Genomic DNA, 57,671 nt, shown 5'->3' with positions numbered 1-57,671 from the left:
TCGCGGACTTCCTTGATGTCACCGCCGGCGCACAGCGCCTTGGGGAGCGTGGACTGCATGACCACCTGCGTGATGGCCGGGTCCTTGGCCCAATCCTGAAGGGCTCCGGCGATCTGGTGGTACATAGAACGGCTCAGCGCGTTGAGCGCCTTTTCGCGCGTGAGCGTGAGCACTCCGGTGCCGCCCACGATTTCTGCCCGGACAAAATTCTCCTGAGATGTGGTCATGATCACCACCCTATCGAGACCGGGCTTGGAGAATTCAGGATTCCAAAGCTTTACGCAGTGCGCCCAACAGGTCCTTGGCGCGGCGGTCCACGTTTTCCGCGAACATCTCGTTGGTGTGGAACGAGAACCCGATCCCGTAGTCCGGCCACGCCCCGTGCAGGCAACCGCCCGCGCCGGAGTGCCCGTAAGCCCGCTCCACGGGACCGTAGGTGTGGATGGGATCCTGCAGCTCGTAGCCCAGACCGAAGCGCAAAGGACGGTCGTTGACGGCGTCCAGTCCCTCGGACCAGGTCCGAGTAAACAACTCACGGGTCTCCGCGGACACCAAAGAACCGGACTCCACGAGCGAGTACGCCCGGGCAATCGAATCCGCCCCACCGATCGCACCCCCGGACGCCAGCCCCGCCGCGTGGAACGCCGGCGAATTGGCGGGCAGCTCATCCCCCATCAGCGCATCGCCGTACATGCGGTCCACGATGGCGCGGCGTTCGGGGTCCTTGAGGAACGTGCTGATGGCGTAGCCGGGGGCCCGGAACACAGGCGCCACGCGAGACTCCAGACCTTCCGGCAGCCCCAGGTACAGATCCAGCCCGTTCGGCTCCACGATCCGTTCCGCCAGCAGCTGGCCGGCTCGCTTGCCGGTGATGCGAACCAGGATGCCCTCCACCAGGTAGCCGAACGTCACCGCGTGATAGGCAACCTTGGAACCGGGCTCCCACGCGGGCTTTTGCTGCGCCAGGATCTCGGAATGGGCGGTCAGGTTGAAGAAACTGTCCGTGGGATCCGGATCCGTGTATATCAACCCCACCGTGTGGTTGAGCACCTGGGCCACGGTCACGTTTTCCTTGCCAGCGGCGGCGAACTCCGGCCAGTACTCGGCCACGGGTGCGTGCACGTCCAGGAGACCGTCGTCGACGAGCATTGCCGACAGCGTGGCCACCAGGCCCTTGGTGCCGGAGAACATCACGGCCAGGGTTCGGTCGGTCCACGGCGTCTCCGCCGGTTCGGTCGCGGACGAACGCCGCTCCTGCGAACCCCCGTGCAGGCGCACGAGTGGCTCCCCGTCGCGGTACACGCTGAACGACATACCGCCGCACGCCTGACCGAGATGCTGCTCGAAGATCTCTCGGATCACCCGCCCGGTGGTGCCGGGCAGATGGGTTTCGGCGACCAGAGCCTGTGCACTCTCGACGGTCATGAGGTGACGATTCCTTCCCTCTCGCGCTCGCGCTACAGCGTGGGCACGTGCTTCAACAGCGACTTGGTGTAGTCGTGCTGCGGGTTGCGCAGCACATGGTCCGTGGGCCCGTAATCGACCAGTCGGCCCTTTTCCAACACCGCGAGTTTATGGGACACGTGCCGCGCCAACGCGATGTTGTGCGTCACGAACAGCATGGCCAGCCCACGTTCGCGCTGCAGCTCGCGCAGCAGCTCGATCACCGAGGCCTGCACGGACACGTCCAGCGCCGAGGTGATCTCGTCACACACCAACACCGACGGCGCATTCACCAGCGCACGCGCCACCGCCGCACGCTGCCGCTCGCCACCGGAGAGCTCGCCCGGCCGGCGGTTGATGTAGCTACGACCCAGCCGGACCGCATCCAGCGCGTCGGCCACGGCAGCGCGCCGCTGCTTCCGGGACATCCCGCCGCTCATTTCCAGCGGCACCTCGAGCGAATCACCAATGCTGCGGCGCGGATTCAGCGACGAGAACGGCGACTGGAAAATGTACTGAATCCGTCGCCGGTCCTCGTTGCTGCGCTTGCGCGTTCCGTTCGCGAGCACCTGGCCGTCCAGCCGCACCTCGCCCGTATAGGCGTCATTGAGGCCAGCAATACTGCGCGACAGCGTGGTCTTACCCGAACCGGATTCGCCCAGCAGCATGGTCGTCTGGCCCTCGACCAGGTCCAGATTGATGCCGTCCAGAATCACCGCCGGCCCGTAGGCCAGCCGCAGGTCGCGCACGGCAACCAACGGTTCGTTGGCCGGTTTCTTCTCGGTCGACGACGCCGCTCGGTCACGCACCGGGGTCGTGTCACCGGTTGACGACGTCGCCCGCTCGCCGTCCGGCGAAGCCTCACCAGTACGCGTGGGCTCGGCCGAAACGGCGGTGGCACCAGAGGTTGCCACGCGACCCGGCCGCGCGGCGTCGTCGTCGTGCTGGTCCGTGCCGTGAGCGCTGGCCCGGGGGTGACCTGTGTCGCGGGCACTATCTGAGGCTTGCCCGCCGCCAGCGGCCGGAGCGACGTCGTCACGCCCGTTGTCCCATGGCGCGCGAATCTTGGCGCCGGGGCTCACCGCGGGGCCGCCTCCCATGGCACGTTCGCCTTTGAGGTCCGGGACCGCGGCCAGGAGCGTCTTGGTGTACTCGTGATCGGGATGGTAAAGCACCTTGTCGGCCGGGCCGCGTTCGACGATCTCGCCGCGGAGCATTACCGCGACGTCGTTGGCGACCTGGGCGACCACCGCGAGGTCGTGGGTGATGTAGAGGCCCGCGACGTCGTGCTTGGTGGTCAACTGGTACACCGTCTTGAGCACCAGATCCTGAGTGGCCACGTCCAAACCGGTGGTGGGCTCGTCCAGGATGATCACGGCGGGGCGGCAAGCGAACGCCATGGCAATGCCAATGCGCTGCTGCTGACCACCCGAGAGCTGGTGCGGATAGCGCCGCTGGTACTTCTTGGTGCTGGGCAGGCCCACTTCTTCAAGCACCTCGGCCACGCGGGCCTCGCGTTCCCGGCTGTTACGGCCGAACTCGTGGATGCGCAGCACCTCGTGGATCTGCTCCCCCACGCGCAACGCGCCATTGAGCGAGAGCGCCGGATCCTGTGGAACGTAAGCGATCGTTCCGCCGCGCAGCTTGCGCACCTGCTTCTCGGACAGCGTCAGCAGGTCCATGTTCTGCTTGAAGAACCGGGAGGCGCCCTCGTGCAGCTGAACCGAACCGCCACGCAGTTCCAAACCGGAACGCAAGTGGTTCATGCACGCCAGCGCGGCGGTGGTCTTACCGGAACCGGACTCACCGACCAGAGCGAGAATGCGCCCGGGCGTGAGGTCGAAGTTGACGTCCTTGAGAATCAGCTCCCCGACGTGGACGCCCAGGCTCAAATCGCGCACGGAAATGGCCGTGGCCACCGTGGCCTTGGGAACGGTCAGTGTGGTGGCCATTTACTTGTCCTTTCGCGCGGAACCGTTGGCGCGGCCCGCGGAGGCACCCGACACGGCGTCGGCAATGAGGTTGGTGCCCACGGTGAGAACGGCGATCGCGACGACCGGCAGGATCACACCCCACGGCTGGAGCGAGAGCGCAATGCGGTTCTCGTTGATCATCAGGCCCCAGTCCGCGGTGGGTGGCTGCATGCCCAGGCCCAGGAACGACAGCGACGCGACTGCGCCAATGGAGTAGGTCATGCGCAGACCCATCTCGACCATGAGCGGGCCCATGATGTTGGGGACCACGTCCCGGCCCAGGATCTTCCACTGCGGCACCGCATACATCTGGGAGGCGAGCACATAGTCCTCCGCGACCACACCGGAGGTGGCCGAGCGAATCACGCGAGCCACCCGCGGGGCGTGGGTGATGCCGATCACCACCACGAGCACCCAGCCCTGCGGGCCGAGCACGGTAATGGCGAGCATGGCGAAGACCAGTTGCGGGATGGCCAACAGCACGTCACCGGTGCGCATGATGGCCGAATCCAACCAACCACCGCGGAAGGCAGCGAGCATGCCGAGGACGGCCCCCAGTCCCACGCCCAGCAGCGTGGCCAGGGCCGAGTACAGCAGCAGCCGCCAACCACCCTCGAGGAACCGGGAGAGCACGTCGCGACCCAGGTTGTCCGTGCCGAAAATGTCGTACTGGAACGGTTTGCCCGCGTAAGAAGTGGGGCCGTAACCGGTCCACGCGGGCACCACGAACGGTCCCACAATGGCCACCAGGAGCACCAGCCCGGTCAGCACCAGGCCGAACTTGGCCTCCGGTTGGGAAAGGAACCGGCGGAAGAAGGAGACCGGACGAGTATCCCCGCGCGACCCTGCCGGTTCGAAACTCGCCGCGGATGGGGTGACGGGGGTTTCCGGCGTCACCGGTTGCTGGTTCTGCGCGCTCATTTGTTGGACTCCGTCCGCAGCTTGGGATTGGCCAGGATGCCGATCACATCCGCAATGAGGTTCACGATCACGTAGAACGCGGCAATGATCATGGACAGTGCTTGGACCACCTGCACGTCACGGATCTGGACCGCGTCCACCATGGCCTGGCCCAGACCGGGATAGCGGAAGAGGAACTCGACCACCACAATGCCCCCGGCCAGCCACGCCAGTTGCATGGCCACGACCTGGGCGACCGGGCCGATCGCGTGGGGCAGCGCGTGCCTCATGATCACTTGGCGTTCGGGAACACCCTTGAGCCGAGCCATTTCCACATAACCGGAATCGAGCACGTCCAGCATGGTGGTCCGGGTCATGCGGATCATGTACGGGACCACCACGAGCACCAGGGTCAGCGCGGGAAGGACCAACTGCAGCGGATAATCCCACACCCGGGTTCCCGGGGCCGCCATGGTCACGGAGGGCAGCAGCTGGAACACCGTGGTGGACAACAGCGTGGTCAGCGCAATACCGATCACGAACTCGGGCAACGCCGCCAACACGAGGGAGAAACCCGTCAGCGCGTGGTCGGTGGCGCGGCCGCGGCGCATGGCGGACCAGGTGCCGAGCAGCAGACCCACCGGGATGGAGATGAGCGCGGCGATGATCATCAGCAGCACCGAGGCCGAGACCTTCTGCCCCAGCAGCTCATTGACCGAACCGCCCGTGGCCGCCGAGGTTCCCAGATCACCCACGAGCAGGCCACCCAGCCACGTGAAATACCGCTCGTACCAAGGGTCGTTGAGGTTGAGCTGTTCGCGCAGTGCCGCGAGGCGTTCCGGTGTGGCCTGTTGACCGAGGATCGCCTGCGCCGGATCCCCGGGCAGCAGCAGGGTGAAGACGAACACGACGATTGAAACCGCGAGCAGCACGAAGACCGAGATGCCCAGGCGTTTGAGAATCATTTTTCCCACGGGTTACTCGCTTTCCTGTGAAATCCACAGATGCCGGAACTGGAAACCGCTCACCGGCATACCCGTGCGGTAGGTCATGGTTCCCCCCACGTAGTTCTGATACGCATCTGCCTGATTGAAGAATCCCCACACGATGTAGCCACCGTCGTCGTAGAGCATCTTCTGTAATTGACCGATCAGTTCGTTACGTTCGTCGTCGTCCAGGGTGGCGCGGGCCTTGTTGTAGAGCTCGATGAATTCAGGCTCCGCCCAATGGGTCTCGTTGAATGGAGATCCCGGTAGCGTGCCGTTGGCCGTCTGGGGCAAGAAGTTTCGTGTCAACCAGAAATCCTGAGCAAACGGGTACTGCAAGTAGCCATCGCCGAAGAACGTGGTGGTGTCCACGCGGCGCAGGCTCACGTTGATGCCGGCTTCCGAGGCCTGCTCTGCGAAGACCTGCGCGGACTCTACGGCTCCGGCCTGGATGGGCGCGGTGACCAGTTCTACGTCCAGCCCGTCCGCGTAGCCGGCATCGGCCAAGAGTTGTTTGGCCTTTTCGATGTCACGAGTGCGCTGCGGCAATTCAGGTGTGCCGGGGTCGAACGGTGCGTACATGTCGTTGCCCACCGTGCCGTGTCCGGAGAAGACCTGCTCCACCATTTGTTCTCGGTCGACCACGAGCTTGAACGCCTCGCGCACCCGGGGGTCATTGAACGGCTCAACGTCAACGCGCATGGTGAACGGCAGCCAACCGCCCGTTTCGGACATTTCGGTGAAGATACGCGGGTCCGTGCCCACCACGTCCACGAGCGCCATGGGAAGCTGCCCCACCGCATCTACCTGGGAGGACAGCAGTGCGTTGACCATGGCGTCCTCGTCGTTGAAGTTCATCATGTGAACCTCGTCCAGCAGTGGTGCGCCGCCCCAGTAGTTCGGGTTCTTCTTCAGCACCGTGATCTGACCGGGCTCGAACTGCCCCAGGGTGAACGGCCCGGTACCGATCGGATTTCCGGGATCGTAGTCCGGGGGCACGATGCCCACCGCGTACTCCGCGGTGGAGTAGATGAACGCGGCGTCCGGTTCGGACAGCTCGAACCGCACGGTGTGATCGTCCACGGCCACGGTTCGTTCCAGGCTTGCCAATCCGGAAGCACCTGACTTGGGGTCATCAGGATCGGTCACTCGGTCGTAGGAGAAGACGACGTCCGCGGCAGTCATCGGCCGACCGTCATGGAATGTGACGTCGTCGCGCAGTTTGAAAACCCACGCGCGGCCGTCGTCCTCGGGCTCGGCACTGACCGCGAGTGCCGGAACCGGCTCGTAGTTCTGGTCGAACTCGTAGAGCCTGTCGTAGAGGTTGATCACGCGACCCCCGTCTGGCGTGGTCACGGGAATGTGCGCATCCACGATGTCTGCGGCACCACCACCGGTGAGCCCAACCCTCAGAATGCCACCGGATTCCGGGGCTCCCGTAGCTGCGGTTCCGGTAAAGGCCTGGTCCGCATTACTTCCGCAACCGGCCAGCGCGAACACCGCGGCGGTCGCTCCCACTCCCAGGAAACCGCGCCGGGACAGCGCACGACGCCGCGCGGCCGGGCCACGCTCGTTACGCACCCCTCCGGTGTGGTCCGAAGAGGGATGTGGATAGGGTTCTGCGCTCATATTTCCTCGCTGTTGAGACACGACGTTGTGAGACTCCTGGCGAGCGCCCTGAAGAGTTGAAAGGTTAAAAGGGCGTGCCGTGGCGCGCCGAGACAGCGCACCAGTGGGAAAGGAAAAGCAGCTACGGGATCTTGCTGAGACAGCCGATCCAGCGCGAACGGACGAAGCCCACCGGTTGACGAACCGGGCCGCGGGCGGAGTGGATCTTGTGCATCTCCGCCTCCGTTCGGTTGTGGGCGGCATGTACCGGAGCTGAGCTCACGGGTGTACACGCCGCGTGTTTCACGTACCTATGACATTAGGAACATGACAGGTGTGAGTCAAAGCTCACACGCGAGATGACACGGATCGAGGCGGCCACTGTCCGCGGTCGGCCAACACCTGGGCCAGGATGTCCGCGCGGTCGGTCACCAGACCGTCCACACCGATCGCCAGGAGCCGGCGCATTTCCCGGGCGTCGTTGATCGTCCACACATGAACGGCAATGCCCACCCGGTGGGCGACTTCCACGAACTTCTGATTGGCAACCGCCACCGGCAACGTCAAGCCGCCCGGCAGGCGCAGGTCGTAGCTGACCGGCAATTGAACGGTGTCGAACTCGTCCACCTTGGACGCCCAGAGCTTGGTCAGCACTGACCAGATGACACTGACTATCTTGGGTGAGATCTTGTCCGTCACTCGTGCCACCTTGGACAGGAGCGTCAGACCCGCGCAGCCGATGGTTCCCGCGGAAGTGAGCGGACGCTTACCGGTGAGCTGCGCGATCGAGGCGAGTGTGCGGCGTCGTCGAGATTCGGAAAACGAGGTCACGCGCACCCGGGCCACCGCACCTTCCTCCGCGATCACCCGCGGAAGCGCCGCCACAGAGGATTCATCCTTAACGTCGATGTTGAACTGCAGCCCGGGCAGCTCACGGAGCAACTCCGCAAGGGTGGCCAGCGGCTCGGTGCCGCCGATCCGCACGTCGTCCAGATCGGACCACGGCACATCGCTGACGTCCCCGGAGGTATTGGTCACGCGGTCCAGCGTGGGGTCGTGAAAGGCGAGGACCACGCCGTCGGACGTGGTGTTGACGTCCGTCTCGACCCACACGAAACCTAGATCCGCAGCAGCACGGAACGCACGAAGCGTGTTCTCGTGACCGTCCAGCGAGAATCCGCGATGGGCAAGTGCTGTGACCTGGGGTTCAACCGACATGTACTAAACAGTAACTTGTCGGTAGGGCATTAAGGTTCAGGCGTCGTGCAAGTAGTTCTCGATCACCTGGGCCACGCCGTCCTCATCGAAGGGCGGAGCCGTACGACCCACCGCGGTCACCACACCCGGGTGCCCGTCCGCCATGGCGTAGCCGCGGCCGGCCCACGTGAGCATTTCGAGGTCATTGGGCATATCACCAAAGGCCATCACGTGCTCACTCGCGATGCCGTGTTCCGCCGCGAAACGTTCCAGGGTGCGGGCCTTGGTCAGCCCGCGCTGGCCGATCTCGACCAGTGGCGCGGCCGCAACCGAGTGCGTGACCGCGAGCCGCCCATCCACCAGGTCACGAACATGCTCGAAGTACTCATTGGGCACGGCACCGTCCAGTTTGGCCAGCAACTTCACCACGCCGGCGCCGTGGGGCAGACAGTCCTTAATGGGGGCTTCTTCCACGGGGAAGATCTCCATGCGGTCGCTGCGGGACCACCCTGGATCGGTAAAGACGCGGTCCAGAGTCTCCGCCGCGTAGAGCGTCTCGGGGAACAGTTCGCTGATTTCCCCCATGATCCCGAACGCCTCGCGGACATCGAACAGGCTGGTTTCGATAATACATTCGGTCTGAAGGTCGTAGACCACCGCCCCGTTGGAGCAGATCACGACGCCTACGTCCTCGAGTTGTTCGTGGAGCGGATGCAACCACCGCTTGGGACGCCCGGTCACGAACACCACGTGAATCCCGGCGTCCCGCGCGGCGGTAATGGCCTCAACGGTGCGCGGTCGGAAGCGAAAATCGGGTCCCAGAACTGTCCCGTCCAGATCGCTCGCGATCATTCGGACTGGTTGGGGCTCCTCGGTTCCACCGCGCGCCACTGGAGCGTTACTTGGCTTCGTACACGGGGGTCAGGAAGGCCCGCCCGATGGCGTGCGAGAACAGGTTGAAGTTCACCACGGCGGGGCTGGAGTTCTCGTCCACATCCATTTTCTCGACGTCCACGGCGGTCACGCACAGGATGTAACGGTGGGCACCGTGTCCTTCCGGCGGGGCCGCGCCCAGGAATTCATCGGTACCGCCGTCGTTGCGCTGCTTTACGGCACCCTCCGGCAGGTTCGACGCCGCCCCTGTAGCCAATTCCGTCACCGAGGCCGGGATGTTGGACACGCACCAGTGCCAGAACCCGCTGGGGGTGGGTGCGTCCGGGTCGTACATGGTCACCACGTAGGACTTGGTGCCCTCGGGCGCACCGGACCAGGACAGCTGCGGGGAGACATCCTCACCGCCGGCACCCATGATTCCGGAGACCTGGGCATTGGGCATGGTCTCGCCGTCGGAGACATCCGTTGAGGTCAGAGTGAACGCGGGAAGGTCGGGCAGGTCTGCATAGGGTTCGCGATCGAGCATCGGTATCCCTTTCGTTGAACGGTTCGTGCTCACGGACAATTCGTTGCCGACGTCGCTCGGTCACCGTCACGGCGTCGCCTCACCGCGGTTGCCACTCACCCGCGGGTACGGAATGCGCGTCAGTTCGCTGGTAGATCCGCCTTGCTCGGCAGGTCCGCACCGGAACGGGACACGGTCACACCTGCCGCGGTGGCGGCGTAGTGCAGGATCTCGAGAACGTCGTCCTTGCCCAGCTCATCCAGGCCACGACGTGCATCGGACCCCGTGAGGCCACGGTCGGTCAGAGTGGAAATGAGCGCGGCCATGAACGAGTCACCGGCACCCACGGTGTCCACCACGTCCACGCGCGCGGCGGGAGTGTCCACGCCTTCACGACCAGTGCCGCGGCTGACGGCCCAGGGCCCCAGAGCGCCCCGAGTCACGACCACCAAGCGCGCACCGGCCTGTAACCAGGCCCGGGCGCTGTCCTCGATGGAACGGTTCGGATAGAGCCACAACAGGTCCTCGTCCGAGGCCTTCACGATGTCCGCGGACGCCACAATGGCCTCCGCGCGGGCCCGCGCATCAGAGGAGTCCGGGATGATGGTCGGTCTGCAGTTGGGATCGTAGGAGACCAGTGCGTGATCATGGGCGCGCTCCACGGCCTTGCGAACCATGGTCGCGCCGGGTTCGAGCATCGCGCCGATGGAACCGACATGCAGCAGGCCGGTCTCGTTGAGCAGCTGGTCGATCTGATCGTCGGAGACGTCCAGGGACCAATCCAATTGGAAGTCATAGGTTGCAGCGCCGCTCTGATCGAGCGTGGCCTGGGCGACCGACGTGGGTTTGGAGTCCGGGTTGAACGGCAGTTTCACATTGTTGTCCCGCAGGTGAGAGGCCACTTGCTCGCCGTACTCGTCCTGACCGTAACGGCCCAGGAACTGCACCTTCTGGTCCAAGCGGGCGAGGCCCACGGCCACATTCATGGGGCTTCCGCCCACGTGCGCGCGGGGTGCTTCACCGTCACGCGAGACCACATCCACGAGAGCTTCACCGATCACCGTCAACATGGCACCACGGTAGCAAAGGCGACCGACAAGAAAGAGGCGACGCAGCGGCGTCGTCACCTAAAGAGATACGCGCACGAGGGGTGCGCAAGCCACGTACACTGGCGTACGACGAGCCGCCTCATCTCTGCGCGGCGCCATCACCCTAGACCGCACAACGCAGCGCGGCACAACACGGCCCTCACGACGAAGTCCGGGTCGAGGAAGAAGGATGCTGATGAGCACCACCTGGTCCGATCGAGAAGCACTTGCTGAAGCACTGGTCCCCCTGGTGGGCCGTTTGCACCGCGAGAACAAGGTGGTCACCACCGTGTTCGGCCGGTCGCTGGTTCACAAGTCCGTTACCGAAATCATCAAGGCGCACCGCTTCACCCGCCGCATCCTGGGCGAAGAGCTGCCGCTCAAGGACACCCTGGAGATCGTCGAGGCGCTGACCAAGCTCAAGCTCGGCACCTGCAACATCGACGTGGCCAAGCTGGCCCAGGGCTACAAGGAATCCGGTAGCAACCACCTCGAGGCGTACCTGCGTGAACAGCTCGCATCCGTGGTCGATCACCAGGGCGAGAACGAGCCCGAGTCCCAGGACGTAGTGCTCTACGGCTTCGGTCGCATCGGCCGGCTGCTGGCTCGCATCCTCATCAACCGCAACGACGGCACCGGCCTGAACCTGCGCGCCGTGGTGGTTCGCCAGAAGCCGGGCAACGACCTGGTCAAGCGTGCTTCCCTGCTGCGCCGTGACTCCGTGCACGGCCCGTTCGACGGCACCATCACCGTTGACGAAGAGAAGAACATCATCACCGCCAACGGTGTGCCCATTCAGTTCATCTACGCCGGCTCCCCGGCCGAGGTGGACTACACCGAGTACGGCATCGACAACGCTCTGGTGGTCGACAACACCGGCGCGTGGCGCGATGAAGAGGGACTCTCCCAGCACCTGCAGTCCAAGGGCGTTGCCAAGGTTCTGCTGACCGCTCCGGGCAAGGGCGACCTCAAGAACATCGTGTGCGGCGTCAACGACAAGGACATCCTGCCCGAGGACAAGATCCTCTCCGCAGCATCCTGCACGACCAACGCCATCACCCCGGTCGTCAAGGTCCTCAACGACCAGTACGGCATCAAGCAGGGTCACGTCGAGACCGTTCACTCGTACACCAACGACCAGAACCTCATCGACAACTGGCACAAGGGTGACCGTCGCGGCCGCTCCGCAGCGCTGAACATGGTCATCACCGAAACCGGTGCCGCCAAGGCCGTGGCCAAAGCTCTGCCGGAGATGAAGGGCAAGCTCACCGGTAATGCCATCCGCGTGCCAACCCCGGACGTGTCCATGGCCATCCTCAACCTGCAGTTGGAGAAGGCTCCGGAGTCCGCCGACGAGGTCAACGCGTTCCTCAAGGACATTTCCTTGAACTCCGCACTGCGCAAGCAGATCGACTACGTGGACTCCCCCGACGTCGTCTCCACCGACCTGGTCGGCTCCCGCCGCGCCGGCGTGGTGGACGGCTTGGCCACGATCGTCAACAACAACTCGCTCGTGCTCTACGTCTGGTACGACAACGAGTTCGGTTACTCCTGCCAGGTGGTGCGCGTGCTCGCACGCATGGCAGACATCTCCATGCCGCAGCTTCCGTAAGCTGCCCCGCTAGTACGACGCCGCCCCGGCCCCTTCCGCGCGAAGGTACCGGGGCGGCGTAGTTGGCTGTTGCAATTGCATGTAAATACTGTGTCGCACGGAAGGCCGCGCGCCTCGTGTGGCGTAGGAACCCTGCTGCGCACTTGGTGTGTCATTAGAACCTTTCTGAGCTCGGCCAAGGGTTCTGATGGCACATGAGATGAACGCGAGGGTCCTAACGTCCCTTTAGGTGCGTCTTTGCCGCAACGTCACCTCCGCCGACGCTGCTTCGCTCGCGAAGCCGTGCCCCCACCAGCGCCTCTCGCATCTCAGGCGCCCTTAGGACCCAGCCGCGCACCTGGTGCGTCGGTAGAACCTTTTTGAGCGCCGCCAGAGGCTCTAACGGCGCATGAGATGTACGCAAGGGTTCTAACGACCCTTGAGGTGCGTCTTTGCGGGGAGTTCAGACGTCAGTGGGGTCGTGCATTGCCCAGACGACCTCGCCATCGACCAGGTGCGCGGCGGGATGCAGGCCTAATTTCTGCGCCACCCGTTCTGACGCGTCATGGCCAGGAGAAATCCGCGCGGCAAAGCGTGCAACGTGGTCCTTCCGCAGCAATTCCACCGCCGACGACGCGGCTTTAGTCGCGTAGCCGTGCCCCCTCCAGCGACACGCGCATCTCAGGCGCTCTTAGGACCCAGCCGCGCACCTGGTGTGTCGATAGAGCCTTTTTGAACCGCGCCAAGGGCTCTAACGGCGCATGAGATGGATGCGAAGGTTCTAACGTCGCTCGGAGCTCGTCATGGCAGCACCTTCACCGCCGACGACGCCGCTTCAGTCGCGTAGCCGTGCCCCCACCAGCGTCTCTCGCATCTCAGGCACCCTTAGGACCCAGTAGCGCACCTGGTGTGCCACGCAGGTCTATTGGAGCTTCTCGCCGGATGGTTTGACCTCGCCGATGGCGTTGAGGCCGAACATCGGGGTGCCGTTGACGCGGTAGTCACCCACGATGCGGGCCTTGTAGATCGTGGGGTTGTGGGTCGCCACGGTGCGGGCGTTGCGCCAGAAGCGGTCGAGGGACTTGGACTTGCCCACGGCGGAGGCACCGAGCAGGTCGAAGATCCCGTCGGTCACATCGCGCACGAGTTCCGGAACAACCACCTGGGCGTGTGCCACGGGCAGTTCGCACGCGTTGGTCAACTCCTGGGGGTTGTCGAGAAGGGGGTCTCCGCCGAGAACGCCGATGGCGGCGTCGAGCTCGCGGGCCGCCTGAAGAACGATCGCCCGTGCCGCGGCAGCCTTGGCGCTGAGCTCTCCCACGCGCTGCAGCACCTGCGGATCCTCGCGAGCGACCGAGCCCGTACCGGTATTGAAACCGCGGGTGCGTGACCGCACCAGGTGCACGCCCTCGTCGATTGCGGCCTTGGCGATCCCCGCCTCGACGGCCAAGAGCACGAGCTGGAAGACAGCGGTCTCCTGGGTCGCGCGGCCGTCGCGATTGCGCACGTTGGCTGCCGGAACCTTGACCCCGCGGAAGTGCGTGGTGCCGGTTCCGGTGAGTTGCTGGCCGAAGCCGTCCCAGTCGTCGATCAGCTCGATGCCGTCCCACGAGCTCTTCACCAGCGCGTGCGAGCGCGCCTCCTGCCCGGGGATCTGGGCGGTGACCTGGATCCAGTCGGAGAAGATGGAACCGGTGGAGTAGTACTTAGTGCCGTTGAGCTCCCAGTCACCGCCCGCGGTCTGGGTGAGCGTGGTGGCCGCGGTGCCCAGAGCTGCACCGGAGCGCTCGGTCGCGGCATTACCCACGGTCTCACCGGCGGCGATCCGAGGGAACCAGACGTCGGATTCATCGGAGCTGAGGCTCGCGATGAATCCCAGGTGCGAACGGTAGACGTGCGCCACGTTGGAGTCGGAAGCGGCCAGGACGATCAGCAGCTCCGCCACCTGTTCCAGCGACGCGCCGTAACCACCCCGCGAGCGCGGCACCGTGAGCGCTCCGAAGCGGTGTTCATTGAGCCACGCGAACTGCTCGAACGGGAGAATCCGCTGCTGTTCGCGCTCTACGGCACCGTCGGCAACGCGATCAAAGACCGGCTGGAACACCTCGAAGAGTTCGCGGGTGCTCAGGGATCGCTGCGGATCCCCGTAAAGGGTTGCGGTGTCGAACTGTTCCTTGATCCCGGTGTCGCTGCTCATGTTCTCGGTAGTCCCTCGCGTTCAGTCGCGGTGCACGCACCCGACCGAGAGGAGCACAGCGCGTGCACGGGCATGACCGCGCGAACCGCAGGAGCTGAAAAGCTGTCCATCGGTCGTGGCGGAAGCACCGTCCCGGTATCCGGGTGGTTGCTGCGGCGTTGACGAGCCACGTCTCTCGGCCGCTCTTGATGGCGTTACGGATTCAGAGCATCACGCACCCAAGGTGACTGTCAACGCGCGTGACGGTTTATGACCGCCAGAACGCCCCGGTCACTCGGGACAGCGCGTGCAGGTCGTCCACGTGGGCGAGTTCGCGGGCGGAGTGCATCGACAACAGTCCCACGCCCACGTCCAGGGTGCGCATACCCAGGCGGGTGGCCGTGATGGGGCCGATGGTCGAACCGCACGGCACGTTGTTGTTGGAGACGAACTCCTGATAGCTCACGCCCGCACGCTCGCACGCGTCCGCCCACAAACCGGCACCCACGGCATCCGTGGTGTAACGCTGGTTGGCGTTGATCTTGAGCAATGGACCCGCACCGGGCTCGGGAGTGTTCACGGGGTCGTGGTGACCGCGGTAGTTGGGGTGGACCAGGTGACCGGCGTCAGCCGACAAACACACCGATTCGGACAGGGAACGTCGGTAATCATCTTGCGATTCACCCTGCGCCGCGCTGATCCGCGCGAGCACGTCTTCCAGGAACGGACCCGCCGCACCGGAGCGCGTGGCGGAGCCGACCTCTTCGTGGTCGAACGCGGCCAGCACGGACATCTGCGACGCGGATTCCAGGTCCTCGGCATGCTCGACCAACGCGTGCATTCCCGCGTACACGGAGGACAGGTTGTCCAGCCGCCCGCTCGCGAGCAGCTGCCGCCGCTGACCGATCAGTTCGGGCTTCTGTGTGTCCGCGAGCACCACGTCGAATCCCACGATGTCCTCCGGAGCCACCGACGCCTCGGCCATGTCGGCGAGCAGGCCCAGCACGTCAGCGTCCTGAGCCGAACCGGTCCCCCAAATGGGCTGCACGTGCTGCTGCTTGTCGAGTTTGAGCCCTTCGTTGGCGCCGCGGTCCAGGTGGATGGCCAACTGCGGGATCCGGGCGACCGCCTCCGTGGCGCACAGGTGCTGCGTGAGCTCGCCGTTCTCACCGCGCACCACGATCCGTCCGGCAAGACGCAGGTCCCGGTCCAGCCACGAGTTCAGCAGCACGCCGCCGTACACCTCAACACCAGCCTGGTACCAGCCGTTGGAGACCGTGGTGGGCTTGGGCTTCAGCTTGAACCCTGGCGAATCCGTGTGCGCACCCAGGATGCGAGCCCCGGCGCCCGCACGATAGTCGCGCGGGGCCACCCAGGCGATCAGAGCGCCGTCGCGAATCGTGAAGTGCCGCCCGCCGACGTCGCTCCACGCCTCGGATTCGCTCAGTTCCGTGAATCCCGCCCCGCGCAGTAGCTCCGCCGCGGCCGCGACCGCGTGGTACGAGCTGGGCGAGGCCATGACGTAATCGCCCAGGGCGCGGGCGTAGCCGAACGGGGCGCGGTGGGAATCCAAGTCAGAAACGCTGTGATGGGCCATGCAGGACAGTCTAGGGAGTGCGGTCCTGGTTGGTAGCCGAGTCGCCACCGTGGGAGCCCCGGTTCGGCGGCTGCGCACCCGCGAGCTGGCGGTCCCGCGGATCGCCACCCTGTGACGGGCCGTTCGGCCAAGGACCGTTCCCGGATTGTCCGTTCGGTGACTGCGGACCCGACGTCCTACGCACGTCCAACAAACCCACCGGGCGCCCCTGACCATCCCGAACGGTGTAGGGACCGTACTGCTCGGGCAGGGAGAGGTAGTTCTGGGTGCGGGGATCCACCACGAACGCCGCGAGCTCGGAACCCACCTGGCTGACCGTGCGGGGCCGCTGCGCCAACGCCGGCAACCGCGGCGGGGGCGGCAGGATGATGGTGCGAGACGTAGCAATTCGAGTCTTACGGGCCATCCGGAACACGACCAGGAGGAAGACCCCGTTGACAGCCAGCGTGAAGAGGACGTCGATGGGCCCGCCGCTGGTATCACTCAGGTCCGCCAATCCAACGATGGCCATGAGCGTGACCGTGCAGTTGTTGACCACGTGCAGGGCGACCGCCGCTTCCAGCCCGCCGGTGCGCCACGTGATCACGCCCATGGTGATCGCCATGACGGCAATGGAGGCCTGTCCCCACACGTCATAGAGGTGCCCGGCGACGAACAGCGGGACCGGCAGAAGAATCGCCCAGGCCGGGTGCTTCAACCAACGGCCCACCGTCTGCATCAGATAGCCACGGAAGACCAGTTCCTCCGCGAAACACTGGATGGGCACCAGCAGCACCACCATGAGCAGCAACCATCCCCACTGGGGTGCCACGGTGAACTCGATCGCCTCGCCGCCGGTCATCAGGTCGAGCAGGATGGACAAGCCGTTGATCACCACGAAAATGGCCAACGCCGCGAGCCCGCACTGGAGCATCCACTTCCAGCGCAGCCGCCCAGTCACAGAATGGAGCAGCCCCAATGGCCGCGGCCCCATGATTTTTCGGGCAAGGTACGCCGCCGGTGCCAGGAGCGCGACGGAACCGAACAGGAAGAAGAAGATGAGCGGATCCAGCTGGTCCATGGTGGCCACGTTGTCCAGGCCCATGGGGTTGTCCATGAACAAGATGACCGGGATGGCGAACAACACCGACAGAACGAGGAACAAGAAGAACAGAATCGCGCCCTCGACCAGGGGCTTCCACCATTCGTGGTTGCGGTCGGCGAATCCTAACAGGTGATACGCCAGCGTGCGTAGCTGCTCCGGCGGCACCTGGGACGGTCCGGTGGCCGGTACAGGCGCCGGGACACGACCGCCGTTCATGGTCGACGACGCCGCTCCCCCACCCGCGCCTCTCACCTCGCCGGGCCGTGGGGCCGGGCTCGAGTTCGGTGCTGGCGGCTTGCTCCAAGGCGCGGGATGCTGGCTCATGACTCCACGCTATCGGTCACTGGACCCCGGTGCGGTCATTGTGGAGGGCGTGTACCGCGGGCCGCGCTGCCTTACACCGCATAGCGGTCGACGAATGCGGCCAGGATCTTCTTGGGCTGGTCCACTTCGGGCCCGTCCTTCACGCGGTCGATCACGGTATGGGTGTCTCCGGGACGGAAGTACCCCAAATCCTTGTATGCAATCACGCGGTTGATCAGGCCGCCCGGGTCGAGTTCCGGGTGGAACTGCGTTGCGTAGAGGTTCTGCTTGACCCGGTACATCTGGACCTCGCACACCGTGCCGCTGGCCAGCAGCACGGCGCTGGCGGGCAGGGACCGGGTGCCTTCCTTGTGCCCCACGTACGCGGTGAACTCCCCCGGCAGTTGGGACAACAGCGGGTCCTTGGCACCCTCGTCGGTGACCGTAACGGTGATCGGCCCCACCTCTTCACTGCGGGTGCGATCCACCACAGCACCCTGGTGGATCCCCAGCGTGCCCACGCCGTAGCAAGCACCCAGGAACGGGAAGTCTCGAGCCACGACCTCGTCCAGAAGCGTGCTGATCCACTTCTCGGCGCGGTGCTGGGTGGACGACTTCTCCTCCGCGGGGTCGGAGGAATTGAAGGGCGAACCGCCCACGATGATTCCGCTGTAACGCTCCAGGTCCAGTTGCGGAACGGGCCCCTTCTCCAAACGCAGGTGTTCGAGCTGAGACTCCTGCAAGCCACCGAAACGCCGTACGGCGTCGTATTCCTCCAGTGCCACATCGTCTTCGGGCCGGGTGGCCAGCAGTACAAACGGTTTCATGACCTCATCGTAGGCACCGTTTCAGCACCCGCCGTGCGCGTCACGATGTGCGTCACACCACGTCACGCGTTACAGCGGGGTGACACTTGATTTCGGTTCTGAAAACTCCGGCCCAACCCTCTTGACTTCAGTCCTGTGATCCAGTTCACTATCTTTATATGGAATTTAGATTTCACATAGCGAAAAAGTAAGGGAAGCAATGACGCTCAGCGAGTTCAACGAAACGGATCGACAGTCGGCGGTGGAAACCGTACGCCCCGCTCTGGACATCCAACGCTGGATCGAAGAGATCGTGGACGGTCGTCCGTACGAAAGCACCGACGACGCACTGGCCGCCGCACGCGACGCGGCCAACCCTTTCACGGACGCAGAGGTCGATCAGGCTTTGTCGCACCACCCCAAGATCGGCGAGCGCGCCGCCGGGGAGTCCAAGGAAGCCGATCTCTCCCGCACCGAGCAGGCCGGACTGGGTGAGTCCACCGAGGACATCAAGGCCGAGCTCGCCCGAGGTAACGCCGAGTACGAGGAGCGCTTCGGCCAGGTGTTCCTGATCCGCGCCGCCGGCCGTTCATTGCCCGAAATTTTGTCAGAGCTGCAGCGCCGCCTGCAGAACACCCCGGAGGACGAGCGCACCGAAGTTGCCGATCAACTTCGTCAGATTGCACTCCTCCGCATCGAAGGGATCCTGTCATGAGCTTCATTTCCGCACACGTCCTTGATTCCGTGCACGGCTGCCCAGCCCAAGGAATCGACGTCACGCTCCTCACCGGTGAGGGCCAAGAACTTGGCACCGCCACCACCAACGAGGACGGCCGAGTCACCGAGCTCGGCCCAGAGACCCTGGAGTCCGGCCATTACCGGATCATTTTCGCAACCGAGCCGTACTTTGCCGGTCGCGAGCTTGAGACGTTCTACCCGTTCGTCTCAGTGGATTTCTCGGTGCGACAGGAGCAGGGCCACTACCACGTGCCCTTGCTGCTGAGCCCGTTTGCGTATTCCACATACCGCGGCAGTTGACCCAGGAGCCGACCCAGTCGACGATTGCCGATCCACTCAGACAGCACACCAATTTTCTACACAGGAGTAGATGAACATGACCGAAGTAGTTCTCGGAAAGAATCAGTACGGCAAGGCGCAGAACCACGTGGTGCGCATCAACCGTGACAACGACCGTCACATCATTCGCGACCTGGTCGTCACGTCCCAGTTGCGCGGTGACCTGACCGAGGTGCACACCAAGGGCGACAACGCCCACTGTGTCCCCACCGACACGCAGAAGAACACCGTGTTCGCGTTCGCCCAGAAGTACGACATCAAGTCCCCGGAGGACCTGATTCTCAAGCTCTCCGATCACTTCACGAGCGAGTTCGACTGGATTTCCGGTGGTCGTTGGGCAGCGGACGAGTACCGCTGGGACCGCATCAACGACAACGACCACTGCTTTGTCCAGAACAAGCAGGAAGTCCGCACTTCCGTGCTCGTCACGGGCGGTGCCAAGAAGACCGTGATCTCCGGCTTCAAGGACCTCACCATCCTGAAGTCCACCGAGTCCGGTTTCGAGGGTTACCCCAAGGACCAGTACACGACCCTGAAGGAAACCACGGACCGCATCATGTCCACGGACGTGGCGACCCGCTGGCGTTACAACACCACCGATGTCGACTTCGACGCCGTGTACGACAGCGTCAAGAACATCATCCTCACGAAGTTCACCGACCACTACTCCCGTGCGCTGCAGGAGACCCTGTACCTCATGGGCAAGGCCGTGATCGAGGCTCACCCGGAGATCGACGAGATCAAGTTCTCATGCCCCAACAAGCACCACTTCGTCTACGACTTGAGTTTCTGCGATCTGGGCAACAACAACGAAACCCACTACGCCGCTGACCGTCCCTTCGGCCTGATCGAGGCCACCGTGCAGCGCAAGGACGCTGCTGAGGACGAGCACGCCTGGATGGGCATCACCGGCTTCTGCTGAGCCATCTGCTCTACCGCCGATGTGTCCCCGCCTCTTGAGGCCGAGGCGGGGACACACCAGCTCATTCATTCCTAGGAAGGCTTCCCAATGTCACAAACCGCTACGACCGAGGTCAAGCGGCCCGAGGACGAGTACCTCGGCGCGGGTCCGAGCTTAGGCTACGGATTCCAGCACGTTCTGACCATGTACGGCGGCATCATCGCTCCGCCGTTGATCGTGGGTGGCGCAGCCGGTCTGTCCACCAATGAGCAAGCGCTCCTGGTCGCTTGCTGTCTGTTCGTCGGCGGTCTGGCAACCATGCTCCAGTCCTTCGGCATCAAGTTCTTCGGTTCCCAGTTGCCCTTGGTCCAGGGCACCTCGTTCGCCGGTGTGGCCACCATGACCGCGATCGTCAACGGTGACGGCGGGATCCAGGCGGTCTTCGGGGCGGTGATGGCATCAGCGGCCATCGGCTTCCTGATCGCACCGTTCTTCGCGCGCATCATCAGGTTCTTCCCGCCGGTGGTCACCGGCGTGGTCATCACGACCATCGGTCTGTCCCTGTTCCCCGTGTCCGCTCAGTGGGCCATGGGTGGAGCCGCCGTCGCGAATGGTGGGGATGAGAACGCGATCTTCAAGAACGTGTGTCTGGCCGGCGCAACGCTGCTGATCATCATGCTCCTGTCCAAGGTGGGCAGCGCGATCATCTCGCGGCTGTCCATTCTGTTGGGCATTGTTCTGGGCACGGTCTTCGCACTGGCTATCGGCATGGCCGACTTCTCTCAGGTCATGAACGGCGCGATCTTCGCGTTCCCCGAGCCCCTCGCGTTCGGACCGCCCACCTTCCAGCCCGCCGCCATCATCTCGATGACCATTGTGGTGCTGGTGATCCTCACGGAAACCACCGCGGACATCATTGCCGTGGGTGAGATCGTGGACACCAAGGTGGACCGCCGCCGTATCGCTGACGGTCTGCGTGCCGATATGGGCGCTTCCTTCCTGGCTCCCCTGTTCAACGGCTTCACTCAGTCCGCGTTCGCGCAGAACGTTGGTCTGGTCGCCATCACGGGTGTGAAGAGCCGATTCGTGGTCACGGCCGGCGGCCTGATCATGTTGATCCTCGGCCTGCTGCCCATCCTGGGTCGCGTGGTTGCTGCGGTCCCCATGCCGGTCCTGGGTGGCGCGGGCATCGTGCTCTTCGGCACCGTGGCCGCTTCCGGTATCCGTACCCTGGGTAAGGTCAAGTACCAGGGCACTCCCAACCTGGTCATCGTCTCCACCGCCATTGGTATCGGTATGCTGCCGATCGCAGCTCCGGACATCTACAGCGGCTTCCCCACGTGGTTCGAGACCATCTTCCACTCCGGTATTTCTTCCGCCGCTGTGGCAGCTGTCCTCCTGAACATCCTGTTCAACGAGATCAAGCTGGGTAACCCGCCCAAGGGCGAAGGTTCTGTCTTCACCGCGGCGCCACCTCGCTACGTTCGGATCGAATCGCTCGAGCACCTGCAGGGCTCCCTGCGCGAGGGCGACACCATCAAGAACGGCAAGCTCGTGGATTCCGAGGGCAAGGAAATTCCCGCCATCACGGCGTCGGGCGAGGTCGTCCAGGCTCCGGTCGTGGAGAATCGCTCAGGGTCCTCGAACAGCGACCACTAGCCGGGCCGACGACGCCGCTAGCGACCTTCGCGCGCGAGGGCACCGAGCGGCGTCGTCACCCAAGAAACTATTTCGCGGCTGCCAGGCCCCCACCGGAGCCTGGCAGCCGCACTGCCACATCGGTGAACCACCGTGACACTGCAGGAGAAACTGTGCAGCCTTCAAGCAATCACCATATTTTGAGCGGGTTGACCAACAACCTCAAAGACGCCAACTCCGAGGAAACGCAGGAGTGGATCGAGTCCTTCGACGGACTGATCGAGGCCCAGGGCACCGAGCGCGCGGAGTACATCATGCGCGCCCTGTTGCAGCACGCTGGCACTCACTCCGTGGGCGTGCCCATGGTGACCACCTCGGATTACGTCAACACCATTCCTGTTGATCAGGAGCCGGAATTCCCCGGTGACGAGGAGATCGAGCGCCGCTTCCGCGCCTACCTGCGGTGGAACGCGGCCGTCATGGTGCACCGCGCCCAGCACCCGGAGATCGGCGTGGGCGGGCACATTTCCTCCTACGCCGGTGTGGCCACTCTCTACGAAGTGGGCCTGAACCACTTCTTCCGCGGCCCCGAGCATCCGGGCGGCGGCGATCAGGTGTTCTGGCAGGGTCACTCCTCCCCCGGTAACTACGCGCGCGCGTTCCTCGAAGGCCGCATGACCGAAGAGGACCTCAACGCGTTCCGCCAGGAGAAGACCAAGGCTCCGCAGGGGCTCTCGTCCTACCCGCACCCACGCTCGATGCCGGACTTCTGGCAGTTCCCCACGGTGTCCATGGGTCTGGGCCCGATGAACGCGATCTACCAGGCGCAGTTCAACCGCTACATTCACAACCGCGGCATCAAGGACACCTCCGACCAGCACGTGTGGGCCTTCCTCGGTGACGGCGAAATGGACGAGCCGGAAAGCCGCGGCCTGCTCCAGCTGGCGGCCAACGACAAGTTGGACAACCTCACGTTCGTGGTCAACTGCAACCTGCAGCGACTCGACGGACCCGTGCGTGGTAACGGCAAGATCATCCAGGAACTCGAAGCGTTCTTCCGAGGCGCGGGCTGGAACGTCATCAAGGTCGTGTGGGGCCGCGAGTGGGATTCACTGCTCGAGAAGGACAAGACCGGCGACCTGGTCCGGATCATGAACGAAACGCTGGACGGTGATTACCAGACGTACAAGGCCGAGTCCGGTGGATTCGTGCGCGATCACTTCTTCGGCAAGTCCCCCGCGACCAAGGAGCTCGTCGCGGAGATGTCCGACGACGAGATCTGGAAGCTCAAGCGCGGCGCCCACGATTACCACAAGGTCTACGCGGCCTATAAGGCGGCCACGGAGCACAAGGGTCAACCCACGGTGATCTTGGCGCAGGCAGTGAAGGGCTACGGTCTGGGCACCCACTTCGAGGGTCGTAACGCGACCCACCAGATGAAGAAGTTGACCCTGGACGACCTCAAGATCTTCCGCGACCACTTGCGCATTCCCATCAGCGATGAAGAGCTCGAGAAGGACCTCTACAACGCGCCGTACTACCATCCCGGAGAGGACTCCCCGGAGATCAAGTACCTCCTGGAGCGCCGCAAGGAACTCGGTGGCTTTGTGCCGGATCGCCCGCACGAGCAGAAGGACATTGCGCTGCCGTCCGACAAGGCCTATGCCTCGGGCAAGAAGGGTTCCGGCAAGCAGATGGCCGCGACCACCATGGCGTTCGTGCGCATCTTGAAGGACCTGATGCGTGAGAAGGAGTTCGGCCACCGCATCGTGCCGATCGTGCCCGACGAATCGCGCACGTTCGGTATGGACTCGTTCTTCCCGACGTCGAAGATCTACAACCCGAACGGGCAGAACTACCTCTCCGTGGACCGCGAGCTCATGCTGGCCTACAAGGAATCCCCGCAGGGTGTGCTGTTGCACCCCGGCATCAACGAGGCCGGTGCAACCTCAGCGTTCACCGCGGCGGGTACCTCCTACGCCACGCACGGCGAGGCCATGATTCCGTTCTACGTGTTCTACTCGATGTTCGGTTTCCAGCGCACGGGTGACTCCTTCTGGGCCGCAGCGGATCAGTTGGCGCGCGGGTTCATCATTGGTGCCACCGCCGGCCGCACCACGCTCACCGGCGAGGGCCTGCAGCACGCGGACGGTCACTCACCGCTGATCGCGGCCACCAACCCGGCCGTCATCCACTACGACCCCGCCTACGGCTACGAGATCGCGCACATCATCAAGCGTGGCATCGAGCACATGTACGGGTCCAAGGATGAGGACCACAACGTGATGTACTACCTGACCGTCTACAACGAGCCGATCCGCCAGCCGGCGGAGCCGGAGAACGTGGATGTCGAGAGCATCGTCAAGGGCATCTACCTCCTCAAGCCGGCAGAGAACGAGGGCCCCAAGGCCCAGCTGCTCGCCTCCGGCGTGGGCGTGGCCTGGGCTATCGAGGCCCAGCAGATCCTCGCGGACGAATGGGGCGTTTCCGCTGACGTCTGGTCCGTGACCTCGTGGACCAACCTGCGCCGCGACGCCTTGGCCGCCGAGCGGGACGCGTTCCTCAACCCGGGAGAGGCCCGTCGTGTGCCGTACGTGACCGAGAAACTGGGCGCGACCCAGGGACCGGTCGTGGCGACGTCGGACTTCGCCTCCGATCTGCAGGATCAGATTCGCCAGTACGTGCCCAACGAGTGGGCCTCGCTGGGTGCGGACGGATTCGGTTTCTCGGACACCCGCGCGGGCGCGCGCCGTTTCTTCAACATCGACGCGCACTCCATGGTGGTGCGCACGCTGGAGATGCTCGCGGAAGCCGGTGAGGTGGACGCGGAAGCTCCCAAGCAGGCCATCGAGAAGTACGACCTGCTCAACCCCAATGCCGGAACCTCCGGTAACGCGGGCGGGGACGCCTGATTCCATCCAGTTCGACCGTGGCCCTCGTTCCGTAACGGACGGGGGCCACGGCTGTGCGCGGATCCATTCATCTGCACGGAGTCCTGTAAGAATGGGCGGCATGAAGGGGATTATTCTCGCGGGAGGCACGGGCAGCCGACTGCATCCGATCACCATGGGCATCAGCAAGCAATTGGTCCCCGTGTACGACAAGCCCATGATCTACTACCCGCTCTCCACCCTTCTCTTGGCGGGCGCGAGGGAGATCCTGATCATCACCACACCCCAGGATTCGGAGCAGTTCCGGCGGCTGCTGGGCGACGGATCGCGCTTTGGAGTGTCCATCACCTACACGGTGCAGGCATCCCCGGACGGGCTCGCGCAGGCGTTCACCCTGGGCGCAGAGCACATCGGTGACGAGCCGGTCTGCTTGGTGCTGGGCGACAACATCTTTTACGGCCCCGGCCTGGGCACGCAGCTGCGCCGCTTCAATGAGATCGACGGCGCCGCGGTGTTCGGTTATCGCGTGGCCGACCCCACCGCGTACGGCGTGGTGGAATTCGACGCCGCCGGCCGCGCCATCTCGCTCGAGGAGAAGCCGTCCCAGCCGCGTAGCCCCTACGCGATCCCTGGTCTCTACTTCTACGACAATCACGTGGTCGAGTACGCGCGGTCACTGAAACCCTCGGCCCGCGGGGAGCTGGAAATCACCGACCTCAACCGCATTTACCTGGAGCAGGGCAAGCTGCAGGTGCAGGTCCTGGACCGCGGCACCGCGTGGCTGGACACGGGAACCTTCGACTCGCTGGCGGACGCCTCGAACTTCATCCGCACCGTCCAGGCTCGTCAGGGGCTGTCGATCGGCTGCCCGGAAGAGGTTGCCTGGCGCATGGGGCTGCTCTCCGACGACGAGCTGCGCGAGCGCGCGGCTGGCCTGGTCAAGAGCGGCTACGGTCACTACCTCCTGGGACTGCTGGAGCGCGAACGGTCGCGGGGCTGAGCGAGCGGTGGCCGCGCGGCGTCGTCACCGGAATTTCACCCGAGGCTCCCCTACCCGCAAGTTGCCGTCCGACCGGGCGTGACGTCAGACCATCAGAGTGTGCTCGACAGCAACACTCTCGGGGGAAGGCAGCACGCCGTGGAACTCAATCGAAGGAATCTGGTCAAGGGAACCGCGGGTCTGGGGACCCTGGCCGTAGGTGGGCTCGTGGCCTCTCCCGCTCAGGCCCACGAGGGTCGCGGCCATGGCCATGGAGGCTCCGAGCTACCGAACGCGCCCCGCACGCCCGCGGAGCGGTTGGCGCGCGACGAACGGTACTGGCGCAGTGTGGCGCGGCACTTCCGCATGGACATGCCGATGACCAATTTCGAGAACGGCTACTTCGGCGCGAATCCGCAGATCGTGCGGGACACCTACGCGGAGAAGAACCGGATCATTCAGGAGCAGAACTCCTGGTTCCTACGCAACGACTACGAGAAGCACATCACCGAAGTGCGCGCCCGGCTCGCCAAGGCGGTGGGATGCTCCGTGGACGAAATCGCGATCACCCGCGGTGCAACCGAGGCGCTGCAGGTCATGATCGGCGGCTACAACAAGCTCAAGCCCGGGGACGCCGTGGCCTACGCGGACCTCGACTACGACTCCATGCAGTACGCCATGAACTGGCTCAAGGAACGCCGTGGCGTGGACGTGATCACCACCGCGATTCCGGAGCCGGCCACGTACCAGAATGTGATCGATCATTACACCAAGCTGCTCTCGGACAACCCGCGCATCAAACTGCTCCTACTGACCCACATCTCGCATCGCACCGGACTCAAGGTGCCGATCTCGGAAATCTCCCGCATGGCCGCCGAGCGCGGGGTGGACACCGTTGTGGATGCCGCCCACTCGTGGGGTCACGTGGACTTCGACGTCAAGGATCTCAACAGCCCGTTCGTGGGATTCAACCTGCACAAGTGGATCGGCGCGCCGCTGGGCTGCGGCTTCCTGTACATCCAGAAGGATCGCCTGGGCGACATCGACCGGCACTTCGCGGACGAGGACTTCGACGCCGACGACGTGCGGTCCAGGATTCACACCGGCACCGCCAATTCGGCCAATTACTTATCCATCCCCGCAGCCTTGGATTTCCACCACGCAGTGGGTGCCGCCAATAAGTTCGCGCGGTTGCAGTACCTGCGCGACCGCTGGGTCAAGCAGGTGGTGGACGTACCCAACCTGACCGTCATGACCCCGGAGGATCACCGGATGTACGGGGCTCTGACCTCGTTCCGGATCGACGGCAACACCACTCGCGAGCAGAGTGTGGCGATCACCGATTACCTCACCAACGAGTGGGGCGTGTTCACGGTGCGCCGCGGTGGTGTGGCCAAGGGCGAGGTCATTCGCGTGACCCCGGCCCTGTACAACACCCCGCAGGACAGCGACCTGCTGGCGCGGGCGTTGAAGGCTGCGGCGAGGCGGTTCTAGGCGTTCGGGTTCAACGCGGTGGTGGCGGCGGCGTTCTTGGCTTTCTGGCGTTGCCGCCACCGCACCACCGGCTCCTCGATACCCAACCATGCCAAGATGCCGGCACCGGTTCCGAGAATCACTCCCAGCACTACGGTGACGGGCTCGGGTAGCCCCGTGGTGACCGGCTCGAGAGCGCGGATCACGATCAGGTGGGCCAGGTAGATGCTGTAGCTGGCCAGGCCCAGCAGTTGGACGAGCTGGAGCTTCATGATCCGATTGAGGGAGCGGCCCAGCGGGCCATCCGCGCCCCCCAGTCCCCACATGATGACCAGAGCTGCAGCCACTGCTTGCATGGAATAGCGGAGGGTTTCGCGAAATAATTCATCGCGAATGACTAATGACGCCAGGTACAGCGTGAGAGCTGTCCACAGAATGGCGTCTTTCCCCAGAAACTCTTTCCTTCGCGCAATTTCGGCGTGAATACCTGCTGATTCATGAGAACGTAACCGTCTGCTCCTGAACCACAAGGCCACCAGGACACCAATGGCAATCGCCTCCGAACGGGTATCCGTGCCGAAGTAAATCCGATCCGAGGTAGCGCCGGAGAAGTAAAGAACCGCGCGAGCCAGCACCGAACACACGATGATTGCCCAGGCCAGAACGCGCAGACCCATTACCGGGCGATGACCAACAGTGGCGGGAAGATTTTCAACGCTCTGCGGAGATAAAACCCTCGAATATCAAAAGAGTTCGTCTTTTCGAGTTCACGTAATAACAAATGCGTAATGATGAAACCCGAGATGACGAAGAAAATGGTCACCCCGCTGCCGCCCGGAACCACGGTCAAACCTGCGTGCGACAGTACAACCAGCATGACCGCACCTGCACGCATGGCATCGACATGTGCGAATCCCCTCAAAGGAAGTTTGCGATTCTGCGCGTCAAGTGGCGTGTTAATAGCGCGATGCTTCGAAACTGAACTCCCCAAAACTGTCTCCCCCCGTAGCCACACACGTGTTTCTTTGTGGCATCCCCCGATGCCACAGGGCACTTGTCGTCCGTGAAAAATCCGTTGACCGCCCCAAATGGCGTACATACACAAGCACCCTGCGCATGGTAACGTGCCAGCAAGATGTCAGCGAGTTTTAAGGGAATAAGCGTTGACATCCGGCGCAAAAAAATAGCGCCACGGGACCAAGCATCCAAGGGGGCTTGAGATGCGGTCCGTTATCTCATGGGGAGGGATAAGTGTGAACACTCAATCATCACGACAATCGCTGACACCAGCTACGAAACGCCCGAGAACAATCATTCTGGGCACCGTGATCACGCTGGGCATCGGCGCACTCGGATTCACAGGATTCGCGGCGGCCCAGGCCGATCCGGACAATAACGACACGTCTGCGGCACCAGCCGAACCCGGACAGATCAATCCACACTTGGCCGCAGATGCCTTCGCCGCCGACTACGTGGTCGACAACAAACCCGCGGAGGACCTCCCTCGGTCGGGCAACCTCAATCGAAACGGCCCGGAGATGAAGGCCGTGGCCTCATGGCTCGCCGTTCCGACCACCACGGAGCAGGACAGCTCCGGGGCTGCCATCGGACCAGCTGCGGAGCAAATGGCGAATCTCGAGGACGAGTTCGAGCGCGAGGGCTGGAAGCAAGTTGGTGAGCCCAAAGTGGTAGGCACACCCACCAGCGCACCCATCACGATCGACGGCACGTCCGGTCTGCGCATCACCGCATGCTTGAACGACGCATCCGTCAAAGTGATCGGCCCCAACGGCCGTGTCGTGCGTCCCGAGTCTCAGGGACAGCGCGTCCTGAACACCTTTGACCTCATCGAGGATCCCGACGCTGGCTGGAAAGTTGTCGCCACCGGTTTCCCGTCCGATCCCCGCTGCTGATCCCAGCTCCACTCCACACTTCCGGTGGTTGACATCATGAATATTCTGCGTCGTTTCCTGTCCATGACAGCACCCTCGGCACTGGCTGCCGCGCTCGTGGTCACGTCACTGACACCCGTGTCCCCCGCTGCTGCGGCACCGGGTCCCGTGGACGGTAAGACCCAACAAACCGCTGCGGCCTCCTGCTTTGAAATCAAACAGCGGGATCGCACGTCACAGTCCGGCGTTTACTGGCTCCTCACGCCGGCCATGGACACACCCCAGGAGTTCTACTGTGACCAGGCCACCGATGGCGGTGGCTGGGTCATGGTGGGTCGTGGGCGCGAAGGTTGGACCGAGAGTTACGAGGGTCAGGGCAATCCCGCCTCCCTTCGGAACACCATCACCGGGCCCGAGGCGTTCAAACCCGCACAACTGTCCTCGGAGACCGTGGACGAGCTGTTGAACGGCCAGCGCCCGGACGAGTTATCCGAAGGCCTACGGATCCGCCGCGCCAAGGACCAGGCCGGGCGAAACTGGCAGGAAGTTCGGCTGGACACCACCAACCAGCCGCGCTGGTCCTGGACGCTCAGCGCCAGCATCCCCGTTCCCAACGCGTACTTCGACGGCGAACGCGTGACCAATCAGCTGACCTCGTGGGCCCAGATTCCACGCCACTGGCTCCGCGGCTACGACCCGCTGAAGGCGTTACGCTTCACCGATCGTGCGGAGCAGGGATACCTGCGCGGATTCGCCTTCGACGACGGCGTGCGGGGAACCACCGACGCCAATTCCCACTTGTGGGCCAGGGATTCGAGCACCGGAGCCATCCCGTTCGCCCAGATGTACATCCGACCGCAGGTCACCCAGGATGCCTTTGCGGGTCGGGAGATCCCGGCTGCAGGAACGGCTGTCCAGGAACGTCGCGAACTGCCCAACTCTGGCGCCGAACCCACCCGCTGGGGCGCCGTCGGACGAGCCGACGGCGGCCAGGGCGAGTTGAACACCGAGGTGCAGGCCTTCGCGGAGTCGGCGGGTTCGGTCTTCGCGGGCGGTAATTTCGCTCGGATGCAGCGGGACGCCAACGGTGCCGAGGCTGTCGATCAGAAGTACCTGGCGGCCTTCGATGTCGACACCGGTGAACTCCGGACGGATTTCCGACCGGTGCTCAACGGTCAGGTCAAAGCGCTGCAGGCGCTGCCCGGTGATCGGGTGGCGGTCGGTGGTCAGTTCTCGACCGTCAATGGTGTGACCTCCCCCGGTCTGGCCGTGCTGAACGCTCGCACCGGTGAACTGGACCCCGCATGGAAGCTCAAGATCGAGAACTTGGTGTCCGGAGGTGTGATTCAGGTCCGAGGGTTGTCCCTTCGTGACAACGACCTCTACCTGGCCGGTTCCTTCACCCACTTGACCGGCGGCACCGATCCCTACCAGGTCTATGCCCGCGGCGCTGCGAAGATCAATGCCACCAACGGCACGCCGGATCGCGCGTGGAACCCGAACTTCAACGGAACCGCGACCGATGTGGACGCCTCAGACCGAGGTGACCGTGTCTATGCCTCCGGCTACTTCTCGCAGTCGGGTCCTAACCCGGCGTTCCGCCTGGCGGCGATGTCCGCCCAGGGCGCCGCCACGTTGACACCGTGGTCCTGGACCCCCTCCATGCCACCTCGCGCCGGTCGCGTGGACGGCTTCCAGTTTGCGGTCAAGGAACACGGGGACACCGTGTGGGCCGGTGGCGCGGAGCATTCGATGTTCGGCTACAACCGGGACACCCTGAGCCGCACTCAGGAGAACATCACGATGGCCGGTGGCGACTTCCAGTCCATCTCGAACAACGACGACACGGTGTTCGGTTCGTGCCACTGTGGCCACTTCAACTACTCAGGGGCCAATAAGTATGCGGTTCCGCGCGGTGCCTTCAGTGTGGCCGACCGCATCGATCTGATCGGCGCGTGGGATTCCGCGAGCGGTTCCTACCTGCCCGAGTTCAACCCGCGCCTGAAGGGCCACGGCGGCTGGGGGATTTGGGGTTCCATGGTCGACAGCCGCGGTGTGCTGTGGGCCGGCGGCGACATTGCCCGCTCCGACACCCAGGCCGGCTGGTCCCAGTGGTCCGGCGGTTTCGTCCGCTTCGCTCCGCGTGATGCGAGCGCCCCGGGCACACCCACCGACTTCCGAGTGACACCGGAAACCGTGAACGGAGCGGCAAGCCACAAGCTCAGCTGGAAGGGTTCGGGCGACTCTGGAACCGTCTATCACCTGTTGAGCGGTGATCGCACCGTGGCCACCACCGCGGAGACCTCATACTCCCTGCCCGCCACCGAGGGCGCGACCTACGCCGTGCGCGCGGCAGATTCGAGCGGGAACATCTCGGCCAGCACGCCGCTGACCGCCGTGGGTGCCGAGCCCACGCCGGAACCGGCTCCTGAGCCCACTCCCACCGACGAGCCGACTCCGACACCCACGCCGGAACCGAGTGACACCACACCGGGCACCGCGCCGTATTCCGTGCTCGATGCCAAGCAGCAATGGCGCTACCGGTTCGACGCCACGGCCCCGGACAGCAATTGGCGTTCCGTGGACTTCGACGATTCGTCCTGGTCCGAGGGCGCCGCACCGTTGGGCCGCGGCACAGCGGATCTCGGTACACAGCTGACAGCTCCGGAGGGAACCACACCACGCTCCTTCCAGGTCCGCCGTGAGGTGAACATCGATCAGGCAGCCGACGTGGAGAAGTTGACGCTGACCACCCGCGCCGATGACGGCATCGTGGTGTACGTCAACGGTGTCGAAGTGACCCGATCGCAACTGCCCGATGGTCCGATCAATCACAACACCTTCGCGTCAGCCGCACCGCGTACCGCTGCCGCTGTTCAGAACCCGGTGACCGTGGAGGTTCCCGGGTGGATGCTCAAGGACGGCAAGAACGTGGTGTCCGCCCAGGTGCACGCCAACTGGGGCGCCTCTCCTGATTTGTCCTTCGAGCTGACCGCCCAGGCCACCCCGGGTGAGGCGCCAGAGCCGCCCACCGAGTCCAGCGGTAACCAGCCCCTGGTCGCTGCGGGTTCCAAGTGGTCGGTCCGGCACGTGAACTCGGCACCTTCGGACAACTGGTTCCAGGGACCCGTGGATCCAGAGTGGTCGGTCCTGACCGCTCCCGTGGGTTGGGGCCAGGGCGTCAGCTCTGTGCTCAGGGCGGATTCGACCCGCCCCATCAGCACCCAGTTGATCCGCGAGGTCGACGTCACGAACCCGGATGAACTGCACGAGCTGCTGTTGACCACCCGCGCCGATGACGGAGTGATCGTGTGGATCAACGGTCGGGAAGTGGCTCGAGCCGGGCTGCCCACCGGCGCCGTCAACTGGAACACCTACTCGACCCAGGCGCCGCGGACCGCCGCCGCTATGGAAAACCCCGTGAGCGTCGTCGTCCCCGCGTCTGCCTTGAAGGCCGGGAAGAACACCGTGGCCGTCCAAATGCACGTGAATTATCGGAGCACCCCTGATGCGAGCGCAGATGTGACGCTTCAGGCCGTTCCCGAAGAGGCGGCTGAGGCCCGCATGGCTGAGGCGGTCGAGGAGGAGAATCAGTGACAGTGGCCCAACGGCTGACCTTTGCCGATGCTTACGAGCAGCTGCGACGCGCGCAGAAACCCGGGGCGGGGGTGCCCGCATACACGCGCTGGGTCAACCGGTCGTTGGCACGATATGCGGCGGCATTCCTGGCCTCCAAAGGGGTCAGCGCGGACGGCACCACGGCATTGAGCGCAACCTTCTCCGCGGTCGGCCTGGTCCTGCTGGCGCTGGGGCCCATCTCGTGGTGGACCGGTCTGGCGGTGGCCGTGTTGTTCGCCATCGGGTACGTCCTGGACTCCGCGGACGGCCAGGTGGCTCGCCTGACCGGAACCGGCTCGCCCGCCGGTGAATGGCTCGACCACGTGGTCGATGCCATTCGGACCCCGGCCATCCACTTGTGCGCACTGATCTCCTGGTACCGGCATGACCCGGTGCGCGATGACATCAGTTCATGGCTGCTCGCGCTTCCCGTGGTGTTCACCCTGGTGGCCGTGGGGCACTTCATGAGCCAGATCCTCGCGGAGCAGTTGCTGCGGGCACGCGGGGTGCGCACCAATGTGGCCTCCGATGCGGGACCCATCCGGTCGTTCGTCAACCTGCCCATGGACGCCGGCGTGACGTGCTGGGTTTTCGTGCTGTGGGGCGCTCCCGGGGTGTTCGCCGTGGCGTACGGACTGTTGCTGATCGCCCACATCGGGATCGGTGCCATATCCATGCGCCGGAAGCGCCGTGCCCTGCACGCCCTCAAGCATCAGGAGACCACCGCATGAGCACCCTGCCCACCGTTACCGGGATCATTTGCACCATCGGTGGTCGTCCGGAGATGCTGCGCGACGCAGTACGCGCCATGGCGGCCCAGGACATCACTGCGGACCTCGAGATCCTGGTGCTCTTCGACCACGTGGCGATCGACGAGCTGACGGACGTGGATCTGCCCGAGAACGTGAGCCTGCGAACCATCGTCAACGACGGCCCTCGAGGTCTGGCCGGTGGTCGCAACAGCGGGGTGCGCCACGCGCGCGGTCAGTTCGTGGCCTTCTGCGATGACGACGACGCCTGGGAACCCGCCAAGCTACGCCTCCAGTTGGCCGCGTTGGAACGGCGCCCGGACGCGGTGGCCGTGGCCGGCGGCATCGCGATCGTGACGGACTCGGGAACCGTCCACCGCGATCCTCCCGCCGAAGCTTCCTTCGACGATTTCCTGCGCTCCCGCATCACCGAGATCCACCCCTCGGCGGTGCTGTACCGCACGGCGGATCTGCGGCCCGGCGGTGCCATTGGCCCCGTGGACGAGGACCTGCCCCACGGTTACGGTGAGGACTACGATCTGCTGCTGCGCGCCACGCGTAACGGGCCGGTGATCTCGGTCCCGGAGACGGTGCTGACGGTGCGTTGGGACCGTCCGTCCTACTTCGCGGGGAAATGGGATTCGCTGGCCGAAGGGCTGACCTACATCCTGCGGAAGTTTCCGGAATTCGAGAGCTGCCCACCGGGCCTGGCGCGCATCACGGGCCAGGTCGCCTTCGCGCATGCGGCGCGCGGGCGCCGTCGTACGGCCGTGGAATGGTCCCACGCCACGCTCCGCAGGAATCCCCTGCAGCTGCGCGGCTGGGCCGCTCTCGTGGTGGCCATGACCCCGGTGCCCGCGGATGCGCTGCTGAACGTGGTTCAAAGCACCGGCCGAGGTCTGTAATGACCCAGCTGCACAACCGACCAGCATTGCCGGCAGACTCGGCGACGACCTCTCAACGGTCACTACCCGCGTGGCCGATTCTCATCCTCTTCCACGGCTTCCCCATCATTTGGGCCATGGGCGCACTGCAATTCGCGCCGTTCGCTCTCGCGGTGATCATGGCCGCGCTCATGGTGTTGCGCGGCCGCGTCATGGTGCCCCTGCCTGCGTGGTTCCTCGCCGCATTGGTGGTCTGGGCGCTCGCGTGCGCCACCCAGCTACCCGACGCCGGTGCTCTGGTGGGTTTCGCACTACGCTGGGGCAACCTCTTGGCCGCCCTGATCATCCTGCTGTACGTGGTCAACGCCCGAGACAGGCTGGGCCAGCACGCGATCCTGGCCGGGTTGATGACCGTGTGGGCCACGGTGGTGCTCATGGGTGCCCTGGCCCTGTTCATCCCCGATGTTCGGCTGAACACGCCGGTCGGCATGCTCCTGCCCGGTTCATTGACCTCCAACGAGCTGGTCAAAGACCTGGTGTTCCCGCCCATGGCCGAAGTGCAGTTGCCGTGGGGCGCTCCGGAACCCTACATCCGTCCGTCGGCCCCGTTCCCCTACGCCAACAGCTGGGGGGTCGCCTACGTCATGCTGACCCCGGTGGCACTGGCCACGCTGCTGACCGTGCGTACCTGGTGGGTCAAGCTGCTGATCAGTGCCGGGCTGGTGCTCTCCCTGGTGCCCGCCGTTGGCACCAGCAACCGCGGCATGTTCCTGGGTCTGGGGATCGCCTTGGTGTACGCGGTCTTCCGTCTCGCCCTCTCCGGGTACTGGAAGGTTGGCCTGGCAGGTCTGCTGGCCCTCACCGGTGCCGCCATGTGGCTGATCCTGGGCGGAGTGGCGGAGCAGATCCTGGGTCGCCAGGAATACAGCGACAGCACCGGCGGCCGGCTCAACCTCTACCGGCAAACCTGGGAGGCCTCGCTGGAGAGCCCGCTGCTGGGTCACGGCGCCCCGCGCATGGAGGAAAGCGTGGGTGTCTACATGGGCACCCAGGGCTACCTCTGGTTCTTCCTGTTCAGCTACGGCCTGGTGGGCCTCATCCTGTTCGTGGGTTTCCTATGGGGATCCACATGGTGGACCCGCGGCGTGAAATCGCCGGCTTCCATCATGCTGCACTCCGTTCCCCTCGCCGCGAGCGCCATTTTCGTGGTTTACAGCTTCGACATCATGCAAACCTGCATCCTGGTCACGGTCCTGGGTCTGCTCATGCGTGAGCGGATCGCCAAGGCTCGTTCATGAGTCGGGTGGGAGGCGCCCGCAGCGCCGCGCTGACGTTCGGTTTCGTCATGGCCGGCGCGGTCATGGCCTTCGGGATCACCCTGAGCATGACGCACGGTTCCGGCGCAGCCGATGCCGGCCGCCTCTTCCAACTCACCGCGATCCTCGCGATCGCGACCACCGCGTGCACCGTGGGCGCCGACGTCGGTCTGGTGCGTACCCTGCCCTCGCTCGCCGCACGACGCCGCTCGGACCAGTTGCGCACGGCCGTGCGCGCCGCCGCTCCCCCTCCGGTGATCGTTTCGTTGCTCGTCGCTCTCACAGCGGGAGCGGTTGCGCTCGTAGGGGCGCTCGAGCAGGACACGGGGACCGCCGTGCTGATTCTCGGTACCGCACTGGTGGCGGGGACCATCCTGAACCTGTGCTTCGGCGTGCTGCGTGGACTGCACAAGGTTCCGTGGTTCTCGTTCCTGCAGAACGTGGCCCTGCCGTCCCTGCGGTGGGCGGGTGTGCTGATCGTCATCTGGCTGGGAACGTCGCTTCCTGCCCTGACCCTCGCCTGGTGTCTTCCCGTGATCGTGGTTCTGGGCTTCGCACTCATCGCCGCCAAACGTGCCTGGCCCGACAGCGAGATCGCTGAGGAGCCTGCGGCGGAGGGCTTCGACAAGAAACAGTTCTGGGGATTCTCCTCCGCCCGCGGTGTCACCGCCATGATCGAGACGCTGCTCGAGTGGATCGATGTGCTCCTCGTGGGCGTCTTCCTGGGGCCGGTGGCCGCAGGTGTGTACGGCGTAGTGAATCGCTGTGTCCGAGCCGGCACCATGTTGGATCACACCGCCCGTATGGTCACGGGCCCGGGGATCAGCGCGGCCATGGCGGTCAAGGATTTCGGGAGCACCAATCGCATTTACACGGTGGCCACCGCCGTTCTGGTCGCTGCTGCGTGGCCCCTGTATCTCACCTTGGCGCTGCACGGCCGCGCGGTGCTGAACCTGTTCAGCGAGGGCTTCGAATCGGGCCACACCGCCATGGCCATCGTGTCCCTGAGCATGCTGTTCGTGGTCTCCGCCGGCGGTGTGCAATCCATCTTGTTGATGGCGGGTCGCAGCTCGTGGCAACTGGGGAACAAGTTCTCCGCCCTCATCGTCGCCGTGACGCTCAACCTCCTGTTGATCCCGGTATGGGGTATCACCGGGGCCGCCGTTGCCTGGTCCGCGGCGCTCCTCACGGATGCGGGCCTGGCGCTCTGGCAGATCACTACCAAATTGGGGATCCGCCCAGATCTGGGTCTGATTTTGCGCACCGGAGCCATCACCGGCGGCTGGACCCTCTTGGTGGGCCTGGTCACGGTGTGGTTCGGAGGTGGCACGGTGACCGCGCTGCTCGTTCATCTGGCACTCATGGCCCCGGTGGTCGGATGGGTGCTCCTGCGCTTGGCTCGCCGGTCCACGGTGCGGGATTCCGCATAAGGGAGGACACGTGTCGCCTTGATCGAATTCACAGAAACTTACTAGTCTGTTAATCAGCAGATCACCTTCAATTCACTGGGCATTTTGCGGGCGCAGGATGCCAACAGAATTTGACGCATTCGGGGGAATGTGAGGGTGGCTGCACAGCTTTCACGGGGGAGAAATACATGGGCTCGAGTACCAAGTCTCACTTCAAGAGACGCCGGAAACGCACCGGTTCGCATGAAACTGCACCGCTGGAGATCAGCCAACTCGTGGCACGCGTCCTGCGCCGTTGGCCCACGGTTCTGTTGACCGCACTGATCATCCTGGCACTCGTGGTACTCGCCAGCCTTCTGGCCCCCCGCTCCTACACGGCTACCGCTTCGGTTGCGGTCTCTCCCATCGTGACCGCCTCCAACGTGGGCGGCGCATCGGCCAACGACGTGGACATGCCTACGGAGATCGCCACGGCCACGTCTCGAGTCGTGGCCGAACGGGCGGCCCAGGATTTGGTCGACGCCGAGGACCAGGACCTGGTGAGCGATCTGCTCGAGAACACCGAGGTCGGTTCACCGTCCCAGTCGAGTGTGCTGCGTATCAACGTCACCGCGAACTCGGCAGACACGGCTTCGGAGCGAGCCAATGCACTGGCCGATGCCTACTTGGCCGACCGCCAGGAAACCGCAGAGTCGCGCGCCGGCGAGGCCGCCGATTCGCTGCAGGAGTCATTGGGCGACATGTCATCGGATGATTCATCCAGGCAGTCCCTGGAAGAGACACTCGTTGAACTGCGATCGGCCTCGCCCTGGCCCGGCCGCATCATTAGTGCTGCGCTTCCCCCCGCTGCCTCCACCGGCCCGGGTCTCAGCGCGGCCATCCTCGCCGGTGCCCTGGGCGGGCTCATGCTCGGCCTGGTCGCCGCGCTGATTCGCGATCGGATTGCCCCTCGCGTGGGATACGCGGATCGTTTGGAAGACCGTGTGGGGATCGCGACCGTCAACGCGACGAACGAACCTGCCCACGTTGCCGTGTCAGACGCCGTCTCTGCCCTGGACGACCGCTTTGGACTCGCTTCCAAGGGCCGGCTGGCCGTCACTTCCCTCAACGGCACCACGTCCGAAGCCATGGTGGATGAATTCAATCACCAGTTGACCACCTGGACGGTGACGGCCACGCCCATGGCGCAGTCCCGCTCCGACGTGCGCCAAACGCTGCAGTCCTACGACGCCGTGGCGGTCCTGGTGGATCCCCGCGACGGTCTGGACGAGACGGCCCAGCTGCTGGCCACCCTTGATCGCGGCTCCGCGAGCATCCTGCCCGTGGTGTGGGACCGCACCGGAGAGGACCGGTCATGAAGATTCTGCTCGTTGCGTCCGCTGGTGGGCACCTGGCTCAACTCCAGAACCTGCAAAAACTGTGGGAGGACCACGAACGCAGCTGGGTGACCTTCGACCTTCCCGAGGTCCGTGCCGGTCTGCACGGTGAGGACCTGCACTGGGCGCACTTCCCGACCACTCGGAACATCCCCAACGCCATCCGCAATCTGGGGGTCGCGCGAAAGCTCATCCGGGAGCTGAAACCGGACGTGGTGATGTCCACGGGTGCCGCGGTGGCCGTGCCGTTCTTCCTGGTGGCCCGGCGCCGCAGGATCCGCACCGTATTCATCGAGTGCTTCGACCGCATCACCATGCCCACCATGAGCGGTCGCATGTGCTATCCGCTATCAGATGTTTTCGCCGTCCAATGGGACGAACAGAAGCGTCATTTTCCCGACGCCGTGAATATCGGCGCGCTGATGTGATTCGTCCCCTCGCCCAAGGAGCCCACCATGAAACACAGCGAACAGTCCTCCTCCCAGCACGTGCCGCTGCGCAAAGGCGCGCCCGCCCCGGACATCGTGGTCTCCTTGGGAACCGATCATCATCCGTTCCCCCGACTGGTGGAGTGGTTGGATGAGGCCCTCGAGCACCTGCCCGAGGTCTCCTGCCTGCTTCAACACGGATTCACCCGTCCGTCCGAGCGTGCCATGAACACCCACCGCATGCCACGCATCGAGTTGCTCGAGCTGTACCACTCGGCTCAGGTGGTGATTGTCCAGGGCGGCCCGGGTTCCATCCTTGACGCCCGCCTGACGGGTCACATTCCGTTGGCGGTCCCGCGCCTGGCTCACCTGGGTGAGGTCGTGGATGACCACCAGGTCGCCTTCACCCGGCGCATGGTGGAAGACGGCGAGGCCAAGCTCGTCCAAGGCCCCGACGATCTACTGACCGCCGTCACAACGATCATGTCCCGACCCTCGGAGTTCCGCACCGAGCCGCGCGTGCCGCAGCCAGAATTGGCGTCCCAGGCGCTGTGGTCCACCCTCGATGCGCACAAGGATCCGTGGCGCCTGCGCACCATGGGACGCAGGTCGCTGCAAACCGCCGTGGACGTGATCGGTCCGCGGTTCCGTCGCGCCGACTACGACCAGCAGGCGGTCTGACACCTCACATCACCGAAACCGCCGCGGCCCCGAAAACCGGGCGCTGCGGCGTCGTCGTCAAGAGTGCGCGATCTGTGAGATCCGCGTCAGGAACCCGTCGGTGCGAACTGGCTCGACAACTCCTGGGCGGCCTTGCGCAGCAGCGGGACGGCGCGATCGCCGAAATCCCAGTCCACGCGCGTGGTGGGACCTGAGACCGAGATCGCTGTGGGAGTGGGGGCGTTGGGGAGCGCCATGGAGAAGCAGCGCACGCCGATCTCCTGCTCCTCGTCGTCAATGGCGTAACCGCGCTCACGAATCTTCTCGAGATCGGCCAGCAGATCATCCACCGTGCCAAGGCTCTTGGGCGTGGGGGTGGTCATGCCCATCGAGTGCACGATGGAGACCACTTGCTGTTCGGGGAGGGTTGCGAGAATGGCTTTGCCCACGCCGGTGTTGTGCAGGGGCGCGCGGCGGCCCACTTCGGTGAACATGCGCATCGAATGCTGGGACTGCGCCTGGCCCACGTACACGACCATGCGGCCGTCGAGCACGGCCATGTTGGCGGATTCGCCCAATTCTTGGACGAGTTGCTGAAGCACGGGCTGCGCGTAGGTTCCCAGCTGCAGGCTGGCGGTGTAGCCCAGGCGAATCAGGCCGGGGCCCAGTGCGTAGCTGCGGTTGGGGAGCTGTCGCACGTAGCCCAGCGGCACCAGGGTGCGCAGCAAGCGATGAATGGTGGGCAGCGGGAGCTCGGCCTTATTGGCCAGCTCACTCAGGGAGGACTCACCCCCGGTGGCGGTGATGATGTTCAGCAGGTCGAACACTCGCTCGACGGACTGGACCCTTCCCCCACTTTTGCCTTCTGCCATGGTGAAACTCGCTTTCCGTGATCGATGGGAACCCGTTGGGCTGGGGGCCATCGGATGTCACCATGTGAAATAAGTCTCACACGGGTCTTGTCTTTCGTCCCAGAGTACATCTACGATTCAAGAAGTGGAAACTTTTTTCCACAATGCGGATAACGAAGTGGAGCGAGGGTTCCGCTCAGTCTGAAAGGAACATCACCAGATGTCTACACCCAGCCCCGGATACTCCATGGTCCTGCGCGTTGAAGCACCCGCTACGTTCAACTCGACCAGTGAAATCACCACCGCAGCCGCCGCTGCCGGCGCCCAGGTGACCGCATTGGACATTGTCGAATCGCACCCCACCAGCGTGGTCATCGACATCAGCTGCAACGTCTCCAACGCCGAACACCGCGACGAAGTCCGGGAGGCGCTCAACGCACTGGACGGCGTGAACGTCCACAAGATCTCCGACCGCACCTTCCTGATCCACTTGGGCGGCAAGATCGAGGTCACACCGCGCGTTTCACTGCGTAACCGCGATGATCTCTCCCGCGCCTACACTCCCGGCGTGGCCCGCGTGTGCATGGCCATTGCCGAGAACCCGGAGGATGCGCGCCGTCTGACCATCAAGCGCAATACCGTTGCAGTGGTCACCGATGGCACCGCCGTGCTCGGCCTGGGCGATATTGGTCCCGCCGCCGCACTGCCCGTGATGGAGGGCAAAGCCGCTCTCTTCAAGGCTTTCGCTGACGTGGACGCCTGGCCCGTGTGCTTGGACACCAAGGACACCGAAGAAATCATCCGCATCGTCAAGGCCATGGCCCCGGTGTACGGCGGCGTGAACCTTGAGGACATCGCGGCGCCGCGCTGCTTCGAGATCGAGGCCCGTCTGCGCGAAGAACTCGACATCCCGGTCTTCCACGACGACCAGCACGGCACCGCCATCGTGACCCTGGCCGCCCTCTACAACGCCCTGCGCGTCGTGGACAAGAAGATCGAGGACGTCAAGGTCGTCGTCTCCGGCGTGGGCGCTGCCGGCAACGCCATCATCCAGTTGCTGCTCGCCAACGGCGTGGCCAACGTGATTGCGTGCTCGCGCAACGGTGCGATCCACTCCGGCGAGACCTACACCGATCCCCACCGCACGTGGCTGGCCGAGAACACCAACAAGAACAACTTCTCCGGCTCGCTCAAGGAGGCCGTGGCCGGCGCGGACGTCTTCATCGGCGTGTCCGCCCCCAACGTGCTCACCTCCGAGGACGTCGCGACCATGGCCGACGACGCCATCGTGTTCGCCATGGCCAACCCGGACCCCGAGGTGCACCCGGCCGAGGCAGCCAAGCACGTCGCCGTGGTCGCCACCGGACGCAGTGACTTCCCGAACCAGATCAACAACGTGCTCGCCTTCCCGGGCCTGTTCCGCGGCCTGCTGGACGCCGGAGCCTCGGACATCACTTCTGAAATGCTCGTGGCGGCCGCCAAGGCCATTGCGGACTGCGTGGAACCGGACGAGCGCAACGCGAGCTTCATCGTCCCCAGCGTGTTCGACCCCAACGTGGCCCCGGCCGTGGCGGAAGCGGTCAAGAACACCGCGCTGGGCGAGGACGGCCAGTAACGCGAAAACCTGCGGAGCGGCGTCGTCGCCCATGCCGGACGACGACGCCGCCCACCCGCCGCTTCGAGCGCAACCGAGCGACAGCGGCGAGACGACGCACTACCAGCACCACCCGAACTTTCCAGGAGGCAACCATGACCATTACCCACAACACCCCGCAGAACGTGGCCGCGGCCAACGAGATCCTCAGCGACGAGGCACTCGCGTTCGTCGAGGCGCTGCACGAGAAGTTCAATGACCGCCGCGAAGAGCTACTCGGCAAGCGCGAGACCGCTCGCGAGCAGGCAGCCAGCACCGGCACGCTGGACTTCCCGGAGGAGACCCGCGAGGTCCGCGAGGGTGACTGGAAGGTTGCCCCGGCACCCGAGGCACTGCAGGACCGCCGCGTGGAGATGACCGGCCCCGCCTCCCCGGCCAAGATGGCCATCAACGCGCTGAACTCCGGCGCCAAGGTGTGGCTGGCCGACCTCGAGGACGCCGCGAGCCCCAGCTGGTCCAACCAGATCGACGCGGTTGCCAACCTGCGCGACGCCGCCCGCGGCACCCTGGCCTTCACCTCGCCCGAGGGCAAGGAGTACAAGCTGCGCGAGGACGCTCCGCTCGCCGTGGTCGTGACCCGCCCCCGCGGCTGGCACCTGCCCGAGCACAACATCACCGTGAACGGCAAGGAAGGCTCCGGTTCGCTCACGGACTTCGGCCTGCACTTCTTCCACACCGCCAAGCAGCTGCTCGAGAACGGCCACGGTCCGTACTACTACCTGCCCAAGATGGAGTCCTACCTCGAGGCTCGGCTGTGGAACGACGTGTTCACCTTTGCCGAGGAGTACCTGGGCATCGAGCACGGCACCATTCGCGCCACGGTGCTCATCGAGACCATCCCCGCCGCCTTCCAGATGGACGAGATCCTCTACGAACTGCGCGACCACGCCTCCGGCCTCAACGCCGGCCGCTGGGACTACCTGTTCTCGATCATCAAGTACTTCCGCGACGCCGGTGACCAGTTCATCCTGGCCGACCGCTCCTCGGTCACCATGACCGCCCCGCTGATGCGCGCCTACACCGAGCTGCTCGTGCAGACCTGCCACAAGCGTGGCGCGTTCGCCATGGGTGGCATGGCAGCCTTCATCCCGTCCCGCAAGGACGAAGAGGTCAACCGTGCGGCCTTCGAGAAGGTCCGCAACGACAAGACCCGCGAAGCCAACGACGGCTTCGACGGCTCCTGGGTCGCCCACCCGGACCTCGTGCCCGTGTGCAAGGAAGTGTTCGACGGCGTGCTGGACGGCAAGCCCAACCAGGTGGACCGGCTGCGCCCCGAGGTCTTCGTGACCGCCGAGCAGCTGCTGGACGTCCCCTCCGCCGGCGATCAGCGCACCGAGGCCGAGCTCAACGCCAACCTTTACGTGGCCATCCGCTACATCGCGGTCTGGTTGTCCGGCAACGGCGCCGTGGCCATTCACAACCTCATGGAGGACGCTGCCACCGCGGAAATCTCCCGCTCCCAGATCTGGCAGCAGATCAAGAACGGTGTGGTTTACACCGACACCGGAAACACTGCAACGCGCGAGCTGGTCGCGGACGCCCTGGACAAGCAGTTGGGTGTCCTCAAGGAGGAGATCGACGCGGAGAACTACGAGAAGTGGTTCGTTCCGGCCGGAAAGCTCATCTCCGACATGGTGCTGAGCGACAACTACCCGGACTTCCTGACCCTGCCCGCGTATGACCTCATGGAAGGGGCCAAGTGACACAGTCCATTCTCGGGGCGCGAGTCGCCTCCGCTGCTCCCGCCGACGCCGCTGCCAGCGGCTCGGCGGGGGCCGTCCCGGCTGGCGCGAGCCTGCCCACCACGTTCTACCAGCGGGCAGACCTCGTGCTCGCCGGCACCGATGCGGACCTCGCCCGGTTCTTCCCGGGTGACCCCGGGGTCCGCCAGCCCGTGCACACGTGCTACATCCCGGCCGACCTGGTCACCGTGGACACCCCCGCCGAATGGGGGCGCGCCGCTCAGGCCGCCGCCGATGAAGCGGGCGGCCTCCAGGTGCTCGCCGAATTGGCGGGGCTCACCGGGGACGGCGTGAGCGACGTCGTTGATCGCGTGGCTGCCAAGCTGCAGAGCGAGCCCATCGAGGACCTGCGACTGGACCTCGAAGACGGCTTCGGCAATCGCTCCGACGGCGAAGAAGACGCCGCAGCGGCCCAGGCCGCCCGCACCGTGGCGCAGTTCGCGATCAACCGGGCCAACGGATCCGCACCGGCACCGGCCTTCGCGGGTATCCGTTTCAAGTGCTTCGAAGAGGCAACCCGCGCCCGCGGTCTGCGTTCCCTGGACGTTTTCGTCAGCACCCTGGTGCGCGAAGGCGGCCTGATCGAGGCCGGCGTGAGCGCCGACGGATTGCCCGCCGGACTCGTGCTGACCCTGCCCAAGGTCTCCTCCGTGGAGCAGGTGCAGGTCATGGTCGAGGCGTGCCAGGCCCTCGAGGATGCGCTGGGTCTGCCCAACGGCCGACTGCGCTTCGAGATCCAGATGGAAACGGCCCCCATGATCCTGGGGCTGGACGGCACGTGCCTGATTCCCGCGATGCTGCGCGCTGCCGAGGGCCGCGCCACCTCGCTGCACTACGGCACCTACGATTACTCGGCGTCCCTGGGGATCTCCGCGCAGTTCCAGTCCATGGAGCACCCCGCCGCGGACTTCGCCAAGAACGTCATGCAGGTGGCCGTGGCCGGCACGGGTGTGCACCTGTCCGACGGCTCCACCAACCAGTTGCCCGTGGGTGACGCCGAACAGCGCCGCGATTCCTGGGCACTGCACGCACGACTGGTCCGCCGGTCGTTGGAGCGCGGCTACTACCAGGGCTGGGACCTGCACGCCCACCAGCTGCCCACGCGCTTCCTCACCAATTACGCGTTCTACCGCGACGGGTTCGACGCCGCCGCCCACCGCCTGGAGGTCTACTCCCGTCGGTCGGTGCCCGGCATCGAAGCCGCCGACGTGGCCGATGAACCCGCCACCGCTCGCGCCCTGGCCCGCTACATTCTGCGCGGCACGCTGTGCGGTGCGGTGACCGAGGACGAGCTGCGCACCGCCGGCTTGTCCCCGGAAACGGTGAGCTCGGTCGCGAAGACGGGCGTGGCGGCGCCGTCGAACGCTGAACATTCCGAAACAGGAGAAACACGATGAGCGAACGCACGTACTGGGCCACCCACGGTGGCCACCCGCCGCAGACCGATCTGCTGACCGACCGGGCCATGTTCAAGGAGGCCTACGCGGTGATTCCGCGGGGTACGCAGCGGGACATCGTGACCTCGTTCCTACCGTTCTGGGAAGGCACCCGGCTGTGGGTGCTCGCGCGACCGCTGACCGGTTTCGCGGAGACGTTCTCCCAGTACCTCATGGAGGTCTCCCCCGGCGGCGGCTCGGACAAGCCCGAGGACGACCCGGATGCTGAGGCAGTGCTGTTCGTCATGGAGGGCTCGCTCGAGCTGACCCTGGGCGACGAGCCCGGCGACGACGACGTCCACACCCTCAACCCCGGCGGCTACGCGTTCATCGCCCCGGGCGAGACGTGGACCGTGCACAACCGCGGCTCCGAGGAAGCCCGCTTCATGTGGGTGCGCAAGCGCTACCAGAAGGTCGCGGGCATCGAGAAGCCGGAATCCTTCGTGACCAACGAGCAGGACGTGGAACCCACGCCCATGCCCGGCACCGAGGGCCGCTGGGCCACCTCGCGGTTCGTGGACCCGGCGGACGTGCGCCACGACATGCACGTGACCATCGTGACCTTCCAGCCGGGCGGGATCATCCCGTTCGCGGAGACCCACGTGATGGAACACGGGCTCTACGTGCTCGAGGGTCAGGCCGTGTACCGCCTCAACGAGGACTGGGTCGAGGTGCAGGAGGGCGACTTCATGTGGCTGCGCGCCTTCTGCCCGCAGGCCTGCTACGCCGGGGGTCCCAAACCCTTCCGCTACCTGCTGTACAAGGACGTCAACCGGCACGCTCCCCTGTCCCTGGGAGGGCATGCGGGGCGCTGATTTCGGCCCCATGACGATTTAAGGTTCCTTATCCCCGATTTCCGCTGTGGAATCGGGGATAAGGAACCCTATTTCATGTGTAGCGCTCATGCTGCGGGACGCAGCTACTCTGCGTCGTGGCGCTGCTCGCCGTCGGCCAGATCTGAGTCATCCTTAGGCCACGGCCAAGAACTCGGGCACCTATAAGCCACTTCCACGGAGGAAATGTGGCTTATAGGTGCCCGAGTTCTAGTTGGTGGCGTAAGAGTGTCTCAGATCTTGTCCCGCTCCAAGCATCGCGGGCAGGCCGCACCGACTGCTCAGCTCAACGGGAAGCCCTTGAGGTCCTTGGGTAGCGGCGGGGCGTAGGTGCGGGACTTGGATGTGGTGAGTCCCAGGCGCACGAGCGACTGCGCAATGGTCACCGCGGCGGCCACTCCGTCCACCACGGGAACACCACACTGTTCACGCACAGCGGCTTCAAGTGCTGCCATGCCGCCGCAGCCGAGCACGATCACTTCCGCGCGGTCCTCGTCGATGGCCAGTTGTGCCTCGGCCACGATCGACTGGATCGCAGCATTCTCATCCGCCTCCAATTCCAGCACCGATGTATTGGACGCCCGCACGGACGCGCAGCGGTCCAAGAGCCCCGCCAGCTGCAGCCGATCCTCGATGAGGGGAACCGTGCGGTCCAGGGTGGTCACCACCGAATAGCTGCGCCCCACGAACGTGGCCATGGAGGCAGCGGCCTCGGTGATGTCCACGACCGGCTGCTCCAACAGTTCCTGCAAGCCTTCGCGGCCGTGTTCGCCGAATCCGGCCTGGATCACGGCGTCGAAGGGCTGGTCGTAGCTGAGCACGGCGTCCATCACGCCCACCGCGGCCAGGTAGGACTCCATGTTGCCTTCACACGAAGGCGCCCCGAAACGCGGGGTCAGTCCCACGATGTCGACGCCGGGCTCGGCCACTTTTCGCGCCGACTCCGCAATCGATTCCGTCATGGACTCCGTGGTGTTCACGTTGACCGTCAAAATGCGCATCGTCTAACTCCTTGAAACGTGAGTGATTCTCGATCGGTGCCCGGCGGGCGGCCGTACTAGAGACGGACCGCCCACCGGGCAGGACATGCGGTGGGCGGGAGCCGCCGGTCTAGCCGAACGGCCCCGCCAGGCAGGTCAGTGGGTGGTGGCCACGGCGATGGCTTCACCGTGCTGGTCCGTGTATTCCACGCGCTTCTTGGCGGTGATCAAGTAGCAGATCGCACCCAGGCCAGCGCCGATGAACCACGAGAACTCACTCGCACCAGCGAAGAACGGAAGCAAAGCCACGGCCAATGACGCCAGTGATGAGGGGATGAACGCCGCAATCGCTCGCGGGTTCACACCCTTGCGGTAGTAGTACGCGCCGTCGTTGGTGTCGATGTAGAGCTGCGGAACGTTGACCTTGGAGCGGCGAATGATCCAGTAGTCGACCATGATGATGCCGAACAGCGGGCCGAGCAGCGCGCCCAGTCCACCCAGGAAGTACACGATCACCACGGGAGAGTTGTAGAGGTTCCACGGAAGAATGACCAGACCGATCACGGCGGAGACGATGGCCGCCTTCTGGAAGTTCAAGGCCTTGGGGAACATGTTGGTCAGCGCATACGTGGGCGCCACGAAGTTGGCCATCAGGTTCACCGCCACCGTGAGGATCAGCAACGCCAGGGATGCCAGCACGATCAGTGGCACGGAGGGGATGGTCTGCACGATGTCTGCGGGTGCCGTGATGATGGTGCCGTCCAACTTCAACTGCGCACCGGCCAGGGACACCACGATCAGGCCGAACAGGAGCATGTTGATGGGGATGCCCCAGAAATTGCCCTTCACAATCGCACCCCGGCTGGTCGCCGAACGCGTGAAGTCGCAGAAGTTCAGCACGAACGTTCCGTAAATGGACACCCACAGCGCGCCGCCACCCAGGATGTGAACCCACATCTCCCAGCCGGTCAGCGGGTTCTCGGTGGTCCACGCGATCGAGAAGTCCACGCGCCACAGCATCCACACGGCCAGCGCCACGAAGGTGACCAGGATGATGGGGCCGGCAAAGGCCTCGTACCGGCGAATCATTTCCATGCCGTAGCAAACGATGATGACCTGGATGATCCATAGGGCCACGAAGCTGATCCACCCCAGAGTGGACAGACCCAGGATGTCGTTGCTGTCCAACGGTGCCAACCCCGGCCACAACGCAATGAGCATCACGCGCAGCACCACGGAGGCCAAGTAGGTCTGAATGCCGAACCAGGCTATGGCCACAATGCCACGCACGGCGGCCGGCAGTTGCGCTCCGTGCACGCCGAAGGAAATGCGGCTCATCACCGGATACGGCACACCTGTCTTGTAGCCCATGAATCCGGACAGGCAGAGCAGGAAGAACAGCAGCAGAGCGCCCACGCCCAAGGCGGTGAGCACCTGCCACGCCCCGAGCCCCAGGGCGAAGAGCCCGATGGCGAATGAGTAGTTGCCCAGCGAGTGCACGTCGTTGGCCCACAGCGTGAAGATGCTGTACGCGTTCCACGTGCGTCCCTCTCGCCGTGTGGGGGCCAGGTCCACGTTGTAGAGCCGGTCGCTGGTGATGGGCGGCGGTTCGGCCTGAACCGTGCCGGGTGAATAGACGTGGTCGAATTCCGGGCGCCCGGCAGCACGTTCACGCGACAGAGCGGTCTCGTCAGCGGCCATATCCCCTCCTTAGGTGATGAGTCGATCTCCGGGCGCGGCCTTGATGACCTGGCCCGATGCGTAGTCCACCGGTGGGTGGGAGACACAGACAGAAACATCTCACACCAAAGGTTGACGTAGGTCACATTCTAACCTAACGTTTTCACTAGATAGAACTTAACTTCCACAATCCGAAAGACGGGCACCCGCGAGGGGTCACCGCACAGGAGGAACACCGTGAGCTACACCGTCAACTCTTCGATCTTGCTGACCGACCTGCCGATCAACGACCGCCCGCAGGCCGTGGCTTCCGCGGGTTTCACTCGCGCCGAATTCTGGTGGCCGTTCCCCACGTCCACCCCCTCGGATGCCGAGATCCAGGAATTCGTGGACGCACTCAAGAACGCAGGCGTCCAGTTGACCGGCCTGAACTTCTACGCCGGTGACATGCCCGGCGGCGAGCGCGGTGTGCTCTCCCAGCCGGCTCGTTCGGATGAGTTCCAGGCCAACATCGACGCCGTGGTGAAGATCGCCCAGGCCACCGGCTGCAAGGCGTTCAACGCGCTCTACGGCAACCGCCTGGACGGCGAGGACGCCGCGGAACAGGACCGGATCGGCGTCGAAAACCTGCAGCGCGCGGCGGATGCCGTGGCTCCCTTGGGCGGCGTCGTGCTGCTCGAGCCCGTCTCCGGAACCGAGGCCTACCCGCTCAAGACCGCCGCGGACGCCCTGGCCATCATCGAGAAGGTGGGTCGAGACAACGTCAAGCTGCTGGCCGACTTCTACCACTTGGCCGTCAACGGTGACGACGTGGAGCGCGTCATCGAGGACCACGCCGCTGACTTCGGTCACATCCAGATCGCCGACAACCCCGGCCGCAACGAGCCCGGCACCGGTGAGCTGCCGCTCGAGAAGTGGATCGACCGCTCCCGTGAACTCGGTTACGACGGCGTGATCGGCCTGGAGTACAAGGCTTCGCAGGAGGATCCCTTCGCGTGGCTGCCCCGCGAGAAGCGCGCCTGATCCGGCCGCCCCGTCACCTCACAAGAACTCACTACCAAGCACCAGCTACACCCGCGGATCACCGCAGAACTTCTAAGGAGAACATCATGACCAAGGTTGCTGTTATCGGATTGGGCATCATGGGCCTTCCCATGGCCAAGAACCTCGTCACCGCAGGCCACGAGGTGACCGGTTACAACCGCTCCCCCGAAAAGGCCCAGGAGCTCGCCAAGGCCGGCGGCACCGCTGCCGGTTCCGTGGCCGAGGCCGTCAAGGACGCCGAGGTCATCATCACCATGGTTCCGGACTCCCCGGACGTTCAGGACGTGGTGGAGGGCGAGGACGGCGTGTTCGCGAACGCCCCGCAGGGTGCCCTGTGGATCGATGCGTCCACCATCCGCCCGGACGTGGCCGTGAACCTGGCCGACGCCGCTCGCAAGGCCGGCATCCGCCCGCTGGACGCCCCCGTCTCCGGTGGCGAGCAGGGCGCGATCGACGCCGCCCTGTCCATCATGGTCGGCGGCGAGGCCACCGATTTCGAGGCCGCCCAGGAAGTCCTCAACGGCGTGGGCAAGACCATCGTGCACGTGGGCCCCTCCGGCTCCGGCCAGACGGTCAAGGCCGCCAACCAGCTCATCGTGGCCGGCAACATCCAGTTGCTCGCCGAGTCGGTCGTGTTCCTCGAGGCCTACGGCGTTGATACGGACGCCGCTCTGAAGGTCCTCGGTGGCGGCCTGGCCGGTTCCAAGGTTCTCGATCAGAAGGGACAGAAGATGCTCGATCGCAACTTCGATCCCGGTTTCCGCCTGGCCCTGCACAACAAGGACATGGGCATCGTCACCGCCGCCGCACGCGAGGCCGGCGTCACCATCCCGTTGGGCGCTGTCGTCGCCCAGTTGGTCTCCGCCCTGGTCGCCCGCGGCGACGGCGGACTGGACCACTCGGGTCTGTTCAAGCTCGCCAATGAACTGTCCGGCGGCGACAAGAAGTAATTCCCCGGCCCACGCGGGCACGGCGGTCTGACACAAGATTTCAAGGAGAACATCATGACCAAGATGCGTACGGTGGACGCCATTGTCGCCATCCTGAAGAAGGAAGGCGCAACCGAGGCGTTCGGTTTGCCCGGTGCGGCTATCAATCCGTTCTACTCAGCCATGCGTAACGACGGCGGGATCCGCCACACGCTGGCCCGCCACGTCGAGGGTGCCTCGCACATGGCCGACGGTTACACCCGTGCCGCTCCCGGCAACATCGGCATCTGCGTGGGCACCTCGGGCCCCGCGGGCACCGACATGATCACCGGCCTCTACGCCGCGATCGCGGATTCGGTGCCGATCCTGTGCATCACCGGTCAAGCTCCGGTGGCCAAGCTGCACAAGGAAGATTTCCAGGCCGTGGACATCGCCTCGATCGCCAAGCCGGTGACCAAGATGGCCGTGACCGTTCTGGAGCCGGGCCAGATCCCGGGCACCTTCGCGCGAGCGTTCCACGAGATGCGCACGGGCCGCCCCGGTCCGGTGCTGATCGATCTGCCCTTGGACGTGCAGTTGGCCGAGATCGAGTTCGACATCGATCTTTACGAGCCCCTGCCCGTGGCCAAGCCCGCGGCCACCCGTGCCCAGGCCGAGCGTGCCCTGGACATGCTGTTCGCCTCGGAGCGTCCGCTGATCGTGGCCGGTGGCGGCGTCATCAACGCCAACGCCTCCGAGAAGCTGGTCGAGTTGGCCGAGGTGCTCGACGTTCCCGTGATCCCCACCCTGATGGGCTGGGGTGCCATTCCCGACGATCACCCGTTGATGGCCGGCATGGTGGGTCTGCAGACCTCGCACCGCTACGGCAACGAGTCGTTCCTGGCCTCGGACTTCGTCCTGGGCATCGGTAACCGTTGGGCCAACCGCCACACCGGTTCCATCGACAAGTACACCGAGGGTCGCACGTTCGTGCACGTGGACATCGAGCCCACCCAGATCGGTCGCGTGTTCTCGCCGGACCTGGGCATCGTCTCGGACGCCGACGCCGCTCTGACGGTCCTCCTCGAGGTGGCCAAGGAACGTAAGGAAAAGTTTGCCGTTCCCGATTACGGTGTGTGGGCCAAGGAGTGCATCCAGCGCAAGGGCCAGCTGCAGCGCAAGACGCACTTCACCGAGGTGCCCATCAAGCCGCAGCGCGTGTACGAGGAGATGAACTCGGCCTTCGGCCAGGACGTCACCTTCGTGTCCACGATCGGCCTGTCGCAGATCGCCGGTGGCCAGTTCCTGCACGTGTACGGTCCGCGCAAGTGGATCAATGCCGGTCAGGCCGGCCCGCTGGGTTGGACCGGTCCGGCCGCCCTGGGTGTGGTGCGCGGTAAGCCCGGTGAGACCGTGGTGGCGCTGTCCGGTGACTACGACTTCCAGTTCATGATCGAGGAACTGGCCGTGGGTGCGCAGTTCAACCTGCCCTACATCCACGTGGTCGTGAACAACTCCTACCTGGGCCTGATCCGTCAGTCCCAGCGTGGGTTCAAGATGGAACAGAACGTGTCGCTGGCCTTCGACAACATCAACTCCCCGGAAACCCAGGGATACGGTGTGGACCACCTCAAGGTGGTCGAGGGCCTGGGCTGCAAGGCCGTGCGCGTGACCGATCCCGACAAGCTGCAGGACGCGTTCTCCGAGGCCAACTCGTTGGCCCAGGAGCACCAGGTTCCCGTGGTGGTGGAAGTCATCCTGGAGAAGGTCACCAACATTTCCATGGGCACCGAGTTGGACAACGTGGTGGAGTTCGAGGAGCTGGCGGCACGCGGTGTGGACGCTCCCACCGCCATCGCCCTGCTCGACTGATACCGGACTGTTCTACTCTGTCCGATACCTCGCGGGCCGCTCACGGAATACGTGCGCGGCCCGCGGTTCAGCTAAAGATTTTCGGGAGGTTCTCGTGCGCATTGTGGTGGCACCAGACAAGTTCAAGGGCTCGGTGAGCGCCGAGGAGGCGGCCGAGCACATCGCTGCCGGGATCCGCGAGGCCCAGCCCGACGCCCAGGTCACGATCCTGCCCGTGGCCGACGGCGGTGAGGGCACGTTGGATGCCGCGGTCACCGCCGGTTACACACGCCACGACCTCACGGTCACCGGCCCCATCGGCGAACCCGTGGCCGCGGCCTGGGCCCGCCTGGACAACACCGCCGTGGTCGAGATGTCCCTGGCCTCCGGCCTGGCGGCGCTGCCCCACGACGAGAACGGCGAACCGATCCTCGCCGCTCGCGAGGCCACCAGCCGCGGCACCGGTGAATTGATTGCCGCCGCACTCGACGCCGGCTGCACCCGGGTGATCCTGGGGGTGGGCGGCAGCGCCAACACGGACGGCGGCGCGGGCATGCTCGCGGGTCTCGGCGCCCGCCTGCTCGACGAGCAGGGCAACGAGATTCCCGACGGCGGCGCCGCCCTCGCGCAGTTGGCCTCCGTGGACGCCTCCGGCCTGCACCCCCGTATTTCCTCCGCACAGTTCATCCTGGCCGCGGACGTGGACAACCCGCTCACCGGCGAGCGCGGTGCCGCCGCGGTCTTCGGACCCCAGAAGGGCGCCTCCGAGCAGGACGTGTCCGAGCTCGACGCCGCCCTGGCCACCTTCCGCGATGTCCTCGCCGAGACCTTGGGAGACTCGGCGCGCGACGCCGCGGAAGCCCCGGGCGCCGGAGCCGCCGGCGGGGTGGGCTATGCCGCGCTGGCCGTCTTGGATGCGACGCGAAGGCCCGGGATCGACGTCGTCCTCGACCTGGTGAACCTCAACGAAGCCGTGATCGGCGCAGACCTGCTGATCACCGGCGAAGGCAGCCTGGACGAACAGTCCTTGGGTGGCAAGACTCCGGTGGGTGTGCTCAAGGTCGGGCAGGCGCACGGCGTGCCCGTGATCGCGGTGTGCGGGCGCACCACCTTGGACCGAAAGACCCTGGAAGACACGGGTTTCCGCGCCACCCACGCTCTCTCCGACCTCGCTCCGGACGCCCAGACATCCATGCGTGAAGCACCCCGGTTACTCCGTGAGGTGGGACACACGGTAGCTTCAGAACTAGCCTCGACCTTGAACGGCTGAACGGCCCGCGCCGTCACCGCTCCCGCACCCCTCCGAAAGGAACTCCCCGTCATGAACGCAACCCCTCAACAGGGCAACAAAGACTCCGGTAAGAACACCGGCAACGCCAAGAACAACCGGCCCGCTGAGGACAAGAACCAGCGCACCACGGACCCGCAGGTCAACGAGGAGCGCGCCACGGAGAGCGTGAAGGCCAAGGTGGCCGAGGCGGCGTCGAGCCCCGAGGTCAACGAATCCCCGCAGGACGTAGCCCAGGAGAACTCGCAGCTGGCCGTGACCGAGGAGCGTCGCGAAGAGGTCGAGTCCGCGCGTGCCGAGCAGATCAAGCTCGCCAACGAGGTCAACAGTGCCGAGCGCGTGCGCGAACTGATCCGCGCGTACAAGTCGGAGAACAAGCTCAAGGATTCGGACGAGCCCACCGAGGCTCGGATCACCGGCCAGCACGCGGGCACGTTCGACCTGGTGGTGCGCGGCAAGCAGGTCTCGTGCGGCGATCATTTCTCGCCGCGTGAGATCGGCGTCAAGAACGGCAAGATCGTGGCGATCGAACCGCTCGGCGCGAACCTCGAAGGCACCAAGGTCGTGGAACTCGCCGACGACGAGACCCTCATTCCCGGCCTCGTGGACACTCACGTGCACGTCAACGAGCCCGGCCGTACCGAGTGGGAGGGCTTCGGCTCCGCCACTCGCGCCGCGGCAGCCGGTGGCGTGACCACCATCGTGGACATGCCCCTGAACTCCGTGCCCGCCACCGTGAACGTGGCCGCGCTCGAGTACAAGCGCCTGTTCGCGCAGCAGAACGCGTTCGTGGACATCGGCTTCTGGGGCGGTGCGATCCCCGGCAACAAGCAGGACCTGCGTCCGCTGCACGACGACGGCGTGTTCGGTTTCAAGTGCTTCCTGCTCCACTCCGGCGTGGACGAGTTCCCGCACCTGGAGGCGGACGAAATGGAAGAGGCGCTGGCCGAGGTCAAGACCTTCGACTCGCTGCTGATCGTGCACGCTGAGGATTCGCGCACCATCGACAAGGCCCCGCAGCCCAACGGTGACGTGTACGAGCACTTCCTCAAGTCCCGCCCGCGCGGTGCCGAGAACATCGCCATCGCAGAGGTCATCGAGCGCACCCGCTGGACCGAGGCGCGCTCGCACATCCTGCACCTGTCCTCCTCCGACGCGCTGCCCATGATCGCCTCCGCCAAGCGTGACGGTTTGGACATCACTGTGGAGACCTGCCCGCACTACCTGACCCTGCTCTCCGAGGAGATCCCCAACGGCGCCACCGCGTTCAAGTGCTGCCCGCCGGTGCGCGAGGTCTCCAACCGGGAGAAGCTGTGGGAGGGTCTGTTGGACGGCACCATCGACTTCATCGTCTCGGACCACTCGCCCTCGACCCTGGACCTCAAGGATCTGGGTAACGGCGACTTCGGCGTGGCGTGGGGCGGCGTCTCGTCCCTGCAGCTGGGTCTGTCGCTGATCTGGACCGAAGCCCGACGCCGCGGCGTGGGCCTGGACAGGGTCCTCCAGTGGATGTCCACTCGCCCGGCCGAGCGCGTGGGCCTGCGTTCCAAGGGTCGCCTGTCCCTGGGCTACGACGCCGATATGGCCGTCTTCGCGCAGGACGAGAGCTTTGTGGTGGACGCCAAGTCCCTCAACCACAAGAACCCCATCACCCCGTACCAGGGCAAGGTGCTCTCCGGTAAGGTCCGCAAGACCTTTGTGGGCGGCAAAGAAGTCGATTACAAGAAGCCCTCGGGCCGTCTGCTCAATCGCGGTCTGGTGTGATTCTCACGCGGTAGCGGCTGGTTAGCGGCCTATTAGTGGCCCATGAGTGGCTTGCCCGGGTTTCACGGTGGATACTGTGAAACCCGGGCACGCTATTGATATTTTTCACGTATGGTTTGCCCGGTCGACCCGCCGGAGGTGACGTGTCTGGGTTTACCCGTCCCCGTTGGCCCGTCTGGCAGGTTCAAACACGGGGAAGGAACGGTTCCGCAGCTAGGAGCGCACCATGACAGATTTGATCGATACCACCGAGATGTACCTGCGCACCGTGCTGGAGCTTGAGGAAGAAGGCATCCCAGCCCTGCGCGCCCGCATTGTGGAGCGACTGGGTCACACCGGCCCCACCGTGTCCGAAACCGTGCAGCGGCTGTGCCGCAAGGGGCTCATGACCCTCTCCGAAGGAGACATCCGTACCCGCACCGTGTCCCTGACCGCCGAGGGCCGCGCGCAGGCCACGTCCGTGATGCGCAAACACCGCCTGGCCGAACGCTTGTTGGCTGACGTGATCGGGTTGGAGCTGCCCTACGTGCACGAAGAAGCCTGCCGCTGGGAACACGTGATGAGCGACCGGGTGGAAGTTCTGCTCGAGAAACTGCTGTCCTCGCCGACCACTTCCCCCTATGGCACCCCGATCCACGGGGCGTTCACGCAGAACCCCGAGGGTGTCTCGCTGTTGGATGCGGTGGCGCAGACGAGTGCTGCTTCTGGTGGTGCCGAGGCGGATGCTGCTGGTGCTGATTCGGTTCGGCCCGGTGGCGCTGGCACGGGTGCTGGAACTGGCGCGGATGCTGCCGAAGCTGGTGTGCCCCACTCCGACGGCGAGCGCGAATACACCTTGGAGCTGATCTCGGAGTCTGTTCAGACCCACGCGGAGTTGCTGCGCTCCCTCTACGATGCCGGGCTCATGCCGGGTGCCACCGTAGTGGTCGCCGGCTCAGCTCAGGCTGACACGGATGCCCACTCGGCTCACCCCGGCCCCGTGACACTGCGCCGGTCCGACCGCACCGAAACCGTGGAGATCCCCGGGGAGCTGGCGGCGTCGATCCTGGTGTCCTAACCGACATAGGTGCAGGGACCGGCACACGCTCAAGCTTGTCCAACCGCCCGGTCTCCCGTCATGTGTCCGCGGCGCAGCCTGTTAGCGCGGCCTATCCAGTCTGATGTGAGGAACCTGCAGCACCGCGGCCTCATGTGATGAAGATGCAGAAAAGGTGCCCGCTATCTGCATTTCCCTCCCCTGAGACTTCGCTCCTGCTTTTCCCTCACATGAGGCTCCCCGGCCGGCCATCCTGCCCCGCCTCATCCGGTCCGATGTGCCATGACCCGCAACACCCCAACTGCGCGTCAATGTCTCACGCACGCTATTGATCGCGTGACCACCCCGCCTTTCGCACAGATCGCTAGATTGTTGACAATAGGCGGATTTCCTTCAATCATGAACCATGAGCACATGGGACGTGTCTGAGGGTCATCCCTCCCCCGATCCGGCCCCCGCAACGGAGGCCGTGCCCGACCCTGCGGATGTCCGCTCGCCGCTTTTCACGGCCCTGGAGTACGAGCAACGGTTGAGATGCGTCCGCGAGAAGATGGCTCAGCAGGGGTTGTCCGCGCTGATCGTGACGGATCCGGCCAATCTCTTCTACCTGACCGGCTACGACGCCTGGTCGTTCTACGTTCCGCAGATGCTGTTCATCCCCGCCGAGGGAGACATCCTGCTGTTCCTGCGCGAAATGGATGCCCAGGGAGCCTTCCGCACTTCGTGGCTGCCTCCGCATCAAATCATCGGCTACCCGGAACGCTACGTTCAGCGCCCGCACCTGCACCCCTTCGACTGGGTGGCCTTCGCCCTACGACGGCGCGGTCAGGTCGCCCCGGCCGCCCACGGGTGCGTGGGATTGGAAATGGATGCGCACTTCTTCTCGCCCAAGGGCTATCGCTCCTTGATCAACGCCCTCCCCGAATGGCTCCTGGTCGACTGCTTCGAACTGGTCAACTGGGTGCGCTCCGTGAAGTCGGAGGCCGAGATTTACTACATGCGTCTCGCAGCGAGGGTAACCACCGCGGCCATGCAAGCGGCGATCGATGCCATCGAACCCGGTGTCCCCCAGAACAAAGTGGCCGCCCGAATCGCCGCGGCGCAGGCTGAGGGCGACGACGACGCCTGGGGTGACTTCCCGGCGATCGTCCCCATGATGCCC

At 64.9% G+C, this 57,671-nt stretch carries 48 protein-coding genes and 1 riboswitch (2 of these 49 cut by a window edge); of the genes, 28 read left to right on the top strand and 20 right to left on the bottom strand.

The window, feature by feature from the left end; translation table 11 throughout:
* The 10 genes from CKW39_RS08295 to CKW39_RS08250 form a co-directional block, all read right to left on the bottom strand.
* Positions 1–227, bottom strand: partial view of an enoyl-CoA hydratase/isomerase family protein gene (locus CKW39_RS08295; protein ID WP_254049338.1) — the beginning only. It extends 814 nt beyond the left edge of the window; the window shows 227 of its 1,041 coding nt (coding positions 1–227); its start codon is at positions 225–227; its stop codon lies beyond the left edge, outside the window.
* Between the two features lie 34 nt (positions 228–261).
* Positions 262–1,425 carry a serine hydrolase domain-containing protein gene (locus CKW39_RS08290; protein ID WP_095797669.1) on the bottom strand — a complete coding sequence of 388 codons (1,164 nt, stop codon included), beginning with the start codon at positions 1,423–1,425 and terminating at the stop codon, positions 262–264.
* 32 nt (positions 1,426–1,457) lie between these two features.
* On the bottom strand, positions 1,458–3,395 hold the full coding sequence (locus CKW39_RS08285) for an ABC transporter ATP-binding protein (protein WP_095797668.1): 1,938 nt from the start codon (positions 3,393–3,395) through the stop codon (positions 1,458–1,460).
* Positions 3,396–4,337 carry an ABC transporter permease gene (locus CKW39_RS08280; RefSeq protein ID WP_095797667.1) on the bottom strand — a complete coding sequence of 314 codons (942 nt, stop codon included), beginning with the start codon at positions 4,335–4,337 and terminating at the stop codon, positions 3,396–3,398.
* Positions 4,334–5,290, bottom strand: coding sequence for an ABC transporter permease (locus CKW39_RS08275; protein WP_095797666.1), 957 nt, complete (start codon positions 5,288–5,290; stop codon positions 4,334–4,336). The genes CKW39_RS08280 and CKW39_RS08275 overlap by 4 nt, the downstream gene beginning before the upstream one ends.
* Before the next feature lie 3 nt (positions 5,291–5,293).
* Positions 5,294–6,931, bottom strand: coding sequence for an ABC transporter substrate-binding protein (locus CKW39_RS08270; RefSeq protein ID WP_095797665.1), 1,638 nt, complete (start codon positions 6,929–6,931; stop codon positions 5,294–5,296).
* A 327-nt stretch (positions 6,932–7,258) separates the two neighbouring features.
* Positions 7,259–8,128: a glycerophosphodiester phosphodiesterase family protein gene (locus tag CKW39_RS08265; RefSeq protein WP_095797664.1), complete on the bottom strand. Its 870-nt coding sequence runs from the start codon at positions 8,126–8,128 to the stop codon at positions 7,259–7,261.
* 36 nt (positions 8,129–8,164) lie between these two features.
* Entirely contained in the window at positions 8,165–8,959 is a 795-nt protein-coding gene (locus tag CKW39_RS08260) for an HAD family hydrolase (RefSeq protein ID WP_095797663.1), read from the bottom strand.
* 46 nt (positions 8,960–9,005) lie between these two features.
* A complete protein-coding gene (locus CKW39_RS08255; protein WP_095797662.1) occupies positions 9,006–9,527 on the bottom strand; it encodes a YbhB/YbcL family Raf kinase inhibitor-like protein in 522 nt (173 codons plus the stop codon).
* Positions 9,528–9,646: 119 nt separating this feature from the next.
* Entirely contained in the window at positions 9,647–10,576 is a 930-nt protein-coding gene (locus tag CKW39_RS08250; protein WP_095797661.1) for a carbohydrate kinase, read from the bottom strand.
* A 214-nt stretch (positions 10,577–10,790) separates the two neighbouring features.
* On the opposite strand from CKW39_RS08250, the gene CKW39_RS08245 reads away from it, so the two are divergent.
* Complete coding sequence (locus tag CKW39_RS08245; RefSeq protein WP_095797850.1) at positions 10,791–12,206, top strand: glyceraldehyde-3-phosphate dehydrogenase; 1,416 nt, start codon at positions 10,791–10,793, stop codon at positions 12,204–12,206.
* A gap of 442 nt (positions 12,207–12,648) precedes the next feature.
* Here the strand turns inward: CKW39_RS08245 and CKW39_RS15965 are convergent, their stop codons facing one another.
* The 5 genes from CKW39_RS15965 to CKW39_RS08220 all read right to left on the bottom strand — a co-directional run bounded on the left by CKW39_RS15965 (position 12,649) and on the right by CKW39_RS08220 (position 18,172).
* A complete protein-coding gene (locus CKW39_RS15965) occupies positions 12,649–12,870 on the bottom strand; it encodes a GNAT family N-acetyltransferase (protein ID WP_095797660.1) in 222 nt (73 codons plus the stop codon).
* A 237-nt stretch (positions 12,871–13,107) separates the two neighbouring features.
* Positions 13,108–14,382: an acyl-CoA dehydrogenase family protein gene (locus CKW39_RS08235; RefSeq protein ID WP_095797659.1), complete on the bottom strand. Its 1,275-nt coding sequence runs from the start codon at positions 14,380–14,382 to the stop codon at positions 13,108–13,110.
* Between the two features lie 103 nt (positions 14,383–14,485).
* Positions 14,486–14,577, bottom strand: a riboswitch (SAM riboswitch).
* A 52-nt stretch (positions 14,578–14,629) separates the two neighbouring features.
* A complete protein-coding gene (locus CKW39_RS08230; protein WP_095797658.1) occupies positions 14,630–15,958 on the bottom strand; it encodes a M18 family aminopeptidase in 1,329 nt (442 codons plus the stop codon).
* 10 nt (positions 15,959–15,968) lie between these two features.
* Positions 15,969–17,366, bottom strand: a complete 1,398-nt coding sequence (locus tag CKW39_RS08225; RefSeq protein ID WP_254049337.1) for a CPBP family intramembrane glutamic endopeptidase — start codon at positions 17,364–17,366, stop codon at positions 15,969–15,971.
* A 71-nt stretch (positions 17,367–17,437) separates the two neighbouring features.
* A complete protein-coding gene (locus tag CKW39_RS08220) occupies positions 17,438–18,172 on the bottom strand; it encodes a glutamine amidotransferase (RefSeq protein ID WP_095797657.1) in 735 nt (244 codons plus the stop codon).
* A 199-nt stretch (positions 18,173–18,371) separates the two neighbouring features.
* Here CKW39_RS08220 and uraD point away from each other — a divergent pair, with 199 nt between their 5' ends.
* From uraD to CKW39_RS08185, 7 genes are all read left to right on the top strand, one after another.
* The gene (gene uraD / locus CKW39_RS08215) at positions 18,372–18,866 is read left to right on the top strand and encodes a 2-oxo-4-hydroxy-4-carboxy-5-ureidoimidazoline decarboxylase (RefSeq protein ID WP_095797656.1); all 495 of its coding nucleotides are present in this window, start codon (positions 18,372–18,374) and stop codon (positions 18,864–18,866) included.
* Positions 18,863–19,189 carry a hydroxyisourate hydrolase gene (uraH, locus tag CKW39_RS08210; RefSeq protein WP_095797655.1) on the top strand — a complete coding sequence of 109 codons (327 nt, stop codon included), beginning with the start codon at positions 18,863–18,865 and terminating at the stop codon, positions 19,187–19,189. Before uraD ends, uraH begins: the two co-directional genes overlap by 4 nt.
* A 76-nt stretch (positions 19,190–19,265) precedes the next feature.
* Entirely contained in the window at positions 19,266–20,150 is an 885-nt protein-coding gene (gene pucL, locus CKW39_RS08205) for a factor-independent urate hydroxylase (protein WP_095797849.1), read from the top strand.
* A gap of 87 nt (positions 20,151–20,237) precedes the next feature.
* The gene (locus CKW39_RS08200) at positions 20,238–21,788 is read left to right on the top strand and encodes a nucleobase:cation symporter-2 family protein (RefSeq protein ID WP_095797654.1); all 1,551 of its coding nucleotides are present in this window, start codon (positions 20,238–20,240) and stop codon (positions 21,786–21,788) included.
* Between the two features lie 152 nt (positions 21,789–21,940).
* Entirely contained in the window at positions 21,941–24,679 is a 2,739-nt protein-coding gene (aceE, locus tag CKW39_RS08195) for a pyruvate dehydrogenase (acetyl-transferring), homodimeric type (RefSeq protein WP_095797653.1), read from the top strand.
* Between the two features lie 100 nt (positions 24,680–24,779).
* Complete coding sequence (rfbA, locus tag CKW39_RS08190; protein ID WP_095797848.1) at positions 24,780–25,658, top strand: glucose-1-phosphate thymidylyltransferase RfbA; 879 nt, start codon at positions 24,780–24,782, stop codon at positions 25,656–25,658.
* Positions 25,659–25,757: 99 nt separating this feature from the next.
* Complete coding sequence (locus CKW39_RS08185; RefSeq protein ID WP_254049336.1) at positions 25,758–27,131, top strand: aminotransferase class V-fold PLP-dependent enzyme; 1,374 nt, start codon at positions 25,758–25,760, stop codon at positions 27,129–27,131.
* On the opposite strand, the gene CKW39_RS08180 is transcribed toward CKW39_RS08185, so the two are convergent.
* Positions 27,128–27,787, bottom strand: a complete 660-nt coding sequence (locus CKW39_RS08180) for an acyltransferase (protein WP_095797651.1) — start codon at positions 27,785–27,787, stop codon at positions 27,128–27,130. The two genes, CKW39_RS08185 and CKW39_RS08180, sit on opposite strands and share 4 nt — an antisense overlap.
* A complete protein-coding gene (locus tag CKW39_RS08175) occupies positions 27,787–28,005 on the bottom strand; it encodes an acyltransferase family protein (protein WP_371514697.1) in 219 nt (72 codons plus the stop codon). Before CKW39_RS08175 ends, CKW39_RS08180 begins: the two co-directional genes overlap by 1 nt.
* A gap of 430 nt (positions 28,006–28,435) precedes the next feature.
* Here CKW39_RS08175 and CKW39_RS08170 point away from each other — a divergent pair, with 430 nt between their 5' ends.
* The 9 genes from CKW39_RS08170 to CKW39_RS08130 all read left to right on the top strand — a co-directional run bounded on the left by CKW39_RS08170 (position 28,436) and on the right by CKW39_RS08130 (position 39,463).
* Positions 28,436–29,023 (top strand): hypothetical protein, encoded by a 588-nt coding sequence (locus CKW39_RS08170; RefSeq protein WP_095797649.1) that lies wholly within the window; start codon positions 28,436–28,438, stop codon positions 29,021–29,023.
* A 36-nt stretch (positions 29,024–29,059) separates the two neighbouring features.
* Positions 29,060–32,599, top strand: a complete 3,540-nt coding sequence (locus CKW39_RS08165; protein ID WP_143469958.1) for a fibrinogen-like YCDxxxxGGGW domain-containing protein — start codon at positions 29,060–29,062, stop codon at positions 32,597–32,599.
* On the top strand, positions 32,596–33,351 hold the full coding sequence (locus CKW39_RS08160) for a CDP-alcohol phosphatidyltransferase family protein (RefSeq protein ID WP_095797647.1): 756 nt from the start codon (positions 32,596–32,598) through the stop codon (positions 33,349–33,351). The genes CKW39_RS08165 and CKW39_RS08160 overlap by 4 nt, the downstream gene beginning before the upstream one ends.
* Positions 33,348–34,274, top strand: coding sequence for a glycosyltransferase family 2 protein (locus CKW39_RS08155; protein ID WP_095797646.1), 927 nt, complete (start codon positions 33,348–33,350; stop codon positions 34,272–34,274). Before CKW39_RS08160 ends, CKW39_RS08155 begins: the two co-directional genes overlap by 4 nt.
* Positions 34,274–35,551 carry an O-antigen ligase gene (locus tag CKW39_RS08150; protein ID WP_095797645.1) on the top strand — a complete coding sequence of 426 codons (1,278 nt, stop codon included), beginning with the start codon at positions 34,274–34,276 and terminating at the stop codon, positions 35,549–35,551. Before CKW39_RS08155 ends, CKW39_RS08150 begins: the two co-directional genes overlap by 1 nt.
* Positions 35,548–36,999, top strand: a complete 1,452-nt coding sequence (locus CKW39_RS08145) for a polysaccharide biosynthesis C-terminal domain-containing protein (RefSeq protein WP_095797644.1) — start codon at positions 35,548–35,550, stop codon at positions 36,997–36,999. Before CKW39_RS08150 ends, CKW39_RS08145 begins: the two co-directional genes overlap by 4 nt.
* Positions 37,000–37,166: 167 nt before the next feature.
* Complete coding sequence (locus CKW39_RS08140; RefSeq protein ID WP_095797643.1) at positions 37,167–38,336, top strand: Wzz/FepE/Etk N-terminal domain-containing protein; 1,170 nt, start codon at positions 37,167–37,169, stop codon at positions 38,334–38,336.
* On the top strand, positions 38,333–38,782 hold the full coding sequence (gene pssD, locus CKW39_RS08135; protein ID WP_095797642.1) for a PssD/Cps14F family polysaccharide biosynthesis glycosyltransferase: 450 nt from the start codon (positions 38,333–38,335) through the stop codon (positions 38,780–38,782). Before CKW39_RS08140 ends, pssD begins: the two co-directional genes overlap by 4 nt.
* Positions 38,783–38,809: 27 nt before the next feature.
* Positions 38,810–39,463: a glycosyl transferase gene (locus tag CKW39_RS08130; protein WP_095797641.1), complete on the top strand. Its 654-nt coding sequence runs from the start codon at positions 38,810–38,812 to the stop codon at positions 39,461–39,463.
* 86 nt (positions 39,464–39,549) lie between these two features.
* Here the strand turns inward: CKW39_RS08130 and CKW39_RS08125 are convergent, their stop codons facing one another.
* Positions 39,550–40,314, bottom strand: a complete 765-nt coding sequence (locus CKW39_RS08125) for an IclR family transcriptional regulator (protein WP_095797640.1) — start codon at positions 40,312–40,314, stop codon at positions 39,550–39,552.
* A 199-nt stretch (positions 40,315–40,513) separates the two neighbouring features.
* Between CKW39_RS08125 and CKW39_RS08120 the strand changes: the two genes are divergently transcribed.
* The 4 genes from CKW39_RS08120 (at position 40,514) to CKW39_RS08105 (ending at position 45,940) form a co-directional block, all read left to right on the top strand.
* Positions 40,514–41,908 (top strand): NAD-dependent malic enzyme, encoded by a 1,395-nt coding sequence (locus CKW39_RS08120; protein ID WP_095797639.1) that lies wholly within the window; start codon positions 40,514–40,516, stop codon positions 41,906–41,908.
* A 134-nt stretch (positions 41,909–42,042) separates the two neighbouring features.
* Positions 42,043–43,650 (top strand): malate synthase A, encoded by a 1,608-nt coding sequence (gene aceB, locus CKW39_RS08115; RefSeq protein ID WP_095797638.1) that lies wholly within the window; start codon positions 42,043–42,045, stop codon positions 43,648–43,650.
* Positions 43,651–43,742: 92 nt separating this feature from the next.
* Positions 43,743–45,086 (top strand): aldolase, encoded by a 1,344-nt coding sequence (locus tag CKW39_RS08110; RefSeq protein ID WP_158222934.1) that lies wholly within the window; start codon positions 43,743–43,745, stop codon positions 45,084–45,086.
* The gene (locus tag CKW39_RS08105; protein WP_095797637.1) at positions 45,083–45,940 is read left to right on the top strand and encodes a bifunctional allantoicase/(S)-ureidoglycine aminohydrolase; all 858 of its coding nucleotides are present in this window, start codon (positions 45,083–45,085) and stop codon (positions 45,938–45,940) included. The genes CKW39_RS08110 and CKW39_RS08105 overlap by 4 nt, the downstream gene beginning before the upstream one ends.
* A gap of 299 nt (positions 45,941–46,239) precedes the next feature.
* Here CKW39_RS08105 and CKW39_RS08100 read toward each other — a convergent pair whose 3' ends face one another.
* Both CKW39_RS08100 and CKW39_RS08095 read right to left on the bottom strand, forming a co-directional pair.
* Positions 46,240–46,959, bottom strand: coding sequence for an aspartate/glutamate racemase family protein (locus CKW39_RS08100; protein WP_095797636.1), 720 nt, complete (start codon positions 46,957–46,959; stop codon positions 46,240–46,242).
* A gap of 135 nt (positions 46,960–47,094) precedes the next feature.
* Positions 47,095–48,639: an NCS1 family nucleobase:cation symporter-1 gene (locus CKW39_RS08095; RefSeq protein ID WP_095797635.1), complete on the bottom strand. Its 1,545-nt coding sequence runs from the start codon at positions 48,637–48,639 to the stop codon at positions 47,095–47,097.
* A gap of 216 nt (positions 48,640–48,855) precedes the next feature.
* On the opposite strand from CKW39_RS08095, the gene CKW39_RS08090 reads away from it, so the two are divergent.
* The 7 genes from CKW39_RS08090 to CKW39_RS08060 form a co-directional block, all read left to right on the top strand.
* Positions 48,856–49,641, top strand: coding sequence for a hydroxypyruvate isomerase family protein (locus CKW39_RS08090; RefSeq protein WP_095797634.1), 786 nt, complete (start codon positions 48,856–48,858; stop codon positions 49,639–49,641).
* The gene (locus tag CKW39_RS08085) at positions 49,614–50,612 is read left to right on the top strand and encodes a 2-hydroxy-3-oxopropionate reductase (RefSeq protein ID WP_238663023.1); all 999 of its coding nucleotides are present in this window, start codon (positions 49,614–49,616) and stop codon (positions 50,610–50,612) included. Before CKW39_RS08090 ends, CKW39_RS08085 begins: the two co-directional genes overlap by 28 nt.
* Positions 50,613–50,666: 54 nt before the next feature.
* Positions 50,667–52,442, top strand: a complete 1,776-nt coding sequence (gene gcl, locus CKW39_RS08080) for a glyoxylate carboligase (protein WP_095797633.1) — start codon at positions 50,667–50,669, stop codon at positions 52,440–52,442.
* Positions 52,443–52,536: 94 nt separating this feature from the next.
* Positions 52,537–53,691: a glycerate kinase gene (locus CKW39_RS08075; protein WP_095797632.1), complete on the top strand. Its 1,155-nt coding sequence runs from the start codon at positions 52,537–52,539 to the stop codon at positions 53,689–53,691.
* Positions 53,692–54,120: 429 nt separating this feature from the next.
* Complete coding sequence (gene allB / locus CKW39_RS08070) at positions 54,121–55,473, top strand: allantoinase AllB (protein ID WP_095797845.1); 1,353 nt, start codon at positions 54,121–54,123, stop codon at positions 55,471–55,473.
* A gap of 226 nt (positions 55,474–55,699) precedes the next feature.
* On the top strand, positions 55,700–56,530 hold the full coding sequence (locus CKW39_RS08065) for a metal-dependent transcriptional regulator (protein WP_095797631.1): 831 nt from the start codon (positions 55,700–55,702) through the stop codon (positions 56,528–56,530).
* A 385-nt stretch (positions 56,531–56,915) separates the two neighbouring features.
* Positions 56,916–57,671, top strand: the 5' portion of a protein-coding gene (locus tag CKW39_RS08060) for a M24 family metallopeptidase (RefSeq protein ID WP_202976172.1). 510 nt of this gene lie beyond the right edge of the window; 756 of the gene's 1,266 nt are visible here — the first part of the coding sequence; it begins with the start codon at positions 56,916–56,918; its stop codon lies beyond the right edge, outside the window.

Origin of the sequence: Kocuria sp. WRN011 (assembly GCF_002295155.1) — a bacterium.
Classification (GTDB): domain Bacteria; phylum Actinomycetota; class Actinomycetes; order Actinomycetales; family Micrococcaceae; genus Kocuria; species Kocuria carniphila.
Note: the sequence above shows the minus strand (reverse complement) of the source record. Positions and strands in the feature narration are given on the sequence as shown.

Excerpts from the sequence above, each read along its gene's own strand:
- CKW39_RS08290 (WP_095797669.1), bottom strand. The coding sequence starts at position 1,425 with ATGACCGTCGAGAGTGCACAGGCTCTGGTCGCCGAAACCCATCTGCCC.
- CKW39_RS08285 (WP_095797668.1), bottom strand. The coding sequence starts at position 3,395 with ATGGCCACCACACTGACCGTTCCCAAGGCCACGGTGGCCACGGCCATT.
- CKW39_RS08280 (WP_095797667.1), bottom strand. The coding sequence starts at position 4,337 with ATGAGCGCGCAGAACCAGCAACCGGTGACGCCGGAAACCCCCGTCACC.
- CKW39_RS08270 (WP_095797665.1), bottom strand. The coding sequence starts at position 6,931 with ATGAGCGCAGAACCCTATCCACATCCCTCTTCGGACCACACCGGAGGG.
- CKW39_RS08265 (WP_095797664.1), bottom strand. The coding sequence starts at position 8,128 with ATGTCGGTTGAACCCCAGGTCACAGCACTTGCCCATCGCGGATTCTCG.
- CKW39_RS08260 (WP_095797663.1), bottom strand. The coding sequence starts at position 8,959 with ATGATCGCGAGCGATCTGGACGGGACAGTTCTGGGACCCGATTTTCGC.
- CKW39_RS08255 (WP_095797662.1), bottom strand. The coding sequence starts at position 9,527 with ATGCTCGATCGCGAACCCTATGCAGACCTGCCCGACCTTCCCGCGTTC.
- CKW39_RS08250 (WP_095797661.1), bottom strand. The coding sequence starts at position 10,576 with ATGTTGACGGTGATCGGTGAAGCTCTCGTGGATGTGGTCTCGCGTGAC.
- CKW39_RS08245 (WP_095797850.1), top strand. The coding sequence starts at position 10,791 with ATGAGCACCACCTGGTCCGATCGAGAAGCACTTGCTGAAGCACTGGTC.
- CKW39_RS08235 (WP_095797659.1), bottom strand. The coding sequence starts at position 14,382 with ATGAGCAGCGACACCGGGATCAAGGAACAGTTCGACACCGCAACCCTT.
- CKW39_RS08230 (WP_095797658.1), bottom strand. The coding sequence starts at position 15,958 with ATGGCCCATCACAGCGTTTCTGACTTGGATTCCCACCGCGCCCCGTTC.
- CKW39_RS08225 (WP_254049337.1), bottom strand. The coding sequence starts at position 17,366 with ATGAGCCAGCATCCCGCGCCTTGGAGCAAGCCGCCAGCACCGAACTCG.
- CKW39_RS08220 (WP_095797657.1), bottom strand. The coding sequence starts at position 18,172 with ATGAAACCGTTTGTACTGCTGGCCACCCGGCCCGAAGACGATGTGGCA.
- uraD (WP_095797656.1), top strand. The coding sequence starts at position 18,372 with ATGACGCTCAGCGAGTTCAACGAAACGGATCGACAGTCGGCGGTGGAA.
- uraH (WP_095797655.1), top strand. The coding sequence starts at position 18,863 with ATGAGCTTCATTTCCGCACACGTCCTTGATTCCGTGCACGGCTGCCCA.
- pucL (WP_095797849.1), top strand. The coding sequence starts at position 19,266 with ATGACCGAAGTAGTTCTCGGAAAGAATCAGTACGGCAAGGCGCAGAAC.
- CKW39_RS08200 (WP_095797654.1), top strand. The coding sequence starts at position 20,238 with ATGTCACAAACCGCTACGACCGAGGTCAAGCGGCCCGAGGACGAGTAC.
- rfbA (WP_095797848.1), top strand. The coding sequence starts at position 24,780 with ATGAAGGGGATTATTCTCGCGGGAGGCACGGGCAGCCGACTGCATCCG.
- CKW39_RS08180 (WP_095797651.1), bottom strand. The coding sequence starts at position 27,787 with ATGGGTCTGCGCGTTCTGGCCTGGGCAATCATCGTGTGTTCGGTGCTG.
- CKW39_RS08175 (WP_371514697.1), bottom strand. The coding sequence starts at position 28,005 with ATGCGTGCAGGTGCGGTCATGCTGGTTGTACTGTCGCACGCAGGTTTG.
- CKW39_RS08165 (WP_143469958.1), top strand. The coding sequence starts at position 29,060 with ATGAATATTCTGCGTCGTTTCCTGTCCATGACAGCACCCTCGGCACTG.
- CKW39_RS08155 (WP_095797646.1), top strand. The coding sequence starts at position 33,348 with ATGAGCACCCTGCCCACCGTTACCGGGATCATTTGCACCATCGGTGGT.
- CKW39_RS08150 (WP_095797645.1), top strand. The coding sequence starts at position 34,274 with ATGACCCAGCTGCACAACCGACCAGCATTGCCGGCAGACTCGGCGACG.
- CKW39_RS08145 (WP_095797644.1), top strand. The coding sequence starts at position 35,548 with ATGAGTCGGGTGGGAGGCGCCCGCAGCGCCGCGCTGACGTTCGGTTTC.
- CKW39_RS08140 (WP_095797643.1), top strand. The coding sequence starts at position 37,167 with ATGGGCTCGAGTACCAAGTCTCACTTCAAGAGACGCCGGAAACGCACC.
- pssD (WP_095797642.1), top strand. The coding sequence starts at position 38,333 with ATGAAGATTCTGCTCGTTGCGTCCGCTGGTGGGCACCTGGCTCAACTC.
- CKW39_RS08130 (WP_095797641.1), top strand. The coding sequence starts at position 38,810 with ATGAAACACAGCGAACAGTCCTCCTCCCAGCACGTGCCGCTGCGCAAA.
- CKW39_RS08125 (WP_095797640.1), bottom strand. The coding sequence starts at position 40,314 with ATGGCAGAAGGCAAAAGTGGGGGAAGGGTCCAGTCCGTCGAGCGAGTG.
- CKW39_RS08120 (WP_095797639.1), top strand. The coding sequence starts at position 40,514 with ATGTCTACACCCAGCCCCGGATACTCCATGGTCCTGCGCGTTGAAGCA.
- aceB (WP_095797638.1), top strand. The coding sequence starts at position 42,043 with ATGACCATTACCCACAACACCCCGCAGAACGTGGCCGCGGCCAACGAG.
- CKW39_RS08105 (WP_095797637.1), top strand. The coding sequence starts at position 45,083 with ATGAGCGAACGCACGTACTGGGCCACCCACGGTGGCCACCCGCCGCAG.
- CKW39_RS08100 (WP_095797636.1), bottom strand. The coding sequence starts at position 46,959 with ATGCGCATTTTGACGGTCAACGTGAACACCACGGAGTCCATGACGGAA.
- CKW39_RS08095 (WP_095797635.1), bottom strand. The coding sequence starts at position 48,639 with ATGGCCGCTGACGAGACCGCTCTGTCGCGTGAACGTGCTGCCGGGCGC.
- gcl (WP_095797633.1), top strand. The coding sequence starts at position 50,667 with ATGACCAAGATGCGTACGGTGGACGCCATTGTCGCCATCCTGAAGAAG.
- CKW39_RS08065 (WP_095797631.1), top strand. The coding sequence starts at position 55,700 with ATGACAGATTTGATCGATACCACCGAGATGTACCTGCGCACCGTGCTG.